This window comes from Acetivibrio straminisolvens JCM 21531 (assembly GCF_000521465.1).
GTDB lineage: Bacteria > Bacillota > Clostridia > Acetivibrionales > Acetivibrionaceae > Hungateiclostridium > Hungateiclostridium straminisolvens.
In genome coordinates this window covers 1-48174 of the sequence record NZ_BAVR01000026.1, presented here as the reverse complement: position 1 = coordinate 48174, position 48174 = coordinate 1, and the positions used below count along the sequence as shown (strand labels likewise).

The following is a 48174-nucleotide window of genomic DNA, read 5'->3' as shown; positions in this document are numbered from 1 at the left end:
TTCTATTCCCTTATTTATAATTGCTCCAAAGCTGGTTTAATATACATTTTTGGCCTGAAGTATAAGAAAACCAGCCATAATTCTACATTTTTATAGCATTTTTGTCATAATTGCTTTTTTTCCTATAAAATCGGAATTGATTTTATAATCAAAATATTATAAAGTTTATCTTAGGAATGTTTAATTAATTTTTACACAAAAATATACTAATGATAAATGGTGGTATTATATGAATTCTATTTTAACCTTATGTCTTGGAATTCTGATAGGACTGTTTATCGGAGTAATAACAGGAACTGTCGGAGCTATAGCAGGCTTAAGGGTATTACACCTTATGAGAATGAAAAAAATCCAAGAAAAAAAGAAAGCGGAAGTTAATATTGCATACAGAGATATTAATTTTCTTAACGCTAAATTTAAAGATGTAGTTTAACCTTTCATCACAGCAGGATAAAACAATAAGAGGGCGATAAACCCTCTTATTTTATTTGGCCTCTTGGAATGAAATGAAAGAGGCAAAAGCGAAGGGACTCGATGTCCCGAGCTTTTATTATTACTGTTCTTCCAATTCAGACAGCCATGAGTCTGCAACGGCGTCGCTGGGCATACGCCAATCTCCCTAGGTGAAAGACTGATTGAACCTACCTTCGGGCCGTCAGGTAAACATGACCTTTTAAATTGCTGACTAAAGAACCGTTTTACAAACACCTTTAACCATTTCTTTATTGCATCTTCCGAGTATTTGCCCTCAAAAGCTTTCTTTGCAAGAATCAATATCTTTCCCGGTGCTGCGCCGTACCTTAACATGTGATACATGAAGAAATCATGAAGCTCATATGGCCCTATAATGTCCTCCGTTTTTTGGTTGATTTCACCTTTGCATCGGGAGGAAGAAGTTCCGGAGATATGGGTGTGTTAAGTATTCTATACAGTACTTCCTTTGCTTTGCTTTCCAGCATATTGTCTGCAACCCATTTTACGAGAAAGCTCACCAATGTCTTGGGAATACTGGCGTTTACCGCATACATGGACATATGGTCCCCATTATAGGTGCACCAGCCCAATGCCAGCTCTGAAAGGTCGCCGGTTCCGATTACAAGCCCGCCTTCTTTATTGGCAATATCCATTAATATCTGCGTACGTTCCCTTGCCTGAACATTCTCATAAGTCACGTCATGTATGGCAGGATCGTGACCTATATCCTTAAAATGCTGCAGGCATGCATCTTTTATATTAATTTCCCTAATTTCCACGTCCATGGACTTCATAAACTCCATGGCATTGGTATATGTCACATCGGTAGTTCCAAATCCCGGCATGGTAATCGCCAAAATATTCTTCCTCGGAATATCAAGCAAATCAAAGGCTTTAGCAGTTACCAAAAGTGCCAGTGTGGAATCAAGACCTCCAGACACACCTATAACGGCACGCTCAAGCCCGGTATGTCTTATTCTTTTTGCCAAAGCAGACGTTTGAATGGCAAAATCTCACTGCATCTTTGGTCACGGCTGTTTTCATTCGAAGGTACAAAGGATGGGGTGCCACATATCTAGTTATGTCTTCCGCTTCAAATTCCTCAATCTCAAACTTCACCTTTCGAAACTTCTTGCCGTTATCCTTCCAAAGCTCCATAAAGCTGGTGTTTTTCCTTCTGTCATTCATCAGCTTCATGATATCAATCTCGGAAAAAATAAGCTGTTCATCACATGAAAATCTCTCAGACTCACTGAGCATATTCCCGTATTCGCAGATCATTGCGTGGCCTCCGAAGACCACATCCGTGGTGGATTCATTCACTCCTGAAGATGTATAAACATAGCCTGCTATACATCTTGCCGACTGCTGTCTAACCAATTCTTTTCTATATTCATACTTGCCTACGATTTCATTGCTGGCAGACAGATTAAAAATAATCAACGCACCGGCCATTGCCTGAAAAGAACTTGGAGGAACAGGAACCCACAAATCTTCGCAAATCTCAATTCCAAAGCACATTTCCCCTTTTTCGTCCTCAAAAAGCAAATCATCTCCAAAGGGTACCTCCTGCCCGCAAAGCATAATTGCATCGCTTAATGCATTCCTGCCGGAAGCAAACCATCTCTGCTCGTAAAACTCGCTGTAGTTGGGGACATATGTCTTTGGAACAACGCCAAGTATTTTCCCTTTTTGGATTGCAACAGCGCAGTTAAAAAGCTGATTGTCAATACTTAACGGCATACCAAGCAAGGATACACAGGAGGAGTTTTTTGTCTCCTCCAGAATCCTTCCCAGTTGCTCCTTTACATCGGTAAGCAAAGTCTCTTGGTGAAACAAATCACCACATGTATATCCCGTTATCGAGAGCTCAGGAAAAACCAGTATTTGTATACCTGCCTTTTCTCCTTCTCTAACAAGTGTGATTATTTCATCGGAATTGTATCGACAACCCCCTACTTTCAATTTGGGTACGGCTGCTCCTACTCTATAAAAACCGTTTTTCATAAAATCACCTTGAATATTATTTATATATATTCATTAACTATTATTTTTTTAATCCTTTTAGTTCTTTCCGCTACTTTTTCATACATTTCCTGATATTTTTCCTTCTTGCTCTTCTCTTCCTCAACCACTTTTGGCGGTGCCTTTGAGATAAATCCTTCATTTGCCAGCTTGCTGTTTACCCTGTCCAATTCTTTTTGAAGGTTGCAAAGTTCCTTCTCAAGCCTTTCAATTTCTTTCTCAATGTCAATGAGGTCTTCCAGCGGAAGGAATATTTCTACCCCAGCCAATATCGAAGCTACGGCATTGGAAGGAATACCCGACTTGTCGGCTTGTATCACAACCTCCGAACTTGAAGCAAGCCTTTCAAAGAATACTGCCCCTTCCTTCAATGTTTCCTGTTCGCTGCTATTGGGTGCAACAAATATGGTTTTTGCCTTTCTTGAAGGAGGAACGTTCATCTCTGCACGGATATTTCTAATATTCTTTATAGCATCCATGATAAGCCTCATCTTCTTTTCTTCCTCAGGGAAATTATAATCAACCCTGTAAACCGGCCATTGTGAAATCATGATGCTTTCATCATCTACAACCAAGTGACGGTAAATCTCCTCAGTAATAAACGGCATATACGGGTGCAACAGCTTCATTGCAGTACCTAAAACATAGTTTAAAACATATTGGGCTTCCAGCCTTGTTTCATCATCTTTATCATAAAGTCTCGGTTTTACAAGCTCGATATACCAGTCACAGAACTCCTCCCAAATAAATTCATACACTTTCTGCAAAGCTATACCCAACTCATATTTATCCATGTTTTCGGTAACTTCCTTGGTCAGACTGTTTACTCTGCTGAGTATCCATTTATCGGAAGTAGTAAATTTACCGGAATCAACCTTTGAAAAATCAAGGTTGTCATCAAAATTCATCAGTACAAATCTTGATGCGTTCCAAATCTTGTTTGCGAAGTTTCTGCTGGATTCAACCTTTTCATCGGAGAATCTCAAATCATTTCCCGGAGAAGTTCCAATCGTAAGAGCAAACCTCAAAGCATCGGTGCCGTACTTGTCAATTATTTCAAGAGGATCAATACCGTTACCCAAGGATTTACTCATCTTTCTTCCCAGCGCATCCCTTACAATACCGTGTATAAACACATGTCTGAAGGGCTCTTTACCCATATGCTCCAATCCCGAGAATATCATTCTTGCAACCCAGAAGAATATAATATCGTATCCTGTAACAAGAACATCGGTTGGGTAGAAATATTTCAAGTCCTCTGTTTCATCCGGCCATCCGAGGGTTGAGAAAGGCCACAATGCCGAGCTGAACCATGTATCAAGGGTATCCGGATCCTGCTCTATTCTGGAGCTTCCGCACTTCGGACAAACATCGGGCATTTCATTTTCCACCATCATGAAGCCGCATTCCTGACAGTAATATGCCGGTATTCTGTGTCCCCACCAAAGCTGCCTTGAGATACACCAATCCTGAATGTTTTCCATCCAGTTGAAGTATATTTTCGAGAATCTTTCCGGCACAAATTTGATTGTTCCGTTTTTAACCACTTCTATAGCAGGTTCTGCCAAAGGCTTCATCTTAACAAACCACTGTTTTGAGATTAAAGGCTCAATTACTGTGGAACATCTATAGCAGGTACCCACATTATGAGTGTGGTCTTCAATCTTAAATAACAGGCCCAGTTCTTCCAAATCTTTTATAATCTGCTTTCTGGCTTCATATCTGTCCATACCTTTATACTGTCCGGCCAGTTCATTCATTGTTGCGTCATCATTCATAACCCTTATCTGAGGAAGGTTGTGCCTAAGTCCTACTTCAAAGTCGTTGGGGTCATGAGCAGGGGTTATTTTAACAACTCCCGTTCCGAAATCCTTTTCAACATACTCGTCGGCAACAACCGGTATCTCCCTGTTCATGAGAGGAAGAACAACCGTTTTGCCTATAAGATGCTTATATCTTTCATCATCGGGATGTACGGCAACAGCAGTATCACCCAGCATGGTTTCAGGCCTTGTGGTGGCAACAACAACAAACTCATTACTGTCCTTGACAGGATATTTTATATGCCAGAAATGTCCTGCTTTTTCTTCGTATTCAACCTCCGCATCGGATATGGAAGTATTACACTTCGGGCACCAGTTTATGATTCTTTCGCCTCTGTATATAAGGCCTTTCTTGTAAAGCCTTACAAAAACCTCTATTACAGCCCTTGAAAGACCTTCATCCATAGTGAACCTTTCCCTGTCCCAGTCACAAGAGCTTCCAAGCTTTTTAAGCTGCTCAACAATCCTTCCTCCGTAATGCTTTTTCCAGTCCCAGGCCCTTTCCAAGAACTTCTCTCTTCCAATGTCCTCTTTTGTAATGCCTTCTTTTGCCATAGCCTCAACTATTTTTGCTTCTGTTGCTATGCTGGCATGGTCAGTACCCGGAAGCCAAAGGGTACAAAATCCTTGCATTCTCTTCCATCTTATAAGGATGTCCTGAAGAGTTTCATCCAAAGCATGCCCCATATGAAGCTGTCCTGTAATGTTTGGCGGCGGAATAACAATGGTAAAAGGCTTTTTTTCTTTGTCTATTTCGGCATGAAAATAGCCTTTCTCCATCCACTCCGCATATAATCTGTCTTCAACCTGTTTTGGGTCATATGTTTTAGCAATATTCTTTTTTTCACACATACAAAAACCTCCACTCGCTTATTTAGAATTAACTATTAATCTATCTGTAAATAATTAGTAACAATATCAAACCGGGAAGTGCTATCAGCATCCCAGTCATTTTCACACTGAGCACTGCTTTATCGAATTTATATTTCTCAAGTTCTTCTTCAGTTATCTCGTTTTCAAAATCACACTTTGCTTTTTCCTTAAGATTAAATTTTTCAACAATAGCCTTTGCTGCAAACACAGTAGCAAAACCGGATACAAGAGACAACAACATCAATATTTTTAAGAAAATCATCATATACAGCTCTCTCCTTGACAAAATTCACAATGCTATACTAAAAAAGCCTTTCATCCAAGAATTGGACGAAAGACTCTATCTCCGCGTTACCACCAATATTCCCATAACTTATGGGCTTCTCAGCCTTTATATAGACATAAATGTCCCTATAAAGCTTCGAAATAACGGCTCTGTACCGCTGAAGCCTACTAAGATGGGCAAAAAGCTTCATCCTTTCAACTCCAGAACTCCCAGGCTACCTTCAGCAACTCGATACTTAAGGGAAACTTTCAGCCGCCGATTTCCCCTCTCTATTAAGCCGTTGCTGCTTACTCCTCCTGTTCATTGCTTTTAGCTTTTAATTAATCTTAAGAACATAATAATTAAAACCTCACCGTATGTCAAGGTATTTTACAGAAACTTTCGTAATTGCAACAAGACATAAATATTATTTCCAGCTATCCGGAATCTCATCATAGTTGGATAGCTTGGTGCAATCTCTAAAACAAGAAGATGATTTTGTAACATTTGATCGGGACCACAAAGCAGGTGCCGTGCCTGTCAAGTTTTTACACCCGTCAAAGCATGCATCAAATTGAGTGACATTAATATTATTGTCAAACAATCCTTCGGGAATTTCGGTTAAGCTTTCGCAAGATAGAAAACAGGCATAGAAGCTGGTAGCATTAATATTTTTGGCAAACAGTCCTGCAGGGATTTCCGTCAGGCTAGCACAACTATTAAAACATGCTCCAAAGTCTGTCGCATTAACATTGTTGTCAAATAAGCCATCGGGGATTTTCGTCAAATTCAGACAACCATAAAAGAAAGCAAAAAAGCTGGTAGCTCCTATGTCCGGAAGAGGTGTAACGACCTCAACCAGTTTTAAATCACCGTTAAAAAACAGGGGCATATTATCAAACGAAATTACCTTTATTGTATATGTATCCGGTGATTCATATATATGTGTTCTTTCTAAATAACTGTCTATTCTGCTTGTTGTACCGTCTCCCCAGTCCACAACAATATTTGGTTCTCCTCTAACAGGTGCAATGGGAAATTGGTATACTTCTCTATTTTTTGTTGTTTTAATCTTAAATACAAACTCTGCATCGTCCTTTTTTATAACCGGAACATCGGGATAATCTGACGGAGCCGTATTAAAATGCTTTGCAACTATCATAACGTCTTCCATATTTATTGTGCCATCTTTGTTGATATCCAAATCTGCTTTGAAGGCTTCGTCTTCCGGCATGGTGTTAAAACACGGGAAAAATTGTAAGATGTCTATCATATTAATTGCATTGTCCTGAAATCCGTCAACATTTATATCTCCAGCCCACATTGTTACCGGTTCGTTCTCGATGCCCAACTGAATGTCAGATGTTACTTGAACGTCAATTAACCTGCATAGATAATTGTCCTTACTTATTTTCACAGTATATCCTGAAGGATTCGAAGGAATATCCTTTATTTCGAAATAACCCTTTGAATCTGACAGAACACTTTTCTCATACCCAACCAGTTCCACCAAAAAACCCGATTTTAATTCATGTTTATAATGCTCAAAATCCGGCTCCACATATCCTGAAATTTTGTAACCGGTATTCTGTGCATCCGCCCAATATGGAACTACTCCGTTTGTCAGGACAATTAATAGACAAAAAACACCAATAAATAATTTTGTAAACTTCTTTTTCATGGAAACCTCCCCTTAAAAGATATAATCCGCCAAAACAAGTATTAAATGCATAGTATAAGAAATGTATCGTAGAAATGGCTTATTAATATCTTTATTTTTTTAATAGTACTTATACTTAAGAAAGACTTTTCGTCTATTCCTTTATAAGTAATCTAACGATAAAAGTGACAATATTAATTATATTTTATATGCAAAACTATGTAAAGTTTTATCTTAAAAAAATAAGCAAAAAGTTTCATTAATTCTCTCAATACTGTAGATGCTGCAAATAATTTGATAAATCCGTATAATAATTGGTATAATACAAATATAGAAATTTGCCGGGATGTGGTATAATGATAAAAAGAATCAACATTCTAATATTGACTTTACTGCTAAGTTTGGCTTATGTAGGCTGCAATGGCAATACCGGCAATCCGGCACCGGCCAATAGCCCGCAGCCAACATCAACTATATCCCCTTCCCCAACTCCTCTACCCGCTAAGGATGATGTTTATGAGCAGCAATCAAAAATAGTGATGAATTGATAAATTCCATGGCCTTAGAAGAAAAGGTCGGACAGATTTTCATTGTAGCTTTTAGAAAAGGCAAGTTATCACAACCCCTAAAAGTACTGAGCAGTTCTGCAAAACAGCAAATTCAAAAATTCAATCCCGGCGGTGTAATACTGTTCAGTGAAAATATAGACACCATATCCCAGACTCGAAAACTAATTCAGGATATGCAGGAAATAAGCAAGATTCCCATGTTCATTGCTGTTGATGAAGAAGGCGGACGGATATCAAGGATTGGAAACAACGAGAAGATGCATTCTACCAAGATACCTTCTGCATACACAATAGGTCTTGCCAATGACTCGGTGCTTGCGTATCAGGCAGGTAAGATACTGGGTGCGGAGTTATCCGCTCTTGGCTTTAACATGAATTTTGCGCCGGTGGCCGATGTGAATACCAATCCTGATAATCCTGTTATCGGAGACAGGGCTTTCGGCTCCGACCCTTACAAAGTTGCCGCAATGGTACAGGAAATGACAAGGGGTATGCAGGAACATAATGTTTGCACAGTGCTAAAGCACTTTCCCGGTCATGGTGACACATCTTACGATTCGCACCTTGGTCAAGTGGTAATAAATCATGACATTGAAAGACTTAGGCAGATAGAACTGATACCCTTTGAAAAAGGCATTCTGTCGGGTGCCGATGGCGTAATGACGGCACATATTATGCTGCCCAACATTACCGATGATAATCTGCCTGCAACTTTATCCGATGAAATTCTTACAGGACTTTTGAGAAATAAACTCAAGCACCAAAAGCTCATCATAACCGATGCAATGGAAATGAAAGCAATCAGCAACTACTGGTCTTCTTCAGAAGCTGCAGTCATGGCATTTAAGGCCGGAGCAGACATTATTCTCATGCCTGACTCACTGGATAAAGCCTACAACGGCATTCTTGAAGCAGTAAAAAACGGTGAAATAACAGAAGAAAGACTTAATGAATCCTTACGGAGAATCTTAACGGTTAAGCTTGAAAGAAATATACTTGAAAACAAAGAAAGCCCTGTTGACCCGGAAGAGGTATTGGGCAAACAGGAGCATCTTGACATAGTGGAAAGAATTAAGCAAAAAGCAGGGGAATAACACACGTTTACTTCATGTAGCCAAAAAGTCTCAAAGCTCTTTCGGTTTCATCCCCAAGCTTTACAGCATTCTTCTCCTTAAAGTTGATCATTGTATTTGCTATAACATTATCCATCCATCCCATATTCATAAGCTTCTTGCAGCAGTCATAAACCGATGGGTCGTAAAATGAGTTCTCCCTGCTCCATTGGACATATCTCCACATTAAACGGGGAGATATATTTTATTGTATTTGCCGGCAATATCATAAATATCTGCTATCTTGCCGCCATTCCCTTTGTCCAGCGCCGAGCTGAAAATCAAGTCAACATATTCGTCAGTACAATTTACATCGGGAATTGTTGAAAACTTTCTTGCAATGTTGATATCATAGTAGAGCTTCTCTCCCATTTCCTCCAATCGTTTAATGAGCGCCCATCTGAAAGTATCCTCCAGTCCGTCCCAATAGATACATGTCTTGAAGAGCTGAATAATATAGAAGCTTTTTTCTCCGGAATTTAAATAATTCATGCATAAAATAAGCTTTAAAACAATATTATTTGCCTCACTGTTTACCAACTTCTTAATATTCTGCATGGTATATTTCAAATAAAGCATAGATAAAAAATCTTTTGTTTCGGTTTTAAACAGTTCGGCTTTACTATAGAAAGAACTTACTGCCCGTACCAGCTTAACCCTGTAAACATATTTGTCTATGATTTTCTGGCGATTCTTGCTGAACAAATTGACAGCTTTCATAAATTTGCGTCCGAATACATAAGCCTCTATCAAACCTATAACTGCAAAAATATAATTGCCATCAACCGCAAGAGACTTCTTAAAATACTTCCCTGCAAGCTTGTATTTGCCGGCCGCCATATATAAATTACCGAGACAATAATATCCATAAGCCTTCTTAGGATGCTTTTTAACATACTTCTCATACTTTGATATTCTAATGTCAATTCTATTTTTATCTAAGTTCTCTCTCATATTTATCACCTATTCGGCATTCAACATTTTATCCGTTTCCGAAAAAGATTCATGGGCAAATCCAATCATTCAAACTTTCTAAACAGTCTCTTTACCTCGTCAAGCTGTTTGTTCATCTGTGCCGCAGCGGTTTCGTTATATGCAGTGATTTGCTCCGGAAGCATAACTATTGTCTTCGCAAAAATCTTTTCATTTTCTTTAAATTCATCCATAACTTCCATAATTCCCTTCATAGCATTATCCACGTAACTGACAACCTTCTCCGTAACCACGTGGCTGTTTTCATCTAGAGTACTCGAAAAAGCTTCTGCTGTCTTCTGTCCCAAAAGATTAATTTCTTCACTAAGTTTGGATGTTAAGCTGCTAAATTTCTCCTGATAATCTTTCAACTGTTCTGTCCTTACAACAAGGTCATCCCTTATAGCTTCCCCAAGCTCCCTTATGGACGAAACGGAAACTTTTACTTCTTCCACAATATTGCCGACATCTTGAACTATCTTACTGTTGTAAGCGGTTATTTCCTCAGCCGCACTCTTAATATTCTTTGAAAAATCATCAACAGAATTGCGGTTATCGGCAATTATCTCTGATGTATCCTTAATTATATTTGATGTATCCTTAAGCGCCTCTGCAACCTTTACAAAGCTTTCATCCATTTTTTCAACGTTATTCCTGAGGTTGTCGTTAAACACTGTGAAATCCTTAATATTTTCGGCAAATTCTTTAAGTGCGCGGTCAAATTTCTCCACAGTATTGTCCAAGGTGTTTGAGGTGATATTTACTTCCATTGCTACAGTGGTAAGTTTTTGTCCGAAAGTATCAACCGTTTGCTGAAAAGATTTTTCTATTCTCTCACCAAACTCAACAAAGGTTTCTTTAAGTATCCTGTTCATCATGGCGTATTCTGTTTCCTTATCCTTTGCAACCACACTAGACACAGTATTGTCGAGATATTCTTCAATACGCACCACCAATGCTTTACGAGCTTCCTCGGCATTTAGTACTATATTAACCAAAGTAAATAATATAGCACATGTTATGCCAAAGAAACTTGCAGCAAAGGCACCTCCAATTCCATTACCAAAAGGCAACAGGTCTTTAAGAAAATTTCCGGAAAAGGCGGGATCCGATACGGCATTGGATTGCATAATGGCATTAAAAAACTCAGCAAAGTTATTAACTGCAAGACTCAGACCCAAAAATGTACCCAAAAGTCCTAAAGTGATGAGTATTAAAACTGTATGCTTAACGAGTTTTTCACACACCAGCAACGGTCTTAATTGCGTATTGAAACAGTTTTCAATTATTGCTCGGGTATTAACATCATTATAGTTGCCCAAAGAAACATTTTTATATGTTTCGACTATTTTATTCAAAAGATGGGTTTTAAACTTCTCGTTTTTACTGCTGCAAGTTTTCTCCAAATCATTATAAATCGCAATATACTTCCTGCGGGTAAGCAAATTTATGATTAGGGAGAATACAAAGACTGCAAGTATACAAAACATAATTACCAATCCTGCCGGATCCGATTTGGTTATCAACTCAGCAAACATACCCATACTACCAACTCCTGTTTTTAATTTTTTAAACTGCGGACTTACTTATTGATATGCTCTAAAATGAATTAAAAATAAGTATCGCAAAAATATAATACTAGTATACTCAATTTCCGCTTCTTTTTCTCATAGCATCAAGTTCCTTCAGTTTGCTCTCCGGCAGGTCCTTTTCTCCCCCGAGAAGCCGCGACAATATCAAGGTTTTAGCTATGTCCTCTGCTGCTTCAAGCTTAAAATAGGCATCAAAAACATCTCTTCCGACAGATACTATCCCATGATTGGCAAGAAGAATAACATCGTATTCATTAATATATTCTTCTACTCCGCTAAATATTTCATCCGTCGAGGGAGTCCCATATGCTGCAAGCGGTATCTTTTCAAAGAAAATAACCATTTCAGCACACGCTTTTGATTCAATAGGCTTGTTGGCAACTGCATACGCAGTAGTATAAGGGGGATGAGCATGTACCACAGAATATACATCTTTCCTTTTTCTATATGCATGCAAATGGAGCTTTATTTCGGAAGAAGGCCTGTACATTCCTTCCAACACATTCCCGTTCATGTCTGTTTTTACAATCATGTCTTCCTTTAAAAAACCTTTGCATATACCGCTAGGGGTAATATAAATGTTTTCGCCGTCCCGAACGGATAAGTTGCCGGCAAAGGCATTTACCATACCCTTGTCGTACATTAACTTTGATACTTTTACTATCTGCTCCTTAATAGCATCTGACATACTTTTTCCTCCTGAGAAGTTATATCAAATTGAATTTTAACATTTTTATCATATAATACACAACCTTTTCTTAATATTTCACTCCATTTATTTATCGGTTTTTTTAGCCCGTTATTATAGTCCAAGTAGTGTAATTCATATAATTTAGCAGTTAGCATAATATATGGTGATGTACTTGAAGAAAAAAAATGTGTTTTTACTAGCAGTATTAATGCTTATTATATTTTTATCCTATAATGTATGGGAAAATATATTGATTCTGGATGACTTTCATCCTTCCGAAAACTTGCTTGATGTAAGCATAGATGATATGCCGGAAGAAACTGAAGATACCAGCGTGGTCACAAAAGGTTACTACATATACATAAATCTTGACGAACTTAAACTCTATTTATACAAAGACGGAGTGCTGCTAAAAACCTACTGTATCGGGTGGAAAGCCTGAAACTCCTTCTCCCGAAGGTACTTGGAAAGTAATAAGCAAATCCGATTGGGGAGGCAGCTTTGGAGGTTCATGGATGGGTCTTAACGTACCCTGGGGGCAATACGGAATACACGGAACCAAATATCCATGGTGCGTCGGCAAGCAAAATGCATCCCATGGCTGTATCCGAATGCATAATAAAAGCGCAAAAGAGTTGTATGATACTATCCCTCACGGTACAACAGTTACTATTGTCCAAAAAAACAGACCTTTCAAGGAGCTTAAAAGCGGAGATGTGGGTTCCGATGTCCAAAAGGTTCAAAAGGCTCTAAAAAAACTGGGATATTTTCATGACTGGCCCAGCGGTAAATTTCAAGACAATCTTAAAAAAAGTGTAATAAAATTCCAAAAGGATAATAATATTAAAGTTACCGGTAAAGTAAACAAGTCATTATACAACCTCATTATGAAAAAGTATGAGGAAAAACTAGGAAATGGTTGATGTTAAAATGGGGCGGATACCGCAAATTGCAGTATCCGTCCTCTATAAACAGCAAATTAATACTAATTGGCATATAAGTTTTTCTTAGGCACTACCTCTTTCTTTTGCCTATTACTGGACCATAGAAGTTTCAGGGATGCAGGTCCTCCATAGTTATAATACTCGATTTTAATATCATACTGTCTACCGGACTTTAATTCAATTTTTCCGCTGCTTTCAACTTCACTATCTTGCTTTTGCCAGTTGTCTATAATCAACACATTGTTTATCCATACTCTTACTCCATCATCGGAAAGAGTATAGAATGTATACTCTTCGGTATACCTGGCGTCTATTTTTCCCACCCATCTTACCGAAAATCTTCCATTCTTCAAGTCACTAACAGGATACTCTCTTCCCCAGTCAAAATTTATAGCTTCATCTATTCTGTCAAATCTTTGGTCTTTTAATTCCATATCCCCATAATACTCTGCATTCAAACCATTTACAGCCTTTTGAGGTAACGGACCGTCAGAAGGATATAGTTGACTTGAAGGTATTATCTCTTTTTCCTGGCTCTTGCTTGACCACATGAGCTTTGCCGAAGCAGCCCGCACATGCTGGTAATACTCCATTTTAATATCATATTTCTTTCCTGCCTCAAGGTCAATTTGACCGCTGTATTCAGTAGCCGACTGGCTTTTCCATTCATCAATAAGCAAGACACCGTTTACCCATAATCTCACACCGTCATCAGTATTGGTATAAAATGTGTATGTTTCAGAGTACCTAGGTTCAACCTTGCCTGTCCACCTTATAGAATAAGTATCCTTTTGAATAGATTGGTCCGGGGTGCCTTCACCCCAGTCAAAGTTTATACAAGGGTCAATTCTGACAAATTGGAAAAGGGACAAATCCATATTATTGTAATACTCTCCCTAAGCCCGCTACCGGTTCCGTTCTTGGCTGTTGGCACGGGCGTTGGCTCATCAACGGTATATTTATCTTTCAATGTCGGTATCGGTGTTTGCGTTGATTTTGGTGTTGATATTGGCGTTAATATTGGTGTTGAGTTCTCCGTAGGTGCTATTGAAGGCCTTGGCGATATTGCGGGCGTATTTGTTGGCGTAGCCACTACTTCTAATGTTGTTACGGGAGATGCTGACACATTTACTGTCGGCGCAGCGGAACTTTCACCGGTTGGTTCAGCCTTATCCGGCGCTTCCGAATATTCAGTCTCGAGCAATTCATCAAAATCCATATTGTACTGTTTTAATATCTCATCAATCTCAAATGATTTTAATTCTTCTATCGATAAATCCGCTCCCCTATCCTCCAACTTCCGGTAAGTCAGATACCTTCCCATGGAAATATTATTTTCCTTTGCCATTGTCCTGTACTCAAACGGTACCTTTACAGTTTCCGGACGTATAGTACTGCCATAGGCTTTCTCAATATCTTCCCTTATACTGCCCAAGAAATCTTCAAGTTCAGATTCTGCCAAAGATTTATCTTTAGTATTATAACTATCGTTTAAAGCAGCGCAAATCAATACATAATTGGTTTTATTCTCATCTATAATACCCTGGACTTTTGAAAGCTCTATAACCTGTGCAAGTGCTTCTGTAAACAACATATCTTTAAATTCGACACCACGAATTATTTCCCGAGCTTCATCATTTAACGGGTCTAATGCCTTTACCTTTCCATTTCGGTCAATCGTAAAGTTTAAGCTGGGGTTTATATCAACATCAATATACGCATATATATTGCTTAGAGTATTAACCCACATTAATGATAAGACTACCAAAAACACTGCAGCTATACCTGCGATGGCAGCCATAGCCTTCTTTATTCCTTTATTTTCGCTCCGTACCACCTCATCGTTGGGTACAAGTATTTTTTGACCCAGATACATTCCATTTTTCTTTTGAACTTTCTTGAAAGAGCAATCGTCCGTCATTACAATGGCTTCGTTTCCTTCTATTTTAATGATTACTCCTATGTTATCCATTATACTTTCCCTCCCTTTCGAAGCCCTGTACATACTCCTTAAGATCATATAAATTGCTTCGTAGAATCAGGCTAACAGCAATTATGAATTTCCTGTTTCTCTGGATCGTCTTGTGGTTTACCTTTATTAGCTTTAATATCTCTTTCATGGGTATGTATTTCTTCTCGGCCAATTTTTTGAATATGTCGTCATTATCAGCAATTATCCTGGCGATTTTTATTGATAAGAGCCTTGAATCCCTATGTTTCGGAGAGGATAATACCAAGTCTTCCAGTGAAATTCCGAATTCCTTTAAGTTTTTTTCAAAGCTGGTAAGCTCCTGCCTTACCTCAATTTTTTCGAATTGCCCGCTTGAATCACATGTCAATAATCTTTCTTCTACCCGAGTCGATTGTTCAATATACGAAAAAGGCAAAACATTACTGTGTTTCTTGTTTCTTCTTATAAAATCGAATAACCTGCTTTTGATAACCATAAAAGAATATGTATAAAAATTGCCGTTTTTTTCGGAATCATATCTGTCAATAGCTTCATTAAAAGCCGCAAGTCCAATGCTGAATTCTTCACTGTTCCTGTCATCCACCACTATCCCAAGTATATTTGAAATCGTTCTTATAATGTACGGAACATTGTCTTTAATAAACTCTTCCTTAAGTCTTATGTCCCCGTTTTGAATCTTTTTAATAACAAGCGCCGTAGAGCTAGTATCAATAACATTCTTCTTTTTGTTTATAAACAACCCATGCAAGCTTTTTCACTCCTTTAATACTTGTACGCACAAAGTTATTTTTTGAGGGGTTTACATGTAAACTACTTAAAGGAAAATTTTCAGCATTTTTATGTAACCTCATCTGTTACAATGGGTAATAGAGAGGAAAATGCAGTATGGCAAGAAAATATATTGAGGTCAGGATTTTACATGGGTGTGAAATTATAATGAATCAATCAACTTCACTACTTTATCAAGGTTATTAAAATCATTAAATACTTTCTCTTTCCAATCGCAAACACTTTTCTTGTAAGTAATATTATTCAACACATCATCTATGCTATCCTTCAAATTTGAACTATTCAGATTTATTCTCGATACCATTTTGCCCACATGCAATTTTTCACACATTCTTGCATTGTATTCACGTTCGGTATGAGTAGGTATTATAACTGACGGAACGCCATAGTAAAATTGCGCAAGACAACTCCCATGACCGCCATGATGTATTATCAAATCAGACTTTTTATAGGCTACATCCAAAGGAACGTAATCAACTATGCTAACTTTGCCGTTTTTTATTTCTTTCGATGCAATATCCAAAGCAAGCAATTCATCTTTTTTATTGCCTGTCGAAATAATAATGGAAGCATCTAATTTATCGGCAATTTTAATCATATTATCGAAAATTACCTTTCCGCTTTCCCCCACATTATCATAGAACCTGGCTGTATAGCAAAAGATTATGGGCTTTTTGGCATCAAAAAAGCTTTAAAACCCTTTCGGAAGCAGTTTCCTTTGGAATATACAAAACCGGGCCTACATAATGGGTGTTATATTTTTTAACATCCTGTATAGGGTCAAAATCATAGAAACTTGGAATAATTGTGAGATTGCCTGTAAATATCTCCGTAAATGTATTTAATTGCGGAGCGCCCTTTTTCTTTAGATATGCATTCAATTTATATAAAAGGCTGTCTTCAGATTTATAATTTTCAAATTTATAATTATCTTCCCACCATTTTAATTTAACATTCGGATGATAACAACTCTGATTTATTGCAATTAACGGAATCCCCATTATTCTAGATGCAATACAAGCTAAAATACCCAAATCGGATAATATGTAATCAGGGGAAAACTCTTTTAATAAACTTATTAATTCATCAACTTTTCGCTCAACCCACGGCATATTGCCATATCCTATCATGGACCAGAATTCATCTGCCGTGCTCCATTGAGGGTTGGGACTTCCCTTTTTAATGTCGCTTATACCAAAATCACTGCATAGTTCTTCTATACCGGCTTTTTTCATATGGGTTTTGGCCATATCATAACCCAAATATTTTATTTCATACCTGGCCTCAGCCAAAGCCAGAGCAATCGGAAGACTACGAGACATTGGGCCAAGACCGGACCCGAATTGCAAAAATATGCGATTCACGGAAGTACCCCCTTGCTTATCCCATAATTTAATTGGCAATAGTTTTATGTTATTGACATTTGTCATTTGATTAGCCTAAGTTTATTAACTTTTATTTTTCCATTAGACTTATAATATTTTTAATAATTATATTTCTAGTACCGTCAGGATTTTTTACAATTTCAAACTTTTCTCTGTCATTATACTGTTCATAATCAATGACCACTTCTATATCACTCTCGGTTTTGAGCCTGATTTTGCTAAGCTTTCTCTCCACCCACTCTTTATCGACTTCAAATTTGTCACTGGTAAGTCCCTTTTCCTTCATAGTATTTACATACTCATCTCTAAGCTCAACCTTGTTGGAAAACACCTTGCTGGAGAAAGAGTCCAAATCTATTTCATCCTCATTGCGTATTGCATCATTCACAAACTCCCGGACGATTTCCAGAGAAGTCTCCCCTTCTTTTGCTTTATTGCGTATCCAGTTCTCTGTTTCCTTTTTAAAAATCCGGGTACAGGTTTTACTGTCCAGAACCAAATCCGCCCCCAAAAATGTCTCAAGAAAAAACTGTGCTATCGGCTCCTCTTGATTCTTTTTGCTTATTTGATTATCCAATATAATCAAATCGTAATCCCCTGCTTCCTGCGTCGCTCTTATAAAAGCACATTTCTGAATTCTTTGATTTACTCCCGGCAGGCTAATATCCTGCTTCCTAATAGATATTTTAAATTTGTTGTCGACCAACTCCACCTCATGTATAAAGGAAACGGTATAATCCATTTTTAGAATTGCCACATTCTCTTCATTCTCATCTTCGTATATGCAAATTACCAAATCCGTGGACGAAATACTGCTATTAGTCTTCATAGCCTTAAAAAGCTGCCTTGCTATTTCCTTTGAACCCTCTATAAAATAATCGTTGTCCGAAAAAACCCTTTGGCATACTTCTTTAATGATATTTCTACCGCTTTTAAAGACTGCCTTCCTTGACTCATCGTCACTTAGGGACTTTGATATATGCTTTTCAAGGAAATAGCGGATATCTCCGTCAATATCAAGCTCAAATTCATTCAACATAGGTTCACTAGACTCTTTATCCAAAACATGTATTATTGCTCTTTTAATGTCTATTTGCAATATGTATTCCCCACCTTCATACATTTATATTCTAAATAATAACGATTTTATCATAATAATGAATGCTTGAGCAAGCATTCTGAATTTGCTTACTATAAAGCAGTTTGTATTTGGTGATTGTTAAAAAATTTAACAGTAATTTAATAATCCTACAGAGCTTTTCTTGATATAATAATAGTAAGCTCAACACATTTTTTCATACTCAATTCTTATACAATATAAAAAAGCATTTACTTGGCTGCCTAAAGTAAATGCTTTTTATGTTATTATCCAAAAGAATCTTTACGCGTTCGAACTATCTAGCGTTGGGCCTTCGGTATCCACTGCCGGTCCTTCTGTTGGTTCTTCTGCCGGACTTTCTACATTAAATGCAATATTTCCATCCCTAACGCCAACTACAATATTGCTTCCTTCTGCAAACATCCCTTTAAGATACATCTCGGTAAGTTCATCCTCAATGTACTTTTGTATTGTCCTTCTAAGAGGTCTTGCCCCGTATTTAGGGTCATAGCCCTTTTCAAGAACAAACTCCCGGACTCCATCTTCGAATTTGATGCTCATTTTCTTGCTTTCCACTTCTTCTACAACATCTTTGAGCATCAAATCAACTATCTGCTTAAGTTCATCCCTGGTAAGCTCATTAAACACTATAATCTCATCTATCCTGTTCAAGAACTCCGGTCTGAATGTCTCCTTCAAGACTTCTTTAATTTTATTCTCCATAGCAATATAGTTGTCGTTTGCAAAACCTATACTGCTAGCCTTAAGACTGGTTCCTGCATTGGATGTCATTATCAATACCGTATTTTCAAAACTTACGGTTCTTCCATGACTGTCCGTTGCCCTGCCGTCCTCAAGAATTTGAAGCAGCATATTGAACACATCCGGATGCGCTTTTTCAATTTCGTCCAAAAGTATTACCGAATAAGGCTTTCTCCTTACTTTTTCGGTAAGCTGGCCGCCTTCATCATAGCCCACATATCCCGGAGGTGCACCAATAAGTTTGGATACCGTATGCTTTTCCATATACTCGGACATATCCAGCCTGATAAGCGCTTCTTCACTTTCAAACAGCTCTACTGCCAGCGCCCTCACCAACTCCGTCTTACCCACACCGGTAGGACCTACAAAGATAAATGAAGCCGGTTTTTTTCTCTTTTTAAAGTCGGCCCTGCTCCTCCTGATGGCCTTTGCAACACTGCTTACAGCTTGGTGTTGTCCAATGACTCTATTATGAAGCCTTTCTTCAAGATTGAGAAGCTTTTTGGCTTCAACTTCAGTAAGCCTTTGAACCGGAATCTTAGTCCAGGACTCTATAACATATGCTATATCGTCGACAGTCAACTCCATATCCTTGTTCTTATGCTCAATTTCTTTTATCTGCTGAAGAAGCTTGCACTCCCTAACCTTAAGGTCAGCTGCTTTCTGATAGTCCTCAATGGAATCTGCAGAAACAGCATTTTCCTTCTCTTCCTGTACCTTTCTCAGTTCCTCTTTTAAAGCTTCATATTCCAAAAGGGCAACATTTTTAATATTGGCTCTTGAACCCGCCTCATCCAGTACATCTATCGCTTTATCAGGAAGAAATCTATCCGTAATATACCTTTCAGAGAGAACTGCTGCTGCCCGTATTACCTCATCGGATATTTTAACCCTGTGATAGCTTTCATAATAATCCTTTATACCCTGCAATATCTCTATGGTCTCCTCAACGGTAGGTTCATCTACCAGTACCGGCTGAAATCTTCTTTCCAATGCGGAATCCTTTTCAATATGTTTTCTGTATTCGTCAAGGGTGGTAGCACCTATAACCTGTATTTCACCCTTTGCAAGAGCAGGTTTTAAAATGTTGGCAGCATTCATGGCACCTTCGGCCTCTCCTGCCCCCATAATATTATGGATTTCATCTATAACCAGTATTATATTTCCCAGACTCTTACATTCCTCTATGATACCCTTCATTCTGTTTTCAAACTGGCCTCTGAACTGAGTACCGGCTACTATGCTTGTAAGATCAAGTACATAGACCTCAGCGTTAAAAAGTTTTGCCGGAACATCTCTGTTTATGATTCTCACAGCAAGACCCTCTGCAATTGCAGTTTTACCTACACCGGGTTCACCAATTAGAACAGGATTGTTTTTATTTCTCCTGTTCAATATCTGAATTACCCTTTCAATCTCACGGTTTCTCCCAATGACACGGTCTATCTTTCCCTCTTTTGCCTTGGTAATCAGATTTGTCCCGTAAGTGTCAAGGTACTTTTTCTTTTTTGGAGCCTTTTTATCCTGAGTCTTAGTCCTTGTATTGCTTTTGTCCTTATCTTCCCGTTCTGCCTTGCTGTCGGATTCCGTTTCTTCTTTTGTCCCTTTAATGCCCATACTATCCATCGTCCTGTTCAATGACTTGTTAATCAGGTTTAAAAACGGATTGGCAGAATTCGGACCCGCCTCAGTATCATTCATACTGGAAAAATCCATATCTTCAAAAAAGCTTCCCACCTGTTTGTTCAAATCATCTATTTCCTCATCGGATATACCGGTTTGCTCCAATATTTGATTTATAGGCTGAATTCCTTGTTTTTTCGCACATGAAAAACACAAGCCTTCTTGGGTTTGCTTGCCGTTTACTATCTTGGTAATAAAAACAACTGCCAAATTTTCTTTGCAAATTGAGCACATCATCATAGCCATAACCATCCCTTTCACTTTTCTCGAAACACAAAACGGAACTAAACCGCCTTCCGGCTAATTATTCAGTAAAAATATATTACTACTCTTCAAAAAATTATAATACTCATAATTAAATTGTGGATTGTCCACGTCTATTGCATAAAATTATTATGTTTCAAGTATAACACATATTTATGCATTTGGTCTAACAATATTCCATTGCCCATAATACCCATCTCGATTAAAAATTAAATTTACCCTGCTGTAAATGGAAATATCTGCGTTTTAAATAGTATATCGTCATCTTAATCAAACATAAACACAAAAAATATTAAGCAGCAACTTAAAATGGCAAAACCTTTTTCAAAAAGTATCCTGTATAAGAACTTTCAATCTTTGCTATTTCTTCCGGCGTTCCCTGGGCAACAATCAGACCTCCGCCGCTGCCACCCTCAGGTCCCAAATCAATAATATAATCGGCAGTCTTAATAACGTCAAGGTTATGTTCAATAACAACTACGGAATTACCTGCATCCACCAGTCTGTGAAGTATGCCTACAAGCCTGTGCACATCAGCAATATGAAGCCCTGTAGTAGGCTCGTCCAGTATATACATTGTTTTTCCCGTACTCCTTTTGGAAAGCTCCGTGGCAAGCTTCACCCGCTGCGCCTCTCCTCCGGATAGTGTGGTGGATGACTGCCCCAATTTGATATAACCAAGACCAACATCATACAATGTTTCAATTTTCCTTTGTATCCTCGGTACATTCTTAAAAAACTCCAAAGCCTCTTCAACGGTCATGTCCAAAACTTCAGCAATATTCTTTCCCTTGTATCTTACTTCAAGGGTCTCCCTGTTGTAGCGTTTGCCTTTGCAAACCTCACAGGGGACATAAATGTCCGGTAAAAAGTGCATTTCAATCTTGTTAATACCGTCACCCGAGCAAGCTTCGCATCGGCCGCCCTTTATATTAAAGCTGAAACGTCCTGACTTGTATCCCCGGGTTTTAGCCTCGGTTGTGCTGGCAAATATTTCTCTTATAAAATCAAACACACCCGTATATGTTGCAGGATTGGACCTCGGTGTGCGGCCAATGGGGGATTGATCGATATCAATAACCTTGTCAAGATACTCAATCCCTTTTAACAAATCATGCTCTCCCGGCTTCTGATTTGCTCCGTTGAGTTCATTGGCCAAGCACTTGTACAAAATTTCATTTATCAGAGAACTCTTTCCGGATCCCGAAACCCCTGTAATGCACGTAAATACCCCCAGAGGTATATTTACATCTATATTTTTTAGATTATTCTCTCTGGCTCCTATAATTTGCAGCCATTTCCCGTTGGGTTTTCGTCTCTCTTTAGGTATTTCAATCTTCTTCCTGCCGCTAAGATACTGTCCCGTTATGGAGTTGGGATTTTGCTTAATTTCTTCCACGGTACCTTCGGCAACTATTTCTCCTCCGTGGCTTCCCGCTCCCGGTCCCAAATCAATTATATAATCCGATGCATACATTGTATCCTCATCATGCTCTACAACCACCAAAGTGTTTCCCAAATCCCTCATCTTCTTGAGGCTCTTTAGAAGCTTGTCGTTATCCCTCTGGTGAAGGCCGATACTGGGCTCATCAAGGATGTATATTACCCCCATAAGCCCGGAGCCGATTTGCGTAGCAAGCCTGATTCTCTGAGCTTCACCTCCGGACAGCGTTCCTGCCGCCCTTGAAAGCGTGAGATAATCAAGACCTACATCAACCAGAAATCCCAATCGTGCATTTAATTCTTTGAGTATTTGACGGGCAATAAGTTTCTGTCTTTCCGTAAGGTCGAGATTGGCAAAAAACTCTTTCGATTCTCCAACAGCCATGGAGCAAACCTCATATATATTTTTACCGCCTACGGTAACGGCAAGACTTTCTTTTTTCAGTCTTGCTCCTTTACACTCAGGACAAAGTATATTGCTCATAAAGCTCTCATAGTACTGCTTCATTGCCTCCGAAGTTGTCTCTTTGTATCTTCTTTCCATGCTGCTTATAATTCCCTGGAAACTTGACATGAAGGAGCCTTTCTGATCTTCTCTTTCATAATCTATTTTAATCTTCTCCCGTTAGTGCCGTAGAGTATAATATTAAGAATATGAGGCGGAAGCTCTTCTACAGGAGTATCCACGCTAAAATTATAGTGCTTTGCAAGGGCATCTATATACATTCTGGCATAGCTTTCATCATTTGCTATATTCCACCCCGAGGCCCTGACAGCTCCCTGGGCCAAGGAAAGTTTCTTATCCGGTATTACAAGATCAGGGTCTATTCTCATAAGAGAGCCCAATCCGGTACATTCGGGGCAAGCACCGTAAGGATTGTTGAAGGAAAACATTCTGGGCGTTATTTCCTCCATACTCACGTTACACTCAGTGCAGGCAAAATTCTGACTTAAAAGCATCTCTTTTTCGCCTATAACATCAACTACAAGTATACCGCTGCTAAGACGCAGTACAGTCTCAATGGAATCCGTAAGCCTTTTTTGAATTCCCGGTCTTACAATCAGCCTGTCCACCACAATTTCAATACTGTGCTTTTTGTTTTTGTCAAGGTTTATCGGTTCATTTACATCCACTACTTCTCCATCTACTCTTATCCTGACATAGCCATCCTTCTTTATATCTTCTATCAGCTTGTGATACTCACCTTTTCTTCCCCTTACTACAGGAGCAAGAAGCTGAATTCGTGTGCCTTCCTCAAGCTCCATAATCTTATCCACCATTTGGTCCACTGTCTGCTGGGAAATTTCCCTTCCGCAAGAGTAACAGTGGGGAGTTCCTATCCTTGCAAAAAGGAGCCTTAAATAGTCATATATCTCCGTAACCGTACCGACAGTGGAACGGGGATTGCGGCTTGTGGTCTTCTGATCTATCGCTATAGCCGGCGACAAACCGTCAATGTAATCTATATCCGGCTTTTCCATTTGTCCTAAGAACTGCCTTGCATATGAGGACAATGACTCTACATAGCGTCTCTGCCCTTCTGCATATATCGTATCAAAAGCAAGGGATGATTTTCCCGAACCGCTCAATCCGGTAATGACAACAAACTTGTCCCTGGGAATCTTAACATCTATATTTTTCAAATTGTGCTCTCTGGCACCCTTAACAATAATATAATCTTTTTTCATACCAACACCTGCTCTATTTTAATTTTAATTAGGTTTCTGCTTTGCACTTCAATAAACAGCTATTATTATACCAGATAAACTTCAGTTTTCAAACATTTGTTCGAACTTTTTTATAAATATTTATCCACTTTTATCCGGGCTTAAACAGCTATATTATTCAATGGCAATTATACAATAGGACCTTCTCTATAAACAAATGTAAATTAATTTCCATATTTTTTATCTTTTGTGCTATGAAAGGATGCCTTTTTGTATTATAATATAAATATTAAAATACAATTTGCATTTTTATCCCAGACATTTGCTGATGTATAAGTCTGCATATCCTTAATGCTATTTATACAGTTTATATGAATATGCCAAACATTTTTTTTAATAGAATATATAGATAACAATATAAAGATAGACAACGTGCTTGCAGAAAAGTGCTCTTAAGACGGGGGGGATTATTATGGGAAATACAGCAGGCAATATTTTTAATTGCCCGGATCTCAACAGGGTTCAGAGCAGCAGCAAGGAATATCTGTCAGAGTATTTTCAAGAGGAAGAGATTCAAAGTCTGAACTATCCTGAAGTTCTCGAAGAAATTCTCATGAATGCGGCACATTTAAAACTTAACTATCCTGAAATTCTCGATGAAATACTAAGAAAAGTAGATTCAGCAGTTTTATCTTCCAAGTCGGCTTCTGTTCTTGAGCGGGTCAAAGACTGCAGCCAGTCGATTCTGAGTAATAAGGATCTGGATCTGAAACTGATAGCAGCAGGGTCTGTAATGACTTTTCTACTTACCTGCGCCGGCAACAACGTCCTCAACTCAATCACTGAAAAAGCAGCCAACAACGTGCAGAATTTCAAAAGTTCCACTTGGATATCCCCAAGCAGCACAAAACTGTCAAGCCTCGGCAAAGAGAGCGTGCCTTGCAAAACTGAGGGAATTTCCATGCCTGTTTCGGCTATCAATACCATGGATGTTTCCTTGACTGAAATCAAGAAAAATATAACTGATGAAAGCCTCTCAAAAACTCAAAGTGTACCTGTTTCAAGGTCAAAAATGGTTAAATCGGCTTCTGCAACTGAAGTAAAGGCCACCGAAACCAAGTTTACACGCACAAAAGTTGAAGTTGCAGACATTATGCCCCAGTGCAAAAGGATAATTAATATGACAGCCACAGCCTACGATCTCTCATACAAAAGCTGCGGCAAAACCCGGGAACATCCTGCGTATGGAATCACAGCCTCGGGAGCCCGTGCTACTGTTGGCAGAACTGTTGCCGTAGATCCATCCGTCATACCGCTGGGGACCAGGGTATACATATCTTTTCCCGTGGCATACAGCCATCTTGACGGAATATACATAGCTGAAGATACCGGAAGCCTTATCAAGGGCAATAAAATAGATATTTTCTTTGGCGAAGACAAACCCGGCGAGTCAACAGTATACAACAATGCAATGAAATTTGGGTTGCAGGAAGTAGTAGTATACGTACTGGACTAATTGACAAAGCTCAGAAACCAGTTTTGGGTTCTGAGCTTATTATATAATAAAGCAAAATCTTTATTTTAATCTTACTATTTTATTTTCTTCCTAAGACTCTATCTTTTTCTTTAGTTCGGCAATTTTATCCCTAAGCTCTGCAGCCCGCTCAAATTGAAGTTCCGCTGCCGCTGCCTTCATTTCATTGTCCAATTTTTCTATTATTTCCAAAATCTCATCCTTATCCATCGAATCCTCATCACCACGGATAAAGTACTTGGCATCCTCTTCCGCAACCTTTGTAATTTCAATTACATCCCTAATTCCCTTTTGTACACTCTTCGGCGTAATTCCATGCTTTAGGTTGTATTCCGATTGAATTTTTCTTCTTCTATTGGTCTCGTCAATGGCCCTTCTCATTGAATCCGTAATGTTATCGGCATACATTATAACCTTTCCCTCAACATTTCTGGCCGCTCTTCCTATGGTCTGAATCAATGAGGTCTCCGAACGAAGGAATCCTTCTTTGTCGGCATCCAAAATAGCCACAAGGGATACTTCCGGAATATCCAGCCCTTCCCTCAACAAATTAATACCTATCAGAACATCGAATACTCCAAGTCTAAGATTTCGTATTATTTCCATTCTTTCAATGGTGTCAATATCAGAATGCAAATACTGAACTTTAAAATCAAGCTCCTTTAAGTAATCCGTCAGATCCTCGGCCATCTTTTTTGTAAGAGTGGTAACCATAACACGCTGATTCTTTTGAACTCTTTCACTTATCTCCCAATCAGGTCGTCAATCTGTCCTTTTACAGGCTTCACAACCACTTCGGGATCAAGTAGTCCTGTAGGTCTTATTATTTGCTCCACTATCTGCTCAGAGTTCTCCTTTTCATACTTTGCCGGTGTAGCACTGACAAATATGACCTGGTTAATTTTTTTCTCAAACTCCACAAACTTCAGCGGTCTGTTGTCAAAAGCAGAAGGAAGCCTGAATCCGTATTCCACAAGGGATTCCTTTCTCGAGCGGTCGCCATTGTACATAGCTCCAATTTGAGGAACGGTTACATGGGATTCATCAATTATCATCAAATAGTCATCGGGAAAATAATCAATAAGGGTGAAAGGAGGACTTCCCGGAGCTCTTCCGCTTATATGCCTCGAATAATTCTCTATGCCTTGACAAAATCCTACCTCCTGCATCATTTCAAGGTCATATCTAGTCCTCTGTTCAAGTCTTTGCGCCTCAAGGAGCTTTCCTTCCGACTTCAATTCCTTAACCCTCTCCTCAAGTTCCTGTTCAATTGACACTATGGCTCTTTCCATTTTTGTCCTTGTCGTAGCATAGTGGGAAGCCGGAAAAATAGCAACATGAGAACATACTCCCGTTATCTCCCCGGTCAGAGAATCAATCTCGGTAATTCTATCAATTTCTTCGCCGAAAAACTCCACTCTCACCACTTTATCGGAGGATGAAGCCGGAAATATCTCAAGGGTATCGCCTCGAACTCTAAATTTTCCTCTCTTGAAATCGATTTCATTTCTTTCGTATTGAATATCCACCAGTTTCCTAATTATTTCATCCCTGTCCTTTATCATGCCCGGACGCAGCGAAAGCATCAAATCAGTATAATCCTCCGGGTCTCCCAAACCGTAGATACATGAGACACTGGCAACTATTATAACGTCCCTTCGTTCAAACAATGCAGCAGTAGCCGAGTGTCTCAGCTTGTCAATCTCATCGTTCATTGATGAATCCTTTTCAATATAGGTATCGGTGGAAGGAATGTAAGCCTCCGGCTGATAATAATCATAATAGCTTACAAAATACTCGACACAGTTTTCCGGGAAAAACTCCTTAAACTCACTGCAAAGCTGTGCCGCAAGAGTTTTGTTGTGGGCAATGACAAGGGTGGGCTTCTGAACCCTTTCAATAACATTGGCCATAGTAAACGTTTTACCGGACCCGGTCACCCCCAGAAGAGTCTGCCCTCTGCATCCCCTGTTAATTCCTTCTACCAGCTATCTATAGCCTCAGGCTGATCCCCGCAGGGTTTGTAATCGGATACAAGCTTAAATTTATGCATATAAACATGCACCTCAATTCTGTTGGTAAGGTTATTTCACTTTATTATACCACAGTTACATATACATTCAAACATATGTTTGGAGAGTAATAAAAACTCGGGACATCGAGTCCTTTCGCTTTTACCTCTTTCATTTCATTCGAAGAGGCCAAATAAAAGAAACCACAAATATGTACTTTTGTGGCTTCTTTTTATAAGTAAAATTATTTTTGTATGAATTCAGTATACGCCAAACAATCTCAAGAGTTGCGGTATCAAAGCTTTTGAATTGTAATCCATCGGCGGAGTGTCGGGAAAAAACAGCACAAATCTGACAATCCACACAAGAATAAACACTGCCAAGATACAGCCCCATAGAAGATTGTTTTTATACAGGCGCATAAAATATTTATTGTTTTTGAAAATAACAATTATGGCCAATATAGCAGGAAGCAGAAACAGAGGATGATAATAAAAAGCTGACGCCAAATCGAATTTTAACAAACTTAAATATGCCCTCGTCATTCCGCATCCCGGACAGGGAAGGCCAAAAAAATTCTTAAAAAGACACAATCCCACTTCTTATATTAGATCCTGCTCCCATATTTTATTTGCAGCTGACTGCATAAGAGCCATGTTTACAATACCCAAACCGAAAATTGCAAGCAACAGATACAATACAGAATTATCTTCAACCCTTAATCCTGCCTGTTCCTGAGCTTCAGCAATCAACTTTCCATATTTATAATACCAATAAATCGCGTAAATACCACAAGTTACAATACACAACAAGATTTCCGTACCGGGACTCACCGATGACTTGCCTGTAGCATTCTGCAGTTCTTCAGACATCTTATAAATCCAATACCAAGCATAAATACCGCAGGTTACTATTGATAGAACGATAACTAATCCAGGTGATCTCACTTGATTTTTATACATTTGACCCTCTCCTTTTGTGAATAATTGGTATTCTGCAAAAGCCCAGTCTGTTGACAGACTTTTTTACAATAATACAACTTTTGAACTATTTAATTAAAGCTGTATTACGCTATATATATTACCAAAATAACATGATGAACGCAATAACTTCCGAAATGATTTTACTGTTACTTTTTTTTACAATTCAAGTTTTATCTGATTGTCCTCAACATCTTCATCTTTAAGGTAACAACCTATTGCAGGAATATTCCTTGTCCTGTAATAATCTGGGTCTGTAAAAGAAACCTCGTTTATTTTCTTAATACAAGTCATCACACTTCCTTTTTTTGACTTTAACACCTGAACCCCTTGGGAGTCTCTCGTGGTTTTCGGATTTATGCCGGAAGTATTGAAAATAAGAACTTTGTTTAAACTGCTAAAGGCTACCAGCTCTTCATCCTCCGTTATATGCCCGATATAAACCAGCTTTGACAAGCCATTATATGCATTGGCAAGCTTCTTTCTGTTTGTTTTGGTTGCATAGCTTTCAAGCTCTATTTTTGCCACCTTACCATTTTCAAAGGCAAAAATCATATAACCCTTGTAGTCATCCGTGGCAACCATATGAATAATCTCCTCACCCTCTTCAAGGTTAAGAACATTTGAAAGAAACTCTCCCAAACTACTTGCTTTACAGTCTTCAATTTCATATATCTTCATTTTGTACACAGTCTGTTTATTTGAAAACAACAGAAGGTCTGCCTTGTTGTGACTTTCCAGCTCCTGGATTATAAAGTCATCCTCTTTTAGCTTATGTTCGGGACTGCTTCTTAATGATGTAAGAGGAATCTTCTTTAAATAGTTTTGCTTTGTGAGGAACAGCTTTAAGTTGTAATCTTCAATCAAATGCTCCTGGGTTATCTCTTCGATATGTTCCTCCATGATAATTTCCGTGCACCTTTGTTTACCGTACTTCTTTGCAATCTCCTCCAGTTGCTTTATAATAACCTTCTTAATTTTTTTCTCGCTGCCGTATAGTTCGTTAAGCTCTGCAATTTCCTTTTTCAGGCTCTCAATCTCGCTAACACGTTTTAAAATATACTCCTTGTTTAGGTTTCTAAGCTTTATTTCCGCAACAAACTCAGCCTGAACCTGATCTATTTCAAAACCCCTCATCAGGTTGGGAACTACCATTGCATCTTCTTCAGTATTTCTAATGATTTTAATGGCCTTGTCAATATCCAATAAAATCTTTTCCAAACCAAGGAGAATATGAAGTTTCTGAGTTTTTTTATCTATATCGAAAAGGGTTTGTCTTTTAATACACTCCATCCTAAAGCTGACCCATTCTCTGAGAATTCCCTTGACTCCCAAAACTATAGGACGGCCGTTAATCAGTACGTTAAAGTTGCAGCTAAAGCTGTCCTCAATGGGCGTAAATTTGTACAGCTTATTCATGAGCGTATTGGGATCTGTATTCTTCTTTACATCCAACGCTATTTTAAGGCCGTTTAGATCCGTCTCGTCCCTTACATCGGAAATATCCCGAATTTTATTGCTCTTTACAAGATCTACAATGGAATCTATGATGGCCTCAACTGTTGTAGTATAAGGTATCTCATATATTTCTATGCAACTGTTTGCTTTATCATACCTATATTTTGCCCGGAGCTTGAAGCTGCCCCTGCCTTTTTCGTAAATCTCCCTCATTTCCCTCTCTTTGAATATCAGTTGTCCTCCGGAAGGAAAATCAGGAGCTTTCAAAACTTTGAGAATATCCGCATTTTCGTCCTTAATAAACTCAATAGCGGCATTGCATACCTCTATAAGATTAAAGCTGCATATGCTACTTGTCATACCTACAGCAATACCATGGTTTGCATTCACTAAAATGTTGGGGTAAGTACTCGGAAGAAGTCTCGGCTCTTTCATTGTCCCATCGTAGTTGTCGACAAAGTCCACCGTATCCTTGTCAATATCTTTAAAAAGCTCTTCACATATTTTATCAAGCTTTACCTCGGTATATCGCGGTGCAGCAAATTTCATATCTCTCGAATAATGTTTTCCGAAGTTACCCTTAGAATCCACATAGGGAAGCAGCAGAGCATTGTTGCCGCGGGTCAGCCTCACGAGGGTCTCATAAATTGCCATATCGCCATGGGGATTAAGCTTCATGGTCTGACCCACCACATTTGCCGATTTGGTTTTTTCGCCGGTCAACAGGCCCATTTTATACATTGTATACAGCAGCTTTCTATGGGACGGCTTAAGTCCGTCTATCTCCGGTATTGCCCTTGAAACAATTACGCTCATCGCGTAAGGCATATAATTTTTTTCAAGAGTATCAACTATTTTCTGCTCAATCAAATTGTTTGAAGGCATATCATTACTTCACCTTTCCACTATTTATATATACTTAGCTGTCCGCCATTTCAGCAATTCAAATAATATTAGCTTACATCTATCATATCAAGATACTTATATCCATTTTCTTCAATATACAATTTTCTTCCAGCAAGGTTATCTCCAAGAAGAAGATCAAAAAACTCTTCCGTTTTCTTAATATCGTCAGGAACCACCTGAATAAGCCTTCTTGTTTCCGGATTCATGGTTGTCTGCCACATCATTTCAGGCTCGTTCTCACCAAGTCCTTTTGAACGCATTATAGTGTATTTTCCCTTGAGCTTTGAAACGATTTCATTTTTTTCCTTGTCCGTATAAGCAAAATACGTTTTATCCTTCGTCCTTATCTCAAACAACGGCGACTCTGCAATAAATACTTTCCCAACCTGTATCAGAGTCGGAACCAGTCTGTAAAGCATTGCCAGTATAAGGGTCCTTATCTGGTAACCGTCCACATCGGCATCGGTACATATAATAATCTTACTCCATCGAAGATTGCTAAGATCAAACGTACTCAGCTCCTTATTGTGCTTTGACTTAATCTCAACACCGCATCCCAACACCTTTAGGAGGTCAACAATAATTTCGTTTTTAAATATGCTGTCATAGTCCGCCTTAAGGCAGTTTAAAATCTTACCTCTGACCGGTATTATAGCCTGAAACTCAGCATCTCGTCCGAGTTTACAAGAGCCTAAAGCAGAGTCTCCTTCCACAATATAAATCTCTCTTTTATTAACATCTTTGCTTCTGCAGTCTACAAACTTTTTTACCCTGTTTGAAATATCGACATTCCCGCTAAGCTTCTTTTTTATATTGATTCTGGTTTTTTCGGCGGTCTCCCTGCTTCTCTTGTTCACCAGCACTTGTTCCAAAACCTTGGTACATTCCATTTTGCTTTCTATGAAATAAACTTCAAGCTTTTCTTTTAAAAACTCGGTCATTGCCTCTTGAATGAATTTATTGGTAATTGATTTCTTCGTCTGGTTCTCATAACTTGTAATGGTGGAAAAGGAGTTTGTCACAAGTATAAGGCTGTCCTGTATATCCTGAAATGTAATCCTGGACTCATCCTTGTTGTATTTTCCTTGAGCCTTAAGACATTTGTCTATCTCATAAACAAATGCATTTTTTACTGCTTTATCGGGAGCGCCGCCATGCTCCAAAAAGCTGGAATTGTGATAGTACTCAAGGAGATTTACTTCGTTGTTGAAGCAAAAAGCTATTTGCATTTTTACCTTGTACTCGGGCTTATCCTCCCGGTCCCTTCCCCTTGTAGTTGTCTCATAATACTGAATATCTGTAAATCCTTTATCCCCTGAAATCTCCTTTACATAGTCCACAATACCGTTTTCGTAGCAATATTCAAAAACCTGCCCCGACTCTTCATCATATAATTTAAATTTTAAACCGGCATTAACAACGGCCTGCTTTTTTAGCACTTCGGTATAGTATTCAAGAGGTATATTTATATCCGTAAACACCTCAAGGTCCGGTCTCCATTTAATAATGGTTCCCGTGCTTTCATAGTCGCATTTTTGCTTTTTAAGCCCTCCGATATTTTCACCTTTTTCAAAATGCAGATCATATCTCATACCATCTCTAAAAACCGTGACATCCATATACTCAGAGCTGTATTGAGTCGCACAGCTTCCCAGCCCATTCAGTCCAAGGCTGAATTCATAGTTTTCACCGGAATTATTCTTGTATTTTCCGCCTGCATAAAGCTCGCAAAATACCAGTTCCCAATTGTAACGTTTCTCGCTTTCATTATAATCCAGCGGTATTCCCCGGCCATAGTCCTTTATCATAACAGAATAATCCTTGTATCTCGTAACCTCAATCACTTTGCCAAAGCCTTCCCTGGCCTCGTCTATTGAGTTGGACAGTATTTCAAAAACCGAATGCTGGCAGCCTTCGATACCATCTGAGCCAAATATAACTGCCGGACGCAGTCTGACCCTGTCGGCGCCCTTTAGAGATTTAATACTGTCGTTTCCATATTTTTCAGCCTTTTTCTGCTTTTCCTTTGACATAACCTTTGTGTCACTCCTATTATTATTCTTGGAATTACCGATGTGCCCTATGATTCAGCTTACATCAAAACTTATGTTCGTGTCAAGATTGGCCCGTCTTAAAGTTGCCTAAAGAAGCTAAATATCAACAAAAAGAATATAATTCCAATATTTTTGTTGATTTTTGTCAAGAAATAATATATAATTATTTTGTTAGCACTTCATTCAATACATTTTTGCTAATTCTTAACTCCATGCAAATTCTGAGGTCATATTTATTCAAATTCCAATATAATATTTTGTAATGACTTATAAATACTTCAAAGTAATAATTAAAGTAATAATTATAGAACTAAAAGGAGTGATACAATTGCATAGTCAGAGTAATTTAAGTCTTGATTGGGATATTGCAAGGGTAGATTCTATATATCAATTGGAAATGCTTCATTTTAAAGATATGGGAAATTATATTTACAATTTTCTGCTCCCAAATCTGCAAAAGAGCTATAAGCACGCCAAACAATACCTTCCCGGAAATACACGAAAAAATATTTACTCTATGCAAAAACATCTTGCCGGACTTATTGAGGATTATGATTTCGTGAAATTGTCCATTAACGAGGACATTGGCTCAGAATATTTCACAAAATATGAGGCACTGTTTTTATTAACTGAAAGCCTTAATATGATTTATTTTTTCAGTGCAGTGGCAAAATCAAAGATAAAAAACGACAACTCGGAATGCAAGGTGATATTACGCAATTTAATGAAACTTACTTCCGAAGTCCATAAAGAAATAAGTTGTTTAATGGAATAAATGTAACAATACAGTATCCAATGAATATAATATATCACGGCATCACTTTTGAGCGTTTCAAAAGGAGGTAATAAAGTGACTGAAAAAAATAACTTGGAAGCATTAGAAACCGGGAAAGTTTTAGATGAGAAGGAAAACCTGCGAAAAGCAACCGGAACTGTCTCAGCTTGCGCAATAGACAAGAAGCAATATTTTTATTCGCTCAACGAAGCAGCAGTAATACTGTTTTTCATACTTGTATTTCTCTTGCTATTTTATTGAATAACATATGATGCACATTTAATATCATTATAGAAAAACAAGTCAATGCATGCCGAATTCTGCCAAGCAATCAGTTATTTCAAGTAGGATTCGGTTTTTTTTCAACTTTTCGATAATCGAAAAACTGCCGATGCAAGCAAAATTCCAAAAGCAATTGCTCCGGCACCGGACATTGTCTCGATTCCCTTGCTTGCAGCCTCGTATAATTCATTTTCCGCAATATGTTGTATCGTGTTGTACGCAGCTATTCCCGGCACCAGAGGAATAATTCCCGGTACTGAAAATACTGTGGCAGGTGCTTTAACAGTCTTGCCACACTTTCACTGTAGATACCCACAACAACTGCACCAAAAAATGATGCAAGTACAAGGCTTCCGGTAATCTCGTTAAATGCACGGTATGCTATCCATCCCAGCATGCCGCAGTAGCCAACCCACATCAGATTTCTTTTTTCAACATTGTATATTACTCCAGGACAAATACTTCCTATAAACGCCAAAAAAATCTCTATCATTCTGCATCACCTCCTCCATTCAAATCCAACGCAAACCTATGGTCAAAGCCAATGCCACTCCGACACCCACTGCAGCGGCAACAAAAACAGCTTCTGTGAGTCTGAACATACTGGACACAATATCTCCATAAAGGGCATCCTTTATAGCATTGGTTATTGCAAGGCCCGGAAGAAGAATTATAATGGATGCAATAATAATTCTGTATAAATCTGCCAAAGGATACAATTTTATCGTAAGAACACTTAAAATACCCGCCGCCAGCCCGGAGATAAAATACTCAAAGAATTCAAACACCCCTGCCCTGGTGATTTTTTCTTTTATGGCATAAATAACAATCCCTATCAGAAAGGATGCACACGCCTCCTTGGCCGTTCCCTTAAAAAGCAGAGCATATACAAAAGGAGTAATTCCCGCCACAAGAAGCTTTAAGGCATAACTATAACCCTCCAAGCCCATAATGCTATTTATACCCGTCATAGCTTCCCTATAAGAAAGAGGATTGTTTTGAAGGCTTCTAGAAAAAGAATTTATTTTTTCCACCTTCTCCAAATTTACAGTTCTCTTTCTGATTCTCCTTACAATGGATATGGGATTTCCTTCACTGTCCATTACAGTTATGAATATTCCCGTTGGAAGTACAAAGCATTCAGCCTCAACATTATAGCTCTTGCAAATCCTTATCACAGTATCCTCAACCCTGTATATCTCTGCACCGCCTGTAAGCAGTATCTCCCCTGCTTTTAATGCCACCTCTATGACCTGGTTTGTCTTCATTCCATTCACCCGCATGTTTCTCTTCTTGCATTTTCCGAACACCAACAAAGGCTTCAACTGCAATATTATTATATTATTTACTTTATTGCAAGGTAAACCTGGTATTATTTACATAATATTTATAACATAAAAACCTAGCAATGTTATTAAAATATTACATGAGGTGATGTTTTTATGAAAAGAAAAAGTTTATTGGTATTCCTTTTTGTTTTAATATTTACAAGCAATGTGTTTGCTCAAACACAGGTTTATACTGTTAAATCCGGAGATACCTTGTGGAAAATTGCTGCAAAATATCAAATAGGCATCAGTGAAATAATTGCAGCAAATCCTAAAATTAAAAATCCTGCCCTCATTTATCCCGGACAAAAGATTAATATTCCGAGTATAGATGATATAAAAGCGCAGGAAAATGAAGTCATAAGGCTGGTCAATGTTGAAAGGGCCAAAAAAGGACTTCCGGCATTAAAGGCAAATTGGCAGCTTTCAAGGGTGGCAAGATACAAATCCCAAGACATGGTGGACAAGGGCTATTTTTCACACACTTCTCCTACTTACGGTTCTCCCTTTAGAATGATGGAAAACTTCGGAATAAAATACACCGCTGCAGGTGAAAACATTGCAATGGGTCAGAGAACACCGGCGGAAGTTATGAACGCATGGATGAATTCCCCCGGACATAGAAACAACATACTAAGCCCCTCTTTCTCTGAGATAGGAGTCGGACTTGCAAAAGGAGCAAACGGAAGACTTTATTGGACTCAAATGTTTATAAAGAAATAGCAAATTTATGAAGGTTTACATTATCAATTTGAATGTAATTCCAATTAAAAAAGCTGTGAAAAGAACCCTGATGTCTTTTCGCAGCTCTTTTTTTAAAAGAGATACCGGTCAAATTTACGCCGTCATTTCGATGTTTTGGTTTTTTACAAACGCCATTTTGTACCAAATGCGAGATCTCCAGCGAAGAAGCATGGCAATTCCTCTAAACCATTCGTCACCGGCAAAGGCTATCCACACACCAATCAATCCCAAGCCGCAAGCTACACCCAAAAAGTATGACAATACCACTCCTATTCCCCACATGGATATAATGCCCATAATAACAGGAAACCTGGCGTCGCCCGCAGCTCTCAGCGCGTTTATTATAACAATGTTGAATACCCTGCCCGGTTCTAGAATAATTGCAATAAGCAGAAGACTACTTCCCATTTCAATTATTGCCCGGTCATCTGTAAAGATTCCCAGCAACTGCTCCGAAAAGAACGCAAATACCCCGGCTATGGCAACAGCAACTGCTATAGCGTATTTCAGGCTTCTAATACATGTCTTGTATGCCTTTTCATTGTCGCCTGCCCCAACAAGATGTCCAACAGCAATCTGCGTTCCCTGTCCGACAGCTATAGAAAAAACCATTACAAATTGCATAAGATTTAGAGTATACACTCTGGTTGTAAGAGCAGCCGTACCCAATACCGTTATAATGCGGGTAATGGTAAGCTGGGACCCATGATAAGCAATTCCTTCAGCCGCCGAAGGGAGGCCGATTTTTAATATACCTCCTAAAATCTCCCACGGTACCGGTACAAGGTCTCGGAAAGAAAATTTTGCATTGAGCCTGTCATCATTACAATCAGCATTACAACAACGCCGACAGCCTGACTTATTACAGTTGCAATAGCCACACCGGCAACCCCCATCTTGGGTGCACCTAACAATCCATATAAGAAAATGCTGTTTCCAATAATATTTAGGATATTCATACCGATTGAAATGTACATGGTAATTCTGGTATTGCCATAGCTTCTGATTATTGCCGACAAAGTTGCTATCATCGCCTGTGTAAAGGATAATCCCCCCACAATTCCTAAAAACGTCATGGCATATCCCATAAGCTCTGAGGGGATATTAAGAAACATAAGCATCTGCCTTCTGGAGAAATATACAACAAACCCAGCACACAAGCCTAACAGCAAACTGACTGCAACCGAAGTTACAGCTACCACTGAAGCTTCTTTTTTCTTTTTTGCTCCCAGATACTGAGATATAAGCACCGTAGTTCCTGCCGAAACAACGCTGTACAGCATAATAAGTACATAACTTATTTGATTTACAACCCCAACTGCTGCCACGCATCGTCGGAATAAGCACTCAACATAAAGGTATCTACATTGCCCAGCATCGTTCTTAGGAGTGTTTCAATAAATATTGGCCAAGTAAGTGCAAAGACACTTATTTTTTTATTGATGCCGTTTCATTTTGCATTTTCTATTCTCCAGTACTAATTTTATTACATACCAATTCTACGCCCGAATATTTTTTATGTCAACTTCGGTAGGCACTCATTTTATCTACTTTTGATTTATCTTTTTAATATTTTCCGAAATCCTCATTATCAAGCTCAATTTTAAAATCCTTTTGGGCATTTCTTTTATCCTTCTTTTTGCTTCCTTTTTCCTTTTTCTCCAGAACATCTTCCATATACTTTATAACTTCAGGGTCTATTTCTCCATGTACCGGCATGTTTGTGACCGTTTTAAGCCTGAATTTTTTTACCATTTCTTTTAGCACTTCTGCCTGACTTGACAATTCCTGGCTTGCTGCAGCACTTTCTTGAGCTGTGGCAGAATTCGTCTGTATAACTTGGGAAACCTGGGAAACGCCCTGATTTATTTGCGCAATGCCGGTAGCCTGTTCATTGGAAGCTACAGATATATCCTGTACCAGCGAAGCCGCTTTTGTGACTTCTTCGACTATAGTGTTTAAAGCATTCGCCGTATCTGCTGCAATTTTCATTCCGGCATCAACTGTATGAATGGAACCTTCTATAAGCTGTGTAGTCTCCTTTGCTGCATTTGCGCTTCTTGCCGCAAGATTCCTTACTTCCTCTGCAACAACCGCAAATCCCTTTCCGTACTGCCCTGCCCTTGCAGCCTCAACGGCAGCATTAAGCGCAAGAATGTTAGTCTGGAATGCAATATCATCAATGACCTTGATTATTCTCGATATGTTATTTGATGCGTCATTTATGTCGTGCATAGCTTTTAGCATCTCAGACATTTTCTTGTTGCCCTCTATAGCGTTGTTCTTTGCAGTCAAAGCCAGCTTATCTGCGTCGCTTGCATTAGCTGCATTTTGCTTTGTCTGTCTGGCGATTTCTTCAAGTGAAACTGTCAATTCTTCAATAGTGCTCGCCTGTTCAGCAGCCCCCTGGGACAGAACCTGGCTGGAATCCGACACCTGCCTTGAACCTGCCGCCACCTGTCCGGCTGCAACAGTGATTTCATTAATCATAACATTCAATGATGTAATAATGGTGTTCAAGGCTTCATGTATATGCACAAAGTCTCCCAGATAGTTATGCGACAAGCTACATCCAGATTTCCTTTGGACATTTCCGTAAGCACCCGGGATATTTCTTCAATATACGAACGCAGTGTGTCAACAGTATTATTTAAGGCATTCTTAAGTTCCGCATAGTCTCCTTTATAATCCCCTTTTACTCTTACATTTAAGTGTCCTGCGGACACTTCCTTCAGAACCTCCTGAATCTCCAAAATAGGTTCACTTACAGCATCAAGGGTACTGTTAATTCCTTCAATTATATCCCGGTAGCCTCCTTCAAATTTCTCTGCCTTCCCTCTTGTCTTCAACTGTCCTTCGGAAGCAGCTTTTGTGAGGACTCCCGTTTCATCTACAAGATGTTTTAGATTTTCAATAATAGATTTCATGCTTTTTGATAAAATATCCTTATCGGACCTAACTCTTATGTCGGTATCAAGATAACCTTTTGAAATTTTCTCGGCAGCCTCTGCCTTCTCTTTTATGCTGTCGGCCATTATTTTAAAATCGCCGGCCAACTTTCCGATTTCATCTTTAGAAGTAATATCCAACTCAATATCTATATCACCCAAAGCTATCTTTCCGGCTGCCTTACTCAATTGACCAAGAGAATTTGCAATAATTTTTAAGAAGATAAATGAAATTGCCAGTGCCAAAACCAGAGCCAAAATATCAATTATTATTACCTGCACAATCATATTATTTTTAGTCTCTTCAATTAAAGAAATTTGATTGTTTGCATTAAGCTCAATCAACTCTCCCATTTTGTCTATATCATTCCTGGCTGCTTCAAATTTCTCGTCCCAGACATGGGATATGGCCTTGGTTTCAATCGCTTTGTTGCTTTCTGCAATCCATTCGCTAAAATTTCTTTCAAAAGACACAAAAAACTCAAAAATAGTTCTTCCATTCTCGCTGTCTCTAGTTCCTGACCAAATCTCCCTATTTTTTTCTATCATGCCTTTTGTATCCGTCATTCGCTGTTTAACCTGCTCTATATTTTCTTCATAATCCTGAAGTGATTTATCATATTCTTCACTGTTTTCTTGTAAATTGGCAATTTCCAATATTGCCACATATGCTTGGTACATATCTCTGTCAGCATTTAAAATCATGGACATCGACCAAAAAAGCTCATCAAAAATACTGGTCTTTACTTTGTTAAAAATGCCATTAATTGTAACCAAAGACAGAATTGTAACTATTAGAAGTGCTGCTACCGTAATGGATACAATTGTTAATAGTTTCGTCCTAATAGCCATATTTTTAAGCATAGAATAGGTCACTCCTTAAATTAAATTTTGCTGCACAGCTTATATAACTTATCGGAGCAACCTGTATATTTTTTTATATATATTTTTCCAAATAATTCGTTCCGGCAAGTATGGAGAAAACCACCATGGCTGAATAGTGATACCTGCCATGCACCTCAACAACTGTATGCAGCGCACCTATTCCCAGAAACAGCAGCAGTAGTGCCATAACAATTGGGCTGACCTCTTTCCTGTATTGGCCCAGAAGACCTTTAAAAGCCAATATAACAATCATGCAGTAATAAAAGTTGCAAATATATCTCAACGGCCATTCACGGCCTTTAACATTTAATAACGACGAAGCTTCCTCACCGCTTCCGTAAATCATATAAGTTACCACTTCATCATCTCTTCCCCACATGGTCTTATTTTTGTCAAATATAAGCTTCAAATTATCGGTTCCTTGACTCTTAACCCTTTGAATTGTCATGTCAATTAGCCGGTCATGAACTTTCTGGGCATCAAAAGGCTCCTGTTTCATTAAGTCCAAGAACACACCGGCATCGCCCGGGTTCCATGCTCCCCCGCTATTAATATTGGTTCCGACATAGGTACTGAAACCTATAGGGTTCTTCGCCGCCTTGTAGCCAATCTTATGGGAAATGTACATACCTGTTAGATTGACAAAAGAGAAATACGCAATTAAGAAAGCGGCAAAAGGTACAAATCCTGTAAAGTTAAGTTTTTCCCCTTCCCTGCTCCTAATTACCCTTACAACCTCAGATATTCCCAAAACGATAATAAGCAGGGTGCCCATGGGGCGAACTGCATTGGCTGCAGCACATAAAACACCAATCAAAAGGTAAATACCGCAAGAATGCAATAGACCTGTGTTTTTGTGCGACATCTTAAAATAAGCAAATATCATGAGAACCATTAACAATGTGTATAACGGCTCTGTACAAACAATTGAAGAGTAAAACACATGAGAGGGCCATATAGCCATATAATGGCGGCAAAAAAACCGACCTTCCAGTTTGAAATCATTTTTCCAAGGAAATATATAAGAATCCCTGTCACCGCTTCAAATAAGATATTCAAAAGCAAAGCAAAATATTTGTCCGGTGAAAAAACCCGATACACCATCCCAAGTATAAAGGGATAGCCAAAAGTGTGGGGAAAAAGAGCTACGTATTTGCCTCCTGCTCCTTCTCCCTTCGAAAATGCTTGCGCCAAAGTATGATACAGCTCAAAATCGCTGTTGGGAGTAATGTCCACAATATTGATTAATACAAGCCTTGTAATAAGGGACATAAGAACAATAAACAGTACCCTTAAACCTTCATTATTCAGAATATGTAAATTTAAAGCTTTTTTTACGAACCATAATGCTCCACATCCCACTACTCCCGCCGTCACCAAAAACAACACAACCAAGACTTTATTCCGCGAAGATTCCGAGACAATCGTACTAAGTCGGAATCCAAAATAAATACCACAATTAAAAGAAAGTAAATACATGAAACGGCAAAAACCAGTTTATTTAATGACGATATTAAAACATTTTTCAAAGCACTCTCTCCCCATAGCAGAATAATATAATTTTATCATGCCTTGAAAACAAGGTTAATATAACAATACAAAAAGACATACAGAATTTCTTCCTACGAGAAGATTACTATATGTCTTTTGGAATATCAAGCGAAAAGCAATATTTTTTTATCGAACAAAAGACTTCCTTACAAGCCGCTACCTCCATAAATTTCCATCAACTCTTTTGAAAGCAGCTCAATATTCTGCAATAAACCAGTTATCTGCTCTAGAGAAACAGATTGGTTTTCAGCCGATTCAACCATAGCGCTTAGTTCGGCAAGACTCTTTGTATTTATATCCTGTATACTTTTAATTATCTGAACAATATTATCACCGTTTTTGCCACACCTTGCGTGAGGTCCGTAACACCCTGTATCTTGTCATTCACTTCTTCACTGGCTACGGATATCATTTCAAACGTGTTGGCAGAGTTATTGATTACTTCCATACTTTTTGAAACCAGTTCGGAAGTTGTATCTATGTCATTAACCGCCAGGTCCGTATCTGCAAGAATCCCCTTTATCATCTGGGAAATTTCCTGAGCTGACCTGTGGGATTGCTCAGCCAGTTTTTTTACCTCACTTGCCACCACAGCAAAACCTTTTCCGTATTCGCCTGCCTTAGCTGACTCTATCGAAGCATTTAGTGAGAGAAGGCTTGTGTCATTGGCAATTCCGGTAATTACCTCAACCACCTTTTCAATTTTACTCGTTCTTTCTTTCAGGCTGTAAATGGTATTTTTGGTCTTAGTGGTATTCTCACTAATAATCCTAATCTCATCCATGGCCTTTTTCATTGACGATTTGCTGTCTTCAGTCATTATTTTTAGTTGCTGGGAAATGCTTGATACGAAAACATACTCGCTGGCTATCTTGTCCAAATCCTCCGATATGCTGACAGCAGCCTTTGTAGCCTCATTAATAAAGTTCAAAGTTTCCTTCGAACCCATGTCAACACCTTCGGCACTTGATGCAATCAATTTACTCGTTTCCAATGCCTGTTTAGACATTCCAAATACATCTTTCACCGAGCTAACCAACTCATTTGTTGCTTTTGAAATGCCTTGAGCAGCAGACATCAGATTGTTATAGGCTTCTTCCTTTTGCTTCAATTCCTGAGAATTGTATAATATAAATTTGCTCAATCTTACCAGAAACACCGCCACAAAAACACCAATTGTTACATGAACAGCAAAAAAAGCCACCCTGAATACAGCAACTTCCAGTCTCAGCCATCCCAATAAGACAGCTAAATCACATATGACCATTATTGCGCTGAAGACCGCCAGTATCCATGTCACCAACAGATTGAAATCTGAAATGTTTTTCAATAAGCCCTTCACTTTGTCCATTTACTGCACGCTCCTTAGATATTAAAACTGTTTACTAAATTGATGAAAAGTAAATAGAATTTTTTGCTAAATTGCCGAACTTCTAAAATAAAATATTGAAAATTGCCTTTGAAACAAATAAAGAACAAAACTAATCTAAACAGAATAACCTGATTATGTAAGAACATAATAAGAAAGTGAAAGTGTACTATTTATTATTGTATGGAAATAAAAAAATTATGTCAAGCTGCAAAACTATGCTTTAATTGATATAACGCTTGAACCCCTTAAAATCTCTAATTACTTCTTTCAAATATTATAAATTATGAAATTCAGTTAAAATTTTAACATACCCTATTGCATTGCAGAACAAAATATAATAAAATATAGTAAAACTGAAAACTAATAATTTGATAGTTTAATATTTTAAGCCCGTGACGGGGAAAGTAACAAGTACTCTGCATTAGAGAGTTGGTGTTTGGTGCAAATCAACCAGAGGCTCGTTGATTCCACCCCTGAGGCGTTGATGATGAATCAAACCGTTGCACCGGTTATTGTGCATAAGAGTGAGCTGGATTTTAGATCCGGCTAATTTGGGTGGCACCGCGGATAAATATCTCTCGTCCCTGATTATTATCAGGGTTGAGAGTTTTTTATTATATATTTGATTTAATCATTACACGAAATCAAACCAAAATAAAGTGAGGAGAGAATAAAATGAAACCAACCAAAAAACCTTTAAATCCATGTTTTTCATCTGGACCATGTGCCAACATCCCGGGTATTCAATCGAATCCCTTAAGGATGCACCCCTTGGAAGGTCCCACAGAAGTAAGCTTGGAAAAGCAAAGCTTTATGAGTCCATTGCGAAAACAAAAGAAATTCTCAAGCTCCCTGACGATTACAGAGTCGGTATAGTACCCGGATCCGACACCGGAGCTTTTGAAATGCTTATGTGGAATGTCCTCGGAGAAAGAGGTGTTGACGTAATTTGCTTTGAATCTTTCGGAAAAGGCTGGGCAAATGATATTACTAAAGAGCTTAAACTGGAAAATGTCAATATAATTTCCGCTGATTACGGTGAGTTCCCCGATGTCAGCAAAGTCAATTTTGACAACGATGTAGTATTCACATGGAACGGAACAACAAGCGGAGTCAAAGTTCCAAACGGAGACTGGATTCCGGACGACAGAAAGGGCTTGACCCTCTGTGACGCAACTTCCGCTGTTTTTGCAATGGATATTCCATGGAACAAAGTTGATGCTGCAACCTTCTCATGGCAAAAGGTATTGGGCGGTGAAGCTGCTCACGGAATGCTGATATTGTCCCCAAGAGCAGTGGAAAGAATAGAGTCCTATTCACCATCATGGCCGCTTCCTAAGGTATTCAGAATGAAAAAGAAAGGCAAACTTGATGAAACTATTTTTGAAGGCTCTACAATAAACACACCATCCATGCTGTGTAATGAAGATTATCTGGAAGCTCTCAGATGGGTAGAATCCATAGGCGGGCTTGAAAAGCTTATTGCCAAGAGCGAGGAAAACTTAAAGGTAATCGAAAACTTTGTTGAGCAGCATCCATGGATAAGTTTCCTTGCAAAAGACAAGGCCATTCGTTCCAATACAAGTGTGTGCTTGAGCGTGGACCTGCCGGAGGATAAAATCAAAAAGCTTGTTAACTTGCTTGCCGAGGAAAAAGTGGCTTATGACATTTCTTCCTATAAAGAAGCTCCTGTAGGGCTTAGAATATGGTGCGGCGCAACCGTTGAAAAATCCGACTTGGAAATATTGTGCCAATGGCTTGAATGGGCATATAATGAAGTTGTAAATTCATAAAAGCTGAGATAAACGCCCGCTTGCAGCAGGTATTAGACTGTTGCGGGCGGGCGTTACTTAATCTATGGCATATTTGATTGCATCAAATTCTTTTATGCTTCTTTAAAATCATTAACCCATCCAATGTTAAAATTGAGTCCCATTTAGGCAAGTTTGGGTAAGGGTTAACGATGCTCCCATTCTCCTTAATGCCGTCAATAAATTCTTTTGCATATTTATCAACAATATCATTTGAGAGAAAAGGAATTGCATGATACCAAACTCTTCCGAATAGCGGATAATGACTTGCATACTGCTCCAAAAAGCCTTCAAAGTCTTTTATAAATTGGTGAATAATACATTGATAGGCATTAGTTTTCCCCGCTTTCATTACACTTTTATTTTTGCAAATCAAAAAGCAAATTGTTACAAGCAGCTTTAAATATATTGTATCATAACTGAGCCATGTTCTACATTTAGCTCTCAAACGGACGCAAATTTTCAATAAATATTTTCATTTCCTTTTATCGGCATTAACCTTGCCATGGCCAATTATTCTACCATCATTTTCAGCACATACTGAAAGCAATGTATTCCTCCCCTCATAGGAGTCACTTCTTTTTTAACCATATTAACGTTTCTCCGGAAGTCTTTAATTCTAAGCTGCCAGTCAATACATCAGCTTCTAATTGCTTTAAGCCCACATTATACTCATCATCAGATATCAGATGAAACATTGAAAAACCTTTATTTTTTACAAGTTTAACAAAATCGGCGGTTACTGCAACTTCTACACCCTCACCAATAATAGCATTTTTTATATGTTCAAAGGATTGTCCTTGAGCTTTACTTATAATTTCATCAATATCAGGATACCTTCTTTTATCAACTATTGCCGTAGACGGAAAATATTTTACGTAAAATCTGTTGTCGATTTGTTCATGGGACTGAGTTGCTATGCACAGACTTCCACCGCTTTTCAATACCCTTCCGATTTCTTTAAACATCATCTCAATATCGGGAATATGATGAATAACATCCGTCATGTAAACAAAGTCAAAGTAGCTATCCTCAAAAGGTATGTTTTTATGGTCACCTTTTACAACAGTGATATTCACGTTTTTGGCAATTGCTTTTTCCCTCATACCGTCGGAAGGTTCAATACCGTAAACTTTTGCCCTTGTAAGTCTTTGCAGCATATTAGCGTAATTTCCGGTCCCACATCCAAAATCCAAAATCCTTGTTCTGTTTGTAATTTTGACCTCTTCAATGAATAAATCCACAATGCTTTTGTTTTCTGCCCTTACATTATCATATATTTGTGATATTGCATTATAATCTACCGCCATTTGTCTTCACTCCCTTTTGAAGTTATATGAATAATTATACATAAATTTGTATAAATATACAACAACCATTTTATAATTTAGGAAAAATTTTTATGATACTGTCACAGAATGTGTGATTATTCTTCCGGCACAGAAGAATTTTGCATAGCTATAATTTTTTCTTACAACATTTGCAAATTAATGATATAATAATATTAATTAAGCAAACTAATTCGTTTTCAACAGGAACTTCAAGCATGGATTATAAATTTATTTCTGAAAACACTTTGGAATATATATACCTTCATGATTGTATTATTGATAATGTTACAATTTCAGATTCAAGTCTAATTTTTGAGTTTGATCATATAGATGTTTTTCCCGAGCATCCGCTCAATAATTACCCTAATGCTAAATGCACCGGTAATGCAGCATTGATATTTGAAGGTTTTGAGGTAATTGAAAGCATTTTGTTTGATACAAATAATATTAAAAAAATGCATATAATTGTTGAGCAAGATTCTGTTAAAAGACCAGTCGATATTATAGATTTGGCAATGGAATTTTTGGTATTACAAAGTAAATGGAAGTCACAAAATGAGCAATACTTTTTATATGAGTTTCATGGAACAACATCAGATAAATATAGAAATGATTTTGGTATGTTTACATTAAAGTTTAGCAATGCAAAAGTCTGTTGGAATGAACTGTTAAATGACTCTTGGTTTGTAAACCGGAAAACTGACTGATACATATTTCCAAGCCTGATATCAACAAAAGAAAGGGCTCCATATTTGAAAATAAAGAGCCTGAAAAGTTATGCAAAAAGATTAATTTTGCAATGGATTACGTTTCATTTGAAAATTTACCACTATGTTATAGACAATTCCGGGAACTTAAAATCGCCCAAATCGCAGCGCAATCCTCTAACAAACAACGGGGCCTTTTCATATTCTTTCATTATGTAATTTACATCAGACCAATAAGGCATAAAACCAAATTCAATCTTTTTTACATTGGCAAACGGCAGATATTTAACCAAGTCCGAGAAACTAATATCTTTCATTGAGAAAACCCCAATGAGTTTAAGGGTCTCCCCTTTTTGCTCTGCGATAACCATAGTATCAATCTCCGGAAGTTCGTAAATATAATCCTTAAGGTATCCCCAGTATATATGAAAAATATTTATGCTCGAAGAATTTAAGCAATCAAGTTTTTGCGAAAAATTCACGCGTTTATAAACATAGTCCCAAACCTTAGGATCGTCATAGCCAAGTTTATTCGCCATGACATCATTATTTATCACACACTCACAAACCGGCAGTTTTTCGTACACACGTTTAAAGCCAAACTTCGGATAAAAATCTAATACGCTGTCATTTGCCGATAAATACATTGGAACATTATCGTATTTTTTAATAATATGCTCCATTAATAACCGGGACAACCCTCTGCCTCTGTATTCCTTTTTTGTCGCAACAGCTCCAACGGATAGAGCAGGATATTGTTTTTTATTAAATAATATTTGTGTCTTAAAAACACAGATATTTGAGACTATTTCACCATTTTCGACAATAGAATAGCTTTCGTAAATTTCATTCCAGAGATTTAAATCATACCAAAATTGAAAATCAAGGAAAATATCCTTCAGCAAATTATTAAGCATAAATTGATATTCTTTGTCGTTTCTATTGTTAAAAGAAATTTGCATAATTTCACCCCATCATAGTAATTTGATTTTATCAAATATTTTTGCTATTCAATCAAAAACTATTTATTAAACATTGGCTTCTCCTCCTTTCAGTTATAAATAAAAGCTCGGGACATCGAGCCCCTTCTCTTTTGCCTCTTTCATTTCATTCCAAGAGGCCAAATAAAAAAGGCTGCAAATGAACAATCGTCCACTCACAACCTTTATTAAATTATTTTTATTTACATAAATACTAACAGCCATAACCGTAAGCAGTATGAAGGAGCACCACCTGCGTATTAACTATAAAAACACCGTGCAGTTAAGGCTTCCGAAAATTCAATTTGCAAAATCGAAAAGGTTGCAATGATACCGTTGTTCTTAACAATGACCTGAAAAAAGAATATTATACCTAACCTATTAAAATATAGGTTTAGTAAAACTCTTTTATCAGATACAATATGAAATTGATTAGTTAAGAACAACTGGC

37 protein-coding genes, 6 pseudogenes and 2 other annotated features are annotated in these 48174 nt (G+C 38.2%); of the genes and pseudogenes, 11 read left to right on the top strand and 32 right to left on the bottom strand.

All coding sequences use genetic code 11. The features are described from left to right. Positions 1-229 precede the first annotated feature (229 nt). Positions 230-433, top strand: coding sequence for a hypothetical protein (locus JCM21531_RS08510; protein WP_038289034.1), 204 nt, complete (start codon positions 230-232; stop codon positions 431-433). 120 nt (positions 434-553) lie between these two features. On the opposite strand, the pseudogene JCM21531_RS08505 reads toward JCM21531_RS08510, so the two are convergent. The 4 genes and pseudogenes from JCM21531_RS08505 to JCM21531_RS17725 form a co-directional block, all read right to left on the bottom strand. Then, a pseudogene (locus tag JCM21531_RS08505) lies at positions 554-2481 on the bottom strand (NAD(+) synthase). A gap of 20 nt (positions 2482-2501) precedes the next feature. Beyond that, a complete protein-coding gene (locus JCM21531_RS08500; protein ID WP_038289033.1) occupies positions 2502-5174 on the bottom strand; it encodes a valine--tRNA ligase in 2673 nt (890 codons plus the stop codon). A gap of 40 nt (positions 5175-5214) precedes the next feature. After that, complete coding sequence (locus JCM21531_RS08495; protein WP_243467447.1) at positions 5215-5460, bottom strand: hypothetical protein; 246 nt, start codon at positions 5458-5460, stop codon at positions 5215-5217. 58 nt (positions 5461-5518) lie between these two features. Further along, positions 5519-5794: a binding site (T-box leader), on the bottom strand. A gap of 93 nt (positions 5795-5887) precedes the next feature. After that, on the bottom strand, positions 5888-7141 hold the full coding sequence (locus JCM21531_RS17725; protein WP_054847051.1) for a dockerin type I domain-containing protein: 1254 nt from the start codon (positions 7139-7141) through the stop codon (positions 5888-5890). 335 nt (positions 7142-7476) lie between these two features. On the opposite strand from JCM21531_RS17725, the gene JCM21531_RS21480 reads away from it, so the two are divergent. Then, positions 7477-7668, top strand: a complete 192-nt coding sequence (locus JCM21531_RS21480) for a hypothetical protein (RefSeq protein WP_038289031.1) — start codon at positions 7477-7479, stop codon at positions 7666-7668. Continuing rightward, positions 7665-8783: a beta-N-acetylhexosaminidase gene (gene nagZ, locus JCM21531_RS08480; protein WP_243467446.1), complete on the top strand. Its 1119-nt coding sequence runs from the start codon at positions 7665-7667 to the stop codon at positions 8781-8783. Before JCM21531_RS21480 ends, nagZ begins: the two co-directional genes overlap by 4 nt. Before the next feature lie 7 nt (positions 8784-8790). Here nagZ and JCM21531_RS21475 read toward each other — a convergent pair whose 3' ends face one another. From JCM21531_RS21475 to JCM21531_RS08465, 4 genes are all read right to left on the bottom strand, one after another. Further along, complete coding sequence (locus JCM21531_RS21475) at positions 8791-8988, bottom strand: hypothetical protein (protein WP_243467445.1); 198 nt, start codon at positions 8986-8988, stop codon at positions 8791-8793. Further along, entirely contained in the window at positions 8988-9755 is a 768-nt protein-coding gene (locus JCM21531_RS08475) for a tetratricopeptide repeat protein (RefSeq protein ID WP_243467444.1), read from the bottom strand. Before JCM21531_RS08475 ends, JCM21531_RS21475 begins: the two co-directional genes overlap by 1 nt. A 65-nt stretch (positions 9756-9820) precedes the next feature. Next, complete coding sequence (locus tag JCM21531_RS08470) at positions 9821-11317, bottom strand: hypothetical protein (protein WP_038289029.1); 1497 nt, start codon at positions 11315-11317, stop codon at positions 9821-9823. A 103-nt stretch (positions 11318-11420) separates the two neighbouring features. Then, a complete protein-coding gene (locus JCM21531_RS08465; RefSeq protein WP_038289028.1) occupies positions 11421-12053 on the bottom strand; it encodes a class II aldolase/adducin family protein in 633 nt (210 codons plus the stop codon). 211 nt (positions 12054-12264) lie between these two features. On the opposite strand from JCM21531_RS08465, the gene JCM21531_RS21470 reads away from it, so the two are divergent. Further along, positions 12265-12498 (top strand): L,D-transpeptidase, encoded by a 234-nt coding sequence (locus JCM21531_RS21470; RefSeq protein WP_243467443.1) that lies wholly within the window; start codon positions 12265-12267, stop codon positions 12496-12498. Positions 12499-12529: 31 nt separating this feature from the next. After that, positions 12530-12979, top strand: coding sequence for a L,D-transpeptidase family protein (locus JCM21531_RS08460; protein WP_243467449.1), 450 nt, complete (start codon positions 12530-12532; stop codon positions 12977-12979). Between the two features lie 62 nt (positions 12980-13041). Here JCM21531_RS08460 and JCM21531_RS21465 read toward each other — a convergent pair whose 3' ends face one another. The 8 genes and pseudogenes from JCM21531_RS21465 to uvrA all read right to left on the bottom strand — a co-directional run bounded on the left by JCM21531_RS21465 (position 13042) and on the right by uvrA (position 24086). Further along, positions 13042-13878 (bottom strand): PA14 domain-containing protein, encoded by an 837-nt coding sequence (locus JCM21531_RS21465; RefSeq protein ID WP_243467442.1) that lies wholly within the window; start codon positions 13876-13878, stop codon positions 13042-13044. Further along, positions 13833-14972, bottom strand: coding sequence for an anti-sigma factor domain-containing protein (locus tag JCM21531_RS21460; RefSeq protein WP_243467441.1), 1140 nt, complete (start codon positions 14970-14972; stop codon positions 13833-13835). Before JCM21531_RS21460 ends, JCM21531_RS21465 begins: the two co-directional genes overlap by 46 nt. Continuing rightward, on the bottom strand, positions 14965-15720 hold the full coding sequence (gene sigI, locus JCM21531_RS08450; RefSeq protein WP_038289026.1) for an RNA polymerase sigma-I factor: 756 nt from the start codon (positions 15718-15720) through the stop codon (positions 14965-14967). The genes JCM21531_RS21460 and sigI overlap by 8 nt, the downstream gene beginning before the upstream one ends. 183 nt (positions 15721-15903) lie before the next feature. Beyond that, entirely contained in the window at positions 15904-16359 is a 456-nt protein-coding gene (locus tag JCM21531_RS21455) for a glycosyltransferase (RefSeq protein WP_243467440.1), read from the bottom strand. Positions 16360-16441: 82 nt separating this feature from the next. Further along, positions 16442-17125, bottom strand: coding sequence for a glycosyltransferase family protein (locus tag JCM21531_RS21450; protein WP_243467439.1), 684 nt, complete (start codon positions 17123-17125; stop codon positions 16442-16444). A 91-nt stretch (positions 17126-17216) separates the two neighbouring features. After that, entirely contained in the window at positions 17217-18269 is a 1053-nt protein-coding gene (locus tag JCM21531_RS08440) for a nucleoid-associated protein (RefSeq protein ID WP_038289023.1), read from the bottom strand. A gap of 258 nt (positions 18270-18527) precedes the next feature. Continuing rightward, positions 18528-20930 carry an ATP-dependent Clp protease ATP-binding subunit gene (locus JCM21531_RS08435; RefSeq protein WP_038289044.1) on the bottom strand — a complete coding sequence of 801 codons (2403 nt, stop codon included), beginning with the start codon at positions 20928-20930 and terminating at the stop codon, positions 18528-18530. A gap of 328 nt (positions 20931-21258) precedes the next feature. Beyond that, positions 21259-24086: pseudogene (gene uvrA, locus JCM21531_RS08430) on the bottom strand (excinuclease ABC subunit UvrA). Positions 24087-24537: 451 nt separating this feature from the next. Here uvrA and JCM21531_RS08425 point away from each other — a divergent pair. Further along, positions 24538-25581, top strand: a complete 1044-nt coding sequence (locus JCM21531_RS08425) for a 3D domain-containing protein (RefSeq protein ID WP_038289022.1) — start codon at positions 24538-24540, stop codon at positions 25579-25581. 90 nt (positions 25582-25671) lie between these two features. On the opposite strand, the pseudogene uvrB reads toward JCM21531_RS08425, so the two are convergent. From uvrB to JCM21531_RS08400, 5 genes and pseudogenes are all read right to left on the bottom strand, one after another. Next, a pseudogene (gene uvrB / locus JCM21531_RS08420) lies at positions 25672-27652 on the bottom strand (excinuclease ABC subunit UvrB). Between the two features lie 219 nt (positions 27653-27871). Next, on the bottom strand, positions 27872-28210 hold the full coding sequence (locus tag JCM21531_RS08415; protein WP_094184768.1) for a DUF2752 domain-containing protein: 339 nt from the start codon (positions 28208-28210) through the stop codon (positions 27872-27874). A gap of 3 nt (positions 28211-28213) precedes the next feature. After that, complete coding sequence (locus JCM21531_RS08410; RefSeq protein ID WP_038289021.1) at positions 28214-28573, bottom strand: DUF4234 domain-containing protein; 360 nt, start codon at positions 28571-28573, stop codon at positions 28214-28216. A gap of 177 nt (positions 28574-28750) precedes the next feature. Continuing rightward, entirely contained in the window at positions 28751-30934 is a 2184-nt protein-coding gene (locus tag JCM21531_RS08405) for a DNA gyrase subunit A (protein WP_038289019.1), read from the bottom strand. Between the two features lie 68 nt (positions 30935-31002). Beyond that, positions 31003-32988: a DNA gyrase/topoisomerase IV subunit B gene (locus JCM21531_RS08400; RefSeq protein ID WP_038289018.1), complete on the bottom strand. Its 1986-nt coding sequence runs from the start codon at positions 32986-32988 to the stop codon at positions 31003-31005. A 349-nt stretch (positions 32989-33337) separates the two neighbouring features. On the opposite strand from JCM21531_RS08400, the gene JCM21531_RS08395 reads away from it, so the two are divergent. Together JCM21531_RS08395 and JCM21531_RS08390 are read left to right on the top strand one after the other, a co-directional pair. Then, on the top strand, positions 33338-33784 hold the full coding sequence (locus JCM21531_RS08395; protein WP_038289017.1) for a hypothetical protein: 447 nt from the start codon (positions 33338-33340) through the stop codon (positions 33782-33784). A gap of 75 nt (positions 33785-33859) precedes the next feature. Then, positions 33860-34045: a hypothetical protein gene (locus JCM21531_RS08390; protein WP_038289015.1), complete on the top strand. Its 186-nt coding sequence runs from the start codon at positions 33860-33862 to the stop codon at positions 34043-34045. A 101-nt stretch (positions 34046-34146) separates the two neighbouring features. Here JCM21531_RS08390 and JCM21531_RS08385 read toward each other — a convergent pair. Beyond that, positions 34147-34559 (bottom strand): annotated as a pseudogene (locus JCM21531_RS08385) (threonine/serine exporter family protein). A gap of 19 nt (positions 34560-34578) precedes the next feature. After that, the gene (locus JCM21531_RS08380) at positions 34579-35334 is read right to left on the bottom strand and encodes a threonine/serine exporter family protein (protein WP_038289014.1); all 756 of its coding nucleotides are present in this window, start codon (positions 35332-35334) and stop codon (positions 34579-34581) included. Positions 35335-35508: 174 nt separating this feature from the next. Here JCM21531_RS08380 and safA point away from each other — a divergent pair, with 174 nt between their 5' ends. Beyond that, the gene (safA, locus tag JCM21531_RS08375; protein WP_038289013.1) at positions 35509-36117 is read left to right on the top strand and encodes a SafA/ExsA family spore coat assembly protein; all 609 of its coding nucleotides are present in this window, start codon (positions 35509-35511) and stop codon (positions 36115-36117) included. Positions 36118-36231: 114 nt separating this feature from the next. Here the strand turns inward: safA and JCM21531_RS21445 are convergent, their stop codons facing one another. From JCM21531_RS21445 to JCM21531_RS08355, 6 genes and pseudogenes are all read right to left on the bottom strand, one after another. After that, positions 36232-36816 carry an MATE family efflux transporter gene (locus tag JCM21531_RS21445; RefSeq protein WP_243467448.1) on the bottom strand — a complete coding sequence of 195 codons (585 nt, stop codon included), beginning with the start codon at positions 36814-36816 and terminating at the stop codon, positions 36232-36234. Positions 36817-36896: 80 nt separating this feature from the next. Then, positions 36897-37466, bottom strand: coding sequence for an MATE family efflux transporter (locus JCM21531_RS21440; RefSeq protein WP_243467438.1), 570 nt, complete (start codon positions 37464-37466; stop codon positions 36897-36899). A gap of 238 nt (positions 37467-37704) precedes the next feature. Beyond that, positions 37705-39950, bottom strand: a pseudogene (locus JCM21531_RS08365) (methyl-accepting chemotaxis protein). Positions 39951-40023: 73 nt separating this feature from the next. Next, positions 40024-40788, bottom strand: a complete 765-nt coding sequence (locus JCM21531_RS21435; RefSeq protein WP_243467437.1) for a hypothetical protein — start codon at positions 40786-40788, stop codon at positions 40024-40026. Between the two features lie 77 nt (positions 40789-40865). Further along, a complete protein-coding gene (locus JCM21531_RS21430; protein WP_243467436.1) occupies positions 40866-41360 on the bottom strand; it encodes a hypothetical protein in 495 nt (164 codons plus the stop codon). 475 nt (positions 41361-41835) lie between these two features. Further along, positions 41836-42873: a methyl-accepting chemotaxis protein gene (locus JCM21531_RS08355; protein ID WP_038289011.1), complete on the bottom strand. Its 1038-nt coding sequence runs from the start codon at positions 42871-42873 to the stop codon at positions 41836-41838. Positions 42874-43277: 404 nt separating this feature from the next. Beyond that, positions 43278-43483: a binding site (T-box leader), on the top strand. Positions 43484-43569: 86 nt separating this feature from the next. On the opposite strand from JCM21531_RS08355, the pseudogene JCM21531_RS08350 reads away from it, so the two are divergent. Next, a pseudogene (locus JCM21531_RS08350) lies at positions 43570-44687 on the top strand (phosphoserine transaminase). Between the two features lie 82 nt (positions 44688-44769). Here the strand turns inward: JCM21531_RS08350 and JCM21531_RS18795 are convergent. After that, a complete protein-coding gene (locus JCM21531_RS18795; RefSeq protein ID WP_131464438.1) occupies positions 44770-44988 on the bottom strand; it encodes a hypothetical protein in 219 nt (72 codons plus the stop codon). 289 nt (positions 44989-45277) lie between these two features. After that, on the bottom strand, positions 45278-46015 hold the full coding sequence (locus JCM21531_RS21425) for a class I SAM-dependent methyltransferase (protein ID WP_243467434.1): 738 nt from the start codon (positions 46013-46015) through the stop codon (positions 45278-45280). Positions 46016-46251: 236 nt separating this feature from the next. On the opposite strand from JCM21531_RS21425, the gene JCM21531_RS17720 reads away from it, so the two are divergent. Further along, positions 46252-46743, top strand: a complete 492-nt coding sequence (locus JCM21531_RS17720; RefSeq protein ID WP_054847049.1) for a hypothetical protein — start codon at positions 46252-46254, stop codon at positions 46741-46743. A 122-nt stretch (positions 46744-46865) separates the two neighbouring features. On the opposite strand, the gene JCM21531_RS08330 is transcribed toward JCM21531_RS17720, so the two are convergent. Beyond that, complete coding sequence (locus tag JCM21531_RS08330) at positions 46866-47705, bottom strand: GNAT family N-acetyltransferase (protein WP_117407242.1); 840 nt, start codon at positions 47703-47705, stop codon at positions 46866-46868. Positions 47706-48174: the final 469 nt, after the last annotated feature.

Excerpts from the sequence above, each read along its gene's own strand:
- JCM21531_RS08510 (WP_038289034.1), top strand. The coding sequence starts at position 230 with ATGAATTCTATTTTAACCTTATGTCTTGGAATTCTGATAGGACTGTTT.
- JCM21531_RS08500 (WP_038289033.1), bottom strand. The coding sequence starts at position 5,174 with ATGTGTGAAAAAAAGAATATTGCTAAAACATATGACCCAAAACAGGTT.
- JCM21531_RS08495 (WP_243467447.1), bottom strand. The coding sequence starts at position 5,460 with ATGATGATTTTCTTAAAAATATTGATGTTGTTGTCTCTTGTATCCGGT.
- JCM21531_RS17725 (WP_054847051.1), bottom strand. The coding sequence starts at position 7,141 with ATGAAAAAGAAGTTTACAAAATTATTTATTGGTGTTTTTTGTCTATTA.
- JCM21531_RS21480 (WP_038289031.1), top strand. The coding sequence starts at position 7,477 with ATGATAAAAAGAATCAACATTCTAATATTGACTTTACTGCTAAGTTTG.
- JCM21531_RS21475 (WP_243467445.1), bottom strand. The coding sequence starts at position 8,988 with ATGTGGAGATATGTCCAATGGAGCAGGGAGAACTCATTTTACGACCCA.
- JCM21531_RS08475 (WP_243467444.1), bottom strand. The coding sequence starts at position 9,755 with ATGAGAGAGAACTTAGATAAAAATAGAATTGACATTAGAATATCAAAG.
- JCM21531_RS08470 (WP_038289029.1), bottom strand. The coding sequence starts at position 11,317 with ATGGGTATGTTTGCTGAGTTGATAACCAAATCGGATCCGGCAGGATTG.
- JCM21531_RS08465 (WP_038289028.1), bottom strand. The coding sequence starts at position 12,053 with ATGTCAGATGCTATTAAGGAGCAGATAGTAAAAGTATCAAAGTTAATG.
- JCM21531_RS21470 (WP_243467443.1), top strand. The coding sequence starts at position 12,265 with ATGCTTATTATATTTTTATCCTATAATGTATGGGAAAATATATTGATT.
- JCM21531_RS21465 (WP_243467442.1), bottom strand. The coding sequence starts at position 13,878 with ATGGATTTGTCCCTTTTCCAATTTGTCAGAATTGACCCTTGTATAAAC.
- JCM21531_RS21460 (WP_243467441.1), bottom strand. The coding sequence starts at position 14,972 with ATGGATAACATAGGAGTAATCATTAAAATAGAAGGAAACGAAGCCATT.
- JCM21531_RS21455 (WP_243467440.1), bottom strand. The coding sequence starts at position 16,359 with ATGATTAAAATTGCCGATAAATTAGATGCTTCCATTATTATTTCGACA.
- JCM21531_RS08440 (WP_038289023.1), bottom strand. The coding sequence starts at position 18,269 with ATGTATGAAGGTGGGGAATACATATTGCAAATAGACATTAAAAGAGCA.
- JCM21531_RS08435 (WP_038289044.1), bottom strand. The coding sequence starts at position 20,930 with ATGATGATGTGCTCAATTTGCAAAGAAAATTTGGCAGTTGTTTTTATT.
- JCM21531_RS08425 (WP_038289022.1), top strand. The coding sequence starts at position 24,538 with ATGGGAAATACAGCAGGCAATATTTTTAATTGCCCGGATCTCAACAGG.
- JCM21531_RS08410 (WP_038289021.1), bottom strand. The coding sequence starts at position 28,573 with ATGTATAAAAATCAAGTGAGATCACCTGGATTAGTTATCGTTCTATCA.
- JCM21531_RS08405 (WP_038289019.1), bottom strand. The coding sequence starts at position 30,934 with ATGCCTTCAAACAATTTGATTGAGCAGAAAATAGTTGATACTCTTGAA.
- JCM21531_RS08400 (WP_038289018.1), bottom strand. The coding sequence starts at position 32,988 with ATGTCAAAGGAAAAGCAGAAAAAGGCTGAAAAATATGGAAACGACAGT.
- JCM21531_RS08380 (WP_038289014.1), bottom strand. The coding sequence starts at position 35,334 with ATGAAGACAAACCAGGTCATAGAGGTGGCATTAAAAGCAGGGGAGATA.
- safA (WP_038289013.1), top strand. The coding sequence starts at position 35,509 with ATGAAAAGAAAAAGTTTATTGGTATTCCTTTTTGTTTTAATATTTACA.
- JCM21531_RS08355 (WP_038289011.1), bottom strand. The coding sequence starts at position 42,873 with ATGGACAAAGTGAAGGGCTTATTGAAAAACATTTCAGATTTCAATCTG.
- JCM21531_RS21425 (WP_243467434.1), bottom strand. The coding sequence starts at position 46,015 with ATGGCGGTAGATTATAATGCAATATCACAAATATATGATAATGTAAGG.
- JCM21531_RS17720 (WP_054847049.1), top strand. The coding sequence starts at position 46,252 with ATGGATTATAAATTTATTTCTGAAAACACTTTGGAATATATATACCTT.
- JCM21531_RS08330 (WP_117407242.1), bottom strand. The coding sequence starts at position 47,705 with ATGCAAATTTCTTTTAACAATAGAAACGACAAAGAATATCAATTTATG.